Raw genomic sequence first — 57671 nt, forward strand, 5'->3', positions numbered from 1 at the left:
CCAGAAGGGCGTCCAGGCAAGGAGTCACAACCAGGCCAACGGGCGCCCTTCGCCATGGTCGCGGCCAGCGCAAACATCGGACTCATTCATCTAGCCGGGGGCGCAGGCGAGCGCACCTAGCTGCGGGCAGTCGTGCCGCTGGGGGCGGCACGGGTGGCGCAGCGGCACCCGGCCGGCGCCGGTGAGCGCCCCCCGCCCGCGGCGGCCACATCCGCCCGCACCACCCCCGCAGCCCGCGGCGGCCACATCCGCCCGCACCACCCCCGCAGCCCGCAGCGTCACGCCGAGAGCTCCTCCCGCAACGCGTCCCGCAGCCGCGCCGCCCGCTCCGCCACCTCACCGGGCCCCAGCGACACGGCCCGGTCCGCCCACCGCTGCCCCTCCGCGAGCTCACCGCGACGCGCGTAGACCAGGGCGAGCCGCAGCGCCGCCCGGCCGTGCCCGGCGTCGGCCGCCCGCGTCCACCACACGGCGGCCTCCGGCTCACTCCCCTCGCGGGCCAGCAGCAGACCCAGATTGAAGGCGCCGTTGCGCGACCCGGCCTCCGCGGCCTCCCGGTACCACCGCGCCGCCTCCACCACATCGCCCCGCGCGGCGGCCAGCATGCCCACCCGCACCTGCGCCCGCCGGTGCCCCTGGGAGGCCGCCCGCTCGTACCACTCCTCGCACTCGGTCTTCTCGTGCGTCGGTTCACCGAGCTCGTGCGCGGGCGCCGGCGGTCGCCGCGCGTCGAGCACGGTCGCCAGCCGGTACGCCGCCTCCGCGCTCCCCCCGCCGGCGGCGCACCGCAGATGCCGTTCCGCTTCCCGTTCGTCCCCCTCGCGCAGCCGCGCCATCCCGACCTGCAGCGCGGCCTCGGCGTGCCCGGCCGCCGCCGCCCGCTCGTACCAGCGCAGCGCCACGGCGTCCTCGCCCCGTCCGGCGAAGAGGATGCCCAGGTTGAACGCGGCGTCGACGCTGCCCGCCTCCGCGGCCTTGGAGAACCACGGTTCGGCGCCGGCCGTGTCCCCGCCCTGGAGCAGCAGGACGGCGAGCGCGTTGGCGGCCTCCCGGTGCCCGGCGTAGGCGGCGCGCCGGTACCACTGCTCGGCCTGCGTAACGCGGCCCTGCTCGGCGCAGAGCAGCCCGAGGTTGTAGGCGCCGTTGTCGTCACCGGCGTCCATCGCGGCCCGGTACCAGCGCTCGGCGGTCTGGGTCTGGCCCCGCTCGGCGTACAGCGCGCCCAGCGCGTTCGCCGCGTTGCCGTCGCCGTCCTGCGCCGCCCGCAGCCACCACACGGCGGCGTTCTCCGTGTCGCCGGCGTCGCGCAGCAGGAAGCCCAGCGCGCAGGCGGCCCGCGGCTCGCCGTCCTTGGCGGACGTCAGATACCAGCGCCCGGCCTCCTTGAGGTCGCCGCGCTTCTCCAGAATCGTCCCGAGGTGCAGCGCGGCCCGCCGGTGGCCCCGAGCGGCAGCCTGCCGGTACCACTGCTCGGCTTCCGCCGCCGCGCCGACACCGTTGTCGGCGCCGGAGTCCTGCGTCTCCCGCCGGTCGAGGGCGCGCGCCAGCCGGTACGCCGCCTCCCGGTGGCCCCGCTCGGCCGCGGCCCGCATCCACCGCTCGGCCCCGCCGTCCCCGCGGTGCTCCAGCAGGTCGGCGAGGGCGTACGCGCCGAGCACGTGGCCCTGCTCGGCGGACTGGCGCAGCCAGTACTCGGCGGCCGGCTCGTCCCCGCGCTCCCGGTGGTGCCGGCCCAGCGCGTGCGCGGCGGCCGCGGAGCCGGCGACGGCGGCGACCCGCCACCATCCGGCGGCCTCGTCGGCGTAACCGCGCTGGTGGAGGAGGACACCCAGGTTGTTGGCGGCGGCCCGGTCACCGGCCGCGGTGGCGGACCGCAGATGGGGCTCGGCTCCGTCCAGATCGCCACGACGCAGCAGCATGGCGCCGAGGACGCTCATCGCCTCGACGTCGCCGGCTTCGGCGGCGAGCCGTCGGCGGGCCTCCTCGACCGCTTCCCCCGTCTCGTCCCGGGTGTCGTCCCGGTTCACTTCCCGGCTCTCTTCAAGAGTCTCGGCCGAGGTCGCTTCCTCACTGGAAGGCTGCACAAACCGCCCTGTCTCGAACAGAGTTGCCTTGTCCCCCATAACGTCCATCGTCGCACCACCTGCAACCCGGGTACACCTCGTATACCGCAGCCCGTGAGGTCACTTCAGCGTTTTGTCGACATGCCCACAGAGAGACAAGTCAAACACAGTTCCCCCAACTCCCCGAGGCGGCGCGGCGATCCCGACTCCGGGCACATGCGTTCGCACACCACGAAGGCCCGGATCCCATTCAGGATCCGGGCCTTCGTTTTCAGTAGCGGGGACAGGATTTGAACCTGCGACCTCTGGGTTATGAGCCCAGCGAGCTACCGAGCTGCTCCACCCCGCGCCGTGTTCGACAACCGTACCACGGCGCGGAGGGGGCTTGATCAGCCGTCTCGATCAGCCACTGGGGCTGGCGGTGGGGCTGGGACTTCTGCCCGGGGCGGGGCTGCTGCTCGGTTTGGTGGCCGCACCCGGGCTCGCGCCCGGACTCGGGCTGCTGGTGGCCTTGTTGCCGCCGCTGCCTCCGCTGCCACTGCGGTCCGCCGCGGCCTGCGCCTCGGCGGCCCGCTTCAGCGCGGCCTCGAGTTCCTCCTGCGCCTTGGCGTACGCCTCCCAGTCGGGCTTCTTCAAGGCCTCCTGGCCGGCGGTGAAGGCCTCCTGGGCGTCCTTGAGCGCTTCCTGGACCGTCGGGTTGGACGACGTCGGCGGCGGGGTCGTGGTGTCGCCGTCGTCGGACGGCGGTGGCGTCGGGGCCGTGCCCTCCGTCCCGAAGACCTTGTTGAGGGCCTCGTCGAGGGTGTCCTCGAAGGCGGTGTTGCCTCCGTAGGTCACCAACACCTTGCGCAGCAGCGGGTACTTGAGTCCACCACCGCGTACGTAGACCGGCTCCACGTAGAGCAGTCCTCCGTCGAGCGGCACCGTCAGCAGGTTGCCGTACTCGACCTCGGAGTCGCCGCCTCTCAGCAGCCTGATGGACTCGGCGATGTCCTGCTCGGAGTTGAACTGGCTCTGGACCTGCTTGGGTCCGTCGACGGTCGTGCTCGTCGGCAGTTTCAGGACTCTGATCTTGCCGTAGTCGGGGGTGCCCGCCTCGGAGTCGACCGCCATGAACGCGCTGAGGTTGTCCCGCCCGTTGGGCGTGAACGTCGTCGTCAGCGAGAACGACTGCGCCTGCTGGTCCGGCATCTTCATGCTCAGGTAGTACGGCGGCACCGCGTCACCCGACCGGTTGGTCGGGTCGTCCGGCACCTGCCAGACCTCGCTGCCACTGAGGAACGTCGTGGCGTCCTTCACGTGGTAGCGGGTGAGCAGTTCGCGCTGGACCTTGAACAGGTCCTGCGGGTAGCGGAGATGCGCCATGAGGTCGGCGGAGATCTCCGACTTCTTCTCCACCGTGCCCGGGAACGCCTTCATCCAGGTCTTCAGGACCGGGTCCTTGGTGTCCCACTGGTAGAGCTTGACCTCGCCGGTGTACGCGTCGACGGTCGCCTTCACCGAGTTGCGGATGTAGTTGACCTGGTTCTGCTGGGCCACCACCGCACGGTTGTTGTTGGTGGCGGTCAGCGAGTCGGCGGTCGTGTCGCCGAGGGTCGTGCGCGAGGCGTACGGGTAACCGTTGGTGGTCGTGTACGCGTCGACGACCCAGAGGATCTTCTTGTTCACGACCGCCGGGTAGGCGTCACCGTCGATGGTCAGCCACGGGGCGACCGCCTCGACGCGCTCCTTCGGCGTGCGGTTGTACAGGACCCTCGAACCCTCGCCGATCGCACCGGAGTAGAGGATCTGCGGCTCGCCGAACGCCACCGCGTAGGCGGCGCGGTTGACCGGGTTGGAGAGGTTGACCCCGCTCTTGCCGGTGTAGCTGGTGGTCTTCTCCCCCTCGTCGTCGGAGTAGTCGATCTCCTTCTGGGGACCGCCGACGATCGAGTACGTGGTCGTCTTCTCGCCGTAGTAGATCCGCTGCTGGTACTGCCCGAGGACACCCTGGGACGGCAGGTTCGACTCGGTGAACGCCGGCCGGCCCTCGGAGTCGGCGGTGGTGCCCTTGGCGGCGACCACGCCGTAGCCGTGGGTGTAACGGAAGTGGTTGTTGATCCAGTTCTGCTTGTCCACGCCCGCGAGGTTGAGCTCGCGCAGGCCGATGACCGTGTCCTGGTCGGCGCCGTCCACGTTGTAACGGTCCACGTCCAGGTTGTCCGGGAAGGCGTAGTACTTCCGCATCTGCTGGAGCTGCTGGAACGTCGGCGACACGATGTTCGGGTCGAGGACGCGGATGCTGGCCGTGGCGCCGACGTCGTCGCGCAGCGTCGTCTTGTCCTCGGTCTTGCTCACGCCCGAGTACTCGCTGACCTGGGCGTCCTCGATGCCGTAGGCCTCACGCGTCGCCTTGAGGTTCTTCTCGACGTACGGCGCTTCCTTGGCCTGCTCGTTCGGCTGGACCTGGAACTTCTGGACGATCGCCGGGTAGAGACCGCCGATCAGGATCGCGGAGAGCACCATCAGGCCGAAGCCGATCACCGGGAGCTGCCAGGTGCGCCGCCACAGGGTGGCGAAGAAGAGCAGGGCGCAGATGACGGCGATGCAGAACAGGATCGTCTTGGCCGGCAGGTAGGCGTTGGCGTCGACGTACCGCAGACCTGTCCAGTTGTCGGTCGCCTTGAAGTCGCTGGACTTCACCGCCAGGCCGTACCGGTCGAGCCAGTACGCGACCGCCTTCAGCGCGACGAAGATGCCCAGCAGCACCGACAGGTGCCCGGTGGCCGCGGCCGTGGCGCGCGCGCCGGGGCTGGTGACGCGCAGCCCGCCGTACAGGTAGTGGGTGAGCGCGGCGGCGATCAGGGAAAGGATCGTGGCGGCGAAGCCGAAGCCGAGCAGGAACCGGTACCAGGGCAGGTCGAAGGCGTAGAACGAGACGTCTAGGTGGAACTGCGGGTCCTTCTGCCCGAAGGGCACGCCGTTGACCCACATCAGCCAGGTCCGCCACTGGCCCGACGCCGAGGCGCCGGCGATCAGCCCCACCAGGGCGGTGATCCCGAACAGCAGCCACTTCTTGTACGGCGCGATGCCCATCCGGTAGCGGTCGAGGCTCTGCTGCTCCATCGACATGGCGCTCAGCGGGGGGCGCAGCCGGTGGGCCAGCCAGATGTTGAAGCCGACCGCGAGGGCCATCAGCAGACCGAAGACGAAGAACAGCCCGATCTTGGTCCACAGGGTCGTGGTGAACACCGACGAGTAGTTCACCGACCGGTACCAGAGCCAGTCCGTCCAGAACCCGGCGAACATGGTGAACGCCATGCCGAGCACGGCAAGGACGCCCAGTGTCATGAGCAGGGTCCGGACGCGCCGGGACGGACGGCCCACTCTGATCCGTGGCCCCGTCGGGCCTCCGCCGCGGTCCGGCATCTGGAAAGCCAAGGTGCGCACCTCGAAAGTCGATGTTGAGTCGGTCAGGCCCGCGTGTTCGTGGACCGTGGGTGGCCCCCCGTGATCGCGGGCCCACACCTATGCAACTTACTCACCCTTTACTCGGTTCCCGATTCCGGTCAGGAACGAGGCAGGATTGTGACCATGTCCAACACTCCCATGGCAGCGAACCCGCTCACCCGGGCCGTACTCGAGATCGACGAGTACGCCTCCGGCCTCGGCTGGGACCAGCCCGCCCGCCTCTTCGCCCTCGTCGACACCGCACAGCTGCGGGTTCAGGAACCCTCGCTCGCCGCCCAGCTCGGTCTGGAGGACGAGTCCGAGACCTCCGGGCTCACCCCGATCGAGCAGGACGAAGTGCCAACGGACAAGCCGCTCGACGAGTTCCTGGCCACGATCGCCTGGCCCGACGCGGTGACCGGCTGCGCCCTGACCGTGGAACGCCTGATGCTGCCCCCGTCCGCGGAGGCCCAGGTTCCGCAAGGGCTGAGCGAGGCCGAGCTGACCAAGTGGGTCGCGGACCACCCCGACCGGCAGGAGGTCCGGATGACGGTCGCGGTGCTGCGTGACGGCCGCCGCGAGTCGGCCCTGCGGCTGCGTGAGAAGGACGCCCCTACGGAGGTCCTCACGGGTGCCGAACTGGTCCCGGGCCTGGCCGAGGCCCTGTCGGCGACCTTCGAGGAGTAGAGGGCCTTCGAGACGTAGGCCTACGAGAAGGCGGCCTTCGGCGAGGCGGCCACGCGTCCGCGGGTCGGGCTACCCCGTGGTGCACTTCGGCAGGCCGGCGGTGTCGCCGCTGCGGATGTCCTTCAGGGCTCCGAGGGCGTCCTCGATGGTGTCCACCTTGACGAGGGTGAGCCCGCTCGGGGTGTCCTTGGCGGCGGCCGCGCAGTTGTCGGCGGGCGTGAGGAAGTACCGGGCGCCCTTGTCGCGTGCGCCGACGGTCTTCATCTCGATGCCGCCGATCGGGCCGACCTTGCCGTCGTCGTCGATCGTCCCGGTGCCCGCGACGAACTTCCCGCCGGTCAGGCTGCCCGGGGTGAGTTTGTCGTAGATCCCCAGAGCGAACATCAGACCGGCGCTCGGGCCGCCCACGTCGGCGAGCTTGATGTCGATGGAGAAGGGGAACGTGTGGTCGGTCCCCGCGGAGATCCCGACGATCGCGCGCTTCTCGCCGCTGTCCTCGGAGGCCGCCGTGGTGATCGTGACCTTCTGGGTCCTGGTCGCCGGCCTGTTCTTCTTCTCCGCGGCGGCCTGCTCCTTCGCCGGCACGATCGTGAAGACGACCTTCTCGCCGGGCTCGTGCTCGGTCACCAGCTCGGCGACGTCCCCCGGTTCCTTCACCGCGGTACCGTCCACGGCCTTGATCACGTCACCGGCGTGCAGCCTGCCCTCGGCGGGCGAGCCCTTCACCACGGTGGAGACGATCACCCAGGACTGCACCGGGATGTCCAGCTCCCTCAGGGCGGCGACCTTGGCGCTCTCCTGTGACTGGCTGAACTCCTCGGCGTTCTCCTGGGTGGACTCCTCCTCGGTCTTGCCGTCCGGGTACAGCGTGTCGTGCGGCACGACCTTGTTGTCGTGCGCGAGCCACCCGTAGACCGCCTCGACCAGGTTCATCCGGTAGTCGGCGCTGGTGACCCGCACGGTGGTCATGTTGAGGTGGCCGGTCGCCTCGTAGGTCTTCCGGCCGGAGATCTGCAGCACCGGCTCGCCGTCGTGCTCACCGAGGGTGTTCACCGTCGGCCCTGGGGACATCTCCGCGTACGGCACGCGGATGAGTACTCCCGCGCACAGGAGCGCGATCAGCATCAGGGTGGAGGCGAGCATCGTCGCGGTGCGGCGTGGCATGCCTCGACAGTACGGGACGCTTCTGTCAGCGCACCGTCAGGGCCACCGCCCGGGGCATGCACCTCAGGTGCGGGAGTGGGGCTTCTCCATGGCCTCGCGGAATCTGGCGTAACCGTCCAGCTCGGGGCCGTCGCCGCGGGTCCTGCGGGTCCGGTTGGCCCAGCTGCCCCACAGTCCGGCGCCGATCGCAGCCACCAGCGGAATCAACAACCAGGCGAGCGCCGCCATGCCGACCTCCCGACCCCACGTGAGCGACCGCAACTGACTGATCAGCAGATTAACCATCCGCACTGACAACGCTCACGGCAGGGGTCCGGTTACGCAACCGCAGGCCGTCGGGGCACGGGCCCCCGACTCAGCAGGCGCCCACCCATTCCTCCGTCCCGTCGGAGAACGTCTGGTGTTTCCAGATGGGCACCTCGTGCTTGAGGTCGTCGATCAGCTTCCGGCAGGCCTCGAAGGCCTCGCCGCGGTGCGGGCACGACACGGCGACGACGACGGCGAGGTCGCCGACCCTCAGGTCCCCCACCCGGTGCACGGCCGCGAGCGCCCGCACCGGGTACTCGGCGACCACCTTCTCCGCGATCCGCCGCATCTCGGCCTCGGCGCTGGGGTGGCAGGAGTACCCGAGCGCGTCGACGTCGGCACCGCCGTCGTGGTTGCGCACGGTGCCCACGAACAGCGCCGTCCCGCCGGCCGCGTCGTCCCCCACGGCCGTGAACACCTCGTCCACGGAGAGCGCCGTGTCACGGATCGCGATCAGCTTGATGGGGTCCTGTGCCGTCTGCTCGCCGGGGTGTGCGTCGCTGGGTGCCATGCCTTCATCGTGCCGCACGCCGGCGACACGGGGGAATAGCGTGATCGACCGGCACGCGCGCGTACCCGCTTGGAGTCTCCTACAGGGACCTACCGACGCCGCGCCTTGCGAGCCCTCCGCACGACGGCGGCCGCGCCGAGCAGCGCCACCGTCGCCCCCGCGGCGCCCGCGGCCGTCGCGTCCTTCCGGCCCAGGCGCCGTCCGGCCACCGTGTGCCGCCCGGACACCTCCTCCAGCAGCTCCGCGAGCACCTCCTCGTTGGTCCACCGCGGCCGCCACCCGGCATCGTGCAGCCGGCTCCCGCTCACCACCCACGGATACATCGTGTACGCCAGGTCGCCCGCCGGGGACGGGGTGAGCCCGATCCGGTGCAGGCGGGCCGCGGCGCCCAGCGCGACCGCCGACGGCAGCTCCATCCGCCGGATCCCGCTGAGCTCCTCCACCTCCTCCTGCTCCAGCCATCCGTCGCATCCGACGGCCAGCTCCCCGTCGACCTTCTCCAGGACCGCGTACTCCAGGGCACCGCACAGGTCCTCGACGTGGCAGAACTGCCAGGCGGGCCGGGACCCGGCGACGACGAGCAGCCGGGGCGACTCGAAGTACCGGGTCAGCGCCGTGTCCGTGCCGCCCACCAGCACCGCCGGCCGCACCACGGTGACGTTCAGCCCCGGATGCGCCCGCGGCGCGCGCCGCGCCAGCCGCTCGATCTCCAGCAGGTCGCCGACCCCGGTCGCCTCGGCCGTCGCCTTGAGCTCCGCGTCCTCCGACAGCGGCAGCTCGTTGTCGGGCAGCGCGCCGTAGACCATCGCGGAGGTGCACAGCACCACGCGGTGCACCCCGGCCGCCGCGGCGGCGGTCAGCACCGTCTGCGTGCCGCGCACGTTGTACGCCGTCCGGGCGGCGCTGTCACTCCCCAGGTCGAGATCGAGCGCGAGGTGGACGACCACGTCCGCGCCCCGCAGCTTTTCAGCGATCGCCGGGTCGCGCACGTCGAGGATGTGCCACTGTGCCGCGTCGCACTCCCCCCGCCGCTCGTCGATGGCGACGACCTGCTTGATCTCGTCCGACGCGGCGAGGCGCTCGGTGAGCAGCGCGCCCACCCCGGTCGCGGCGCCGGTGACGGCCACGACGGGCCCGCGCCGACCGGCCGGGGTTGAGTGGTTTCGCGCTGCGCGAACCTGCGGATCTGGGGAACTCACCAGGTGTCTCCAGCGGTTGTTTTCCATACGAGCGCGATGACGCGTACGTACCAGGTGGCATCCATCCTGCCGCAGGCCGAGAGTCGGCGAAGCACCGAGGCCCGATCGAGCCGGGGTGTCTACGCTGGGTGGTGTTGCAGGGCAGCCGCGCCGCCGGACCAGAGCCGGTGGCCTTACCAGCCGAGGAACCCCGTGAGTGACACCCCATTCGGATTCGGCCTTCCGCCGGAGGAGCCGGAGGACGGCGACGAGGGCAAGAAGAAGGACCCGCAGGGCGGCGGTGGTCAGGGACCGGCCAACCCGTTCGGTTTCGGGCTTCCCGGCGCCGGAGGCTTCGGCGGCCCCGGCGCGGACAATCCGCTCGCTGCCATGTTCGGCTCGCTGAACCCCACCGACCTGGGCGCCGCGTTCCAGCAGCTGGGTCAGATGCTCTCCTACGAGGGCGGCCCGGTGAACTGGGACATGGCCAAACAGATCGCCCGCCAGACCGTCTCCCAGGGCACCTCCGACGGCGTGAAGGACGCCAGCGTCGGCCCCGCCGAGCGCACCGCGGTGCAGGAGGCCGTCCGCCTGGCCGACCTGTGGCTGGACGACGCGACGTCCCTGCCGTCCGGTGCCGGCTCGGCCGTGGCCTGGTCCCGCGCGGAGTGGGTCGAGGCGACCCTGCCCGCCTGGAAGGAACTGGTCGACCCGGTCGCCGAGCGCGTCGGCGCGGCCATGGGCGACGTCCTGCCGGAGGAGATGCAGGCCATGGCCGGCCCGCTGATCGGCATGATGCGCTCGATGGGCGGCGCGATGTTCGGCTCGCAGATCGGGCAGGCCGTCGGCGTGCTCGCGGGCGAGGTCGTCGGCTCCACCGACATCGGCCTGCCGCTGGGCCCGGCCGGCAAGGCCGCGCTGCTGCCGGTGAACATCGAGACGTTCGGCAAGGACCTCGGCGTGCCCAAGGACGAGGTGCGGCTCTACCTCGCCCTGCGCGAGGCCGCCCACCAGCGTCTCTTCGCGCACGTGCCGTGGCTGCGCTCGCACCTGTTCGGCGCGGTCGACGGCTACGCGCGCGGGATCAAGGTCGACACCGCGAAGCTGGAGGACGTGGTCGGCCAGTTCGACCCGCAGAACCCCGAGCAGCTGCAGGACGCCCTGCAGCAGGGCATGTTCCAGCCGGAGGACACCCCCGAGCAGAAGGCCGCCCTGGCCCGTCTGGAGACGGCGCTGGCCCTCGTCGAGGGCTGGGTGGACGCGGTGGTGCACGCGGCGGCGAAGCCGCGCCTGTCGTCCGCGGACGCGCTGCGCGAGACCCTGCGGCGCCGCCGCGCCTCGGGCGGCCCGGCGGAGCAGACCTTCGCCACGCTGATCGGTCTGGAGCTGCGCCCCCGCCGTCTGCGCGACGCCTCCCGTCTGTGGGCGTCGCTGACGGACGCGCGCGGTGTCGACGGCCGGGACGCCCTGTGGGCCCACCCGGACATGCTGCCGACGGCCGCCGACCTGGACGACCCGGACGGCTTCGTGCACCGCGAGCAGATGGACTTCTCCGAGTGGGACAAGATGCTCGGCGAGGCGGCGAGCGGCGGGGCCGGCGAGAAGCCGGACCTGAAGAAGAAGGACGAGCAGGACGAGGACGACGGCACCGAGTGAGCCTGCACGACGACGCGGTCCTCGTCCTGAAGGGGTACGAGGGCCAGGAAGAGCTGCGCCAGGCCTATCTGGAGCATCTGGAGGCGCACCCGGACGGGATGTGGAAGGCCTGCCGGGCCGGACACCTCACCGCGAGCGCCCTGGTGATCGACCCCGACCGGGGGCGGGTGCTGCTGACCCTGCACAGAAAGCTGCGGATGTGGCTGCAGATGGGCGGCCACTGCGAGCCGCAGGACATCTCCCTGCAGGCGGCCGCCCTGCGCGAGGCCACGGAGGAGTCCGGCATCGGGGGCCTGACGCTGTTGCCCGGCGGCCCGGTCCGGCTGGACCGCCACCCGATCCCCGCCCCGTGCCACTGGCATCTCGACGTCCAGTACGCGGCCGTGGCTCCGGCCGACGCCGTCCAGACGATCAGCGACGAATCCCTCGACCTGCGCTGGTTCCCCTACGCCGAGGTCGCGGACGTCGCGGACGAGTCGGTCGTACGCCTGCTGGAAGCGACCCGCACCCGGCTGTGAACGCGAACGTGTAAGGGGCGGCCGCCTGGCGGCCGCCCCTTACGTCTGTTTTCCGGACGGTGCGGGAGGGCTCAGCTCCAGACGTTGCCCTGGTTCTGCCCGCGCGCCCCCTGCTGTCCCATGCCGTACTGGGCGGCGAGGCCGGAGCCGATCTGGGCGTTCTGCGGCGGGAGCAGTTCGCTCGGCTGGACGAGGGCGAAGCCGGTGCCCATGAAGCTGAGCTCCCAGCCCTCACCGGTGTTGCCGCGGCGCCGCCACACCCCGGAGGAGTGGGTCTGGGCCTGCATCTGCACCCGCAGCCCCGTGGACCAGGCGACAATGGCGTCGGCGTCGCAGTTGACGTACTTGTCGGGCGTGACCTGGAGCATCAGCGGGGCGCCCGAGGTCATCAGGGCGACCCGGCCGCGGCCGGTGATGTTGAGCTGGTACTTCCCGGAGCCGGAGATGCCGTAGAGGCTGTCGACGGCGATGACCTCGTGGTGCAGCGAGGAGTCCATCGCCAGCACGTAGCTGCTGTCGACGGTCAGGCCGTCCTGGTCCACGTCCACCAGGTGGATGTGCTGGGCCAGGTTGGCGAGGAAGACCGTCCCCTGCCCATGACAGCGCATCAGGTCCAGGCCCTCGCCGGTGCGCGCCCGCGCGCGTGACTGGCCGTTGCTCTGGAACTCGGCGTCGAACTCGACGAGGCCCTGGTAGGCGACCATCGTGCCCTTGCGGGCGAGGATGTCGTCGTGACCCTCCAGGGTGACGCGGAGCATCTGCTTGTTCTGCAGGCTCCACCGCTCCTGGGTCTGCTGGTCGTTGTAGGCGAAAAGCGGACTCTGCATGGTGACTCTGGCTCCCCCTCAGCCCCGGATCCGGAGGCGGTCGGTGCTGTCCTCGCTGGGCTGGACGACGACGATGCCCTCGCCGGAGAAGGCCATCTGGTAGGCCTCGCCGCTGCCCCGGCCGATGAGCGACTGCGCCCTGAAACTGCGCTTGCCCTTCACCTTGAGGTTCGGGGACCAGGCGACGAGCGCATCGGGGTCGACGTACGTCTCGTTCTCGCCGCCGCCGCAGTCGACGACGATCGGCTTGCCCCGGGAGGTCAGCGCGACCCAGCCCTGCCCGGAGATCTTGGTGTTCCACAGGCCCTGCCCGGCGAACTTGGCCAGCCCCTTGACCCGCTCCACACCCCAGGTGAGGTGCGCGTCGAACGCGAGCAGGTTGGTGGCGTTGACGGAGATGCCGTCGCCGTTGAGGTTGATCACGACGACGTTGGCGCCGTAGTCGGCGAGGTAGAGCAGGCCGTCGCCGGAGCACTTCATCAGCGGGGCGCCCTCGCCGGTCATCCAGTCGCGGGCGACCTGGCGCACGGCGGGCGGGTTGGGCTCGTACTGGATGAAACCCTCGTAGGCGACCATCGAGCCCACGCGCGCGAAGAGGTCGTTCCCGGTCTGCAGGGCGACCTTCAGCATGTGGTTGCCGTGGTTCTCCATGCGGGCGGTGACGGGTGCGGGGGCGTAGCCCGCGAGCGGCTGGTTCATGACGGGCTCCCTCAGACCTCGTACGGCTGGACGACGATGAAGTTGCCGGGCGCGCCCCGGAACTGGAGGTTGACGCTCTCACCGGTGTCGCCCGGGTAGGCGTTGCGGCGCATCCGCACCTGGCTGGAGACGACCACCTGCGAGGCCGCCGACCAGGCCACGACGGCGTTGCAGTCGGCGAAGGTGGTGGGCGTGACCGGCAGGACGACGGGCGTGCCGTGGGTCTTCACGACGATCGTGCCGGTGCCCGTGAACTGCATGGTGAACAGCGCGCCGCCGGGGATGCCGTGCCCCTCGATGCGGCGGACCTCGTACTGGAGGCCCTCGTCGAAGGCGAGGACGTTCTCGGCGGAGACGCAGATGCCGTCGCCCTGGAGCTCGATGGGGTGCAGCATGGTGGAGTCCTCGGCGAGGAACACCTGGCCCTGGCCGGTGCAGCGCATCAGCTGCATCTCCTGGCCGGTCGCGTTGCCCACGATCCGGCCGGCGAACCCGGCGCCCTTGTAGCTGAAGTCGACCTTGCCCTGGTAGAGCACCATGCTGCCCTGGCGGGCGAGCACGGGCTGGCCACCGACGCCGAGGTCGACGCGGACCATCTTCCGGTTCTGCTGCGTCCAGCGCTGCCCGGTGGGCGTCTCCTTGAACTGCTGCAGCGCGGCGGCCACACCGGCGCCGCCCTGGGGCGCGCCCTGCGGCACACCGTACGCCTGCTGGGCCGGCGCCTGTCCGAACGGGGGCTGCTGGCCGTAGCCCGGCGGCGGGGTGTGCTGCCCGTAGCCGGGCGGGGCCTGGGGCGCCTGGGGCTGGGTGTAGCCGGGCGGCAGCGGCGCGGTCGGCGCGGCGGCCTGGCCGTACGGCTGCTGCTGGGGCGGCTGGTTGTACGGCGGCTGGGGCTGGCCGTAGGGCGCGGGGGCCGGGGCCGGGGGCGGGACCTGGACGCCGCCGGGCGGGGTCACGGGCGCGACGATGGTGGGCGCGGTGTGCACCGGCTGGACCGGGGGCGGCGTGTCCGCCGAGGGCGTCGCGGCCGGCGGGGCGAAGCCCTGCGCCGCGGGCTGCGGGGCGGGCGCGGGGGCCGGGGCCGGCGCGGGGGCCGGGGCCGGCACGGGAGCCGGGGAGGAGGGGACGCCGAACGCGGGCGGGGCGGCGGCCTGGGCCGGCGGGGCGAAGCCCGGCGCGGCACCGGTCTGCGGCTGCTGCGGGGCGGCGGGCGCCTCTTCCTCGGCGACCTCGCCGCCGAAGTTCTTCAGCAGCGCGTCCAGACCGCCGTCGAAGCCCTGTCCGACGGCCGCGAAGCGCCACACGTCCTTCAGGTAGAAGTCGCCCAGCATGACGGCACGTTCGGTGGAGAACTCCGAGCCGTCGAACGCGTACCGGGCCACCTCCTCGCCGCCCGCGACGATGCGGATGTATCCCGGGTTGATCTGCGACATCTGGCCGGCGCCGTCGATGGTCGCCGTGAAGGACAGCTTCTGGATCTGCGGCGGGATCCGGTCCAGGGTGACGCGGAAGGACTCCGTGTCACCGGCCTGGGCGCCCAGGAGCTGGATGGACTCCTCGGGCGACTTCGGCTGGTTGAAGAAGACGAAGTAACGGTCGTCCGAGAGCCGTTCGTCGGCGTCGAGGCCGAAGCAGCTGATGTCGAAGGTCAGGCCGGGGGCGGAGATCTGCACGCCTACGTACAGATCCGTGCCCGCCGTGAGGTCACTGATCCTGGCCTTGTGGCCGCGTTGGAATTCCCTGGGCATGCGTAACGACCGTCCCCCATCCCGAGTGTGAGTGCGTCGCGCCAGGCTAACGGCAAACTCCGACACCGGACGATGTCGGTACAGACCCGGTACACAACCCGTGCAGGACGGTGCCGGGCGTCCCGCGCGCGGGACGCCCGGCACCGTCACTCGCCGCGCGCGCCGCCTTACTCGCCGCGCGTGCCGGGCGGATGCGGCAGGCGCTCGGCGGCGACCACGCCCTCGAGGTAGCCGCGGGCCCGCTCGGTGCGCGGGTAGGCCTCCAGCAGCCGCCAGAAGTCGGGGCCGTGGCCGGGCACGAGCAGGTGCGCCAGCTCGTGGAGAAGCACGTAGTCGATGACGTACTCGGGCATGCCTTTCAGCCGGTGCGACAGACGGATGCTGCCCTCGGCGGGGGTGCACGAGCCCCAGCGCGTGTTCTGGTTGGTGACCCAGCGGACCGAGACGGGGCGGGCGCGGCCGCCGAAGTACTGGGCGGACAGCCGCTCGGCGCGCTCGGCCAGTCCGGAGTCGCCGGGGACACGCCGACTCTCCTGGGCGGCCAGCTTGTCGAGCATGACGTTCACCCAGCGCTGCTCCTCGGCCTCGGACATCCGGGCCGGGATGAGGACGACGGTGCGATCGCCCTCGCGGTACGCGGAGACCGTCCGGCGCCGGCGGGCGCTCCTGCGGACCTCGATCGCGCTCGCCCGCGAGCCGCTCGGCGGCTGGCTCGTCGTGCTGCGCTGCGGCGTTCCGGGACGGTGCGGTGGGTCGGCGGGCACGCCAAGACGTTACCCGCTGCACACGGCGGAAGTCCCGACCCCGGGACGGTTCGGTTCCGATCCCCCGCCCCGCGCCTGCCTCGCACGACGGATTTGTACGACGAATTGCCCCGCCTGTGGACAACTTTCCGCACGCTCCGGCGGGGCCCGGCATGCTGGCACTCGTCGGCGGAGCGGGGTGACCCCACGCCCCCGCTCCGCCGGCGTACGGGGAGTTTCCAGGAGGACGGGGTCTTCGATGCATCCGATGGTGAAGCCCGCGCTGCGGCGGGGCTGGCGCGACCTGAACACCGTGCAGTTCGGGATGACGCCGACGCACGCGATGACGCTGGGCCCGGTGGACACGGCGACGGGCGGTTTCCTGGACTTGCTGGACGGCACCCGCGGGCTCGCGCTCCTGCGGGAGGAGGGGCGCCGCATGGACCTGCCCGACGGTCATGTCGACCGGCTGGTGGAGCGGCTGACGCGGGCGGGGCTGCTCGACGACGCGTGCGGGGGCGGACCTGACGCCGACTCCCTGCGGGAGAGGAAAGGGGTCCTGGACCGGCTGCGCCCCGACCTCGCATCACTGTCGCTGACCGCGTCGGAGCCGGGCGAGGCGCTCGGACTCCTGGCGGCCCGGCGCCGGCTGCGGGTGCAGGTGAGGGGCGCGGGCCGGGTCGGCGCGGTACTGGCCTCCGTGTTGGCGGGCGCCGGGGTCGGCGAGGTGGACGTTCGTGACGGCGGCCGGGTGGGACCCGGGGACGTCGCACCGGGCGGGTTGCCCGGCGAGGCCGTCGGTGAGCGCCGGGACGAGTCCGCCCGCCGCGCGGTGCGCCGGGCGGCCCCGGGGCGCCCGCCCCGCAGCAGCACCCGGTCACCGGCCGGGACGGAGCCCCCTGTCTTCTCCCTGGTGATCCTCGCCCCGCGGGACGACGTGTCCGTGCACGCGCCCGCTCCCGCGACCGCCGAACCCTTGATCTCCTCGGGCACCCCGCATCTGTACGCGGGAGTCGTGGAGGCGACCGGCGTGGTCGGCCCGCTGGTCCTGCCGGGTGAGACGGGCTGCGCCGGCTGTCTGCACCGGGCGCGCGCCGACCGCGATCCGACCTGGCCGCGACTGGTCGCCCAGTGGCACTCCGGGAGACGCCGCCCGGTGCCGGCCTGCGATCTGGCGCTGGCCACGACGGTCGCCGGACTGGCGGCCGCCCATGCGCTCGCCTTCCTCGACGGCCGGCTCCCGTCCTCGGCCGGGGCCCGCTGGGAAATCTCGCTCCCCGCCCTCCAGTGGCATGCGCGACCGGTGTGGCCGCATACCGCGTGCCCGTGCGGAGCCGCGGAGAAAGGTAAGGGAGAACACACCTCCGAAGACCCGGAGTCGCACGAGACAATGGCGGAGCAACGGCATTCGAAGGAGTTACGCCGTACGTCAGACGCGGCGCGGCGGGCTGGGACTTGGAGGGCGCATGTCTGATCTTCCCCGGAAGGCGGTCACTCGGACCGCCAAGCTCGCCGCGCTCCCGCTCGGCTTCGCCGGACGGGCGACCTGGGGGCTGGGCAAGCGGATCGTGGGCGAGTCCGCGGAGATCGTCGGCCGTGAACTGCAGCAACGCACGGCGGAGCAACTCTTCAAGGTCCTTGGCGAGTTGAAGGGGGGTGCGATGAAGTTCGGGCAGGCCATGTCCGTCTTCGAATCCGCCCTGCCCGAGGAGATCGCCGGCCCCTACCGCGCGGCGCTCACCAAACTCCAGGACGCGGCCCCGCCCATGCCGACCCTCACGGTGCACTCCGTGCTCGCGGAGCGGCTCGGCGAGGACTGGCCTGAGCTCTTCCTCGAGTTCGACGACAAGCCGGCCGCGGCGGCCTCCATCGGCCAGGTGCACCGGGGGGTGTGGCACGACGGACGGGAGGTCGCGGTCAAGGTCCAGTATCCCGGGGCGGGTGAGGCCCTGCTGTCCGACCTCACGCAACTCAGCCGGTTTGCTCGCCTGTTGGGCCCCCTCGTCCCCGGTATGGACGTCAAGCCCCTGATCAACGAGCTCAGGGACCGCGTCTCCGAGGAGCTGGACTACGGGCTGGAGGCACAGGCCCAGCAGGCACACGCGGATGAGTTCGCCGACGACCCCGACGTCGTCATCCCGGCGGTGGTCCACCAGTGCGACCAGGTGCTGGTCACGGAGTGGATCGACGGCGTGCCCCTCTCCGAGGTGATCTCCGGCGGCACCCGGGAACAGCGGGACCGCGCCGGCCAGTTGCTGTCCCGTTTCCTCTTCTCCGGCCCGGCCCGCACCGGTTTGCTGCACGCCGATCCGCACCCCGGCAACTTCCGTCTGCTGCCCGGCGGCCCCGAGGGCGAGGACGACTGGCGCCTGGGCGTCCTCGACTTCGGCACGGTCGACAGGCTTCCGGGCGGCCTGCCCGAACCGATCGGCGAGTCCCTGCGGATGACGCTCGACGGCGAGGCGGACGCGGTCTACGCACTCCTGTGCGCGGAGGGCTTCGTCAAGGAGTCCATCGAACTGGACCCGGACGCCGTCCTCGACTACCTCCTGCCGATCATCGAGCCGGCCCGGGTCGACGCGTTCACCTTCACCCGGGACTGGATACGCAGTCAGGCAGCCAGGATCGCCGACCCCCGCTCCCCCGCCCACCAGCTCGGCAAGCAACTGAACCTGCCCCCGGCGTACCTGCTGATCCACCGGGTGACGCTCAGCACCATCGGTGTGCTCTGCCAGTTGGGTGCGACGGTGCGGCTGCGTGAGGAACTGGAGGAGTGGCTCCCGGGGTTCGTCCCGGAAGAGGGGCTGGAGGAGGACCGGGAGGCGGAGGAGTCGGTGGCGGAGGCGTGAGCGCTCGGTGGGGCTCGGCTCACCACCAGGGCGAGTCCAGTCGCCCTTCGATCGCCCTGAGGTTCTCCCGCGAGCAGGACTCACAGAAGTGGCGCCGGACGCCGTTCTCCACGGAACAGGTCCAGGTGACGGGCAGTGATTCCCCTGCCGGGGTGCCGCAGCGCGCGCACACCAGGGGGCGGGGCTCCGTCGGGGAGCCGTCGTGGTCTCTGTCTCCGGGAAGACTCGTCACCCTCGGACGATAACGCCGCGGCCGGCGGATCCCCGGGCGCAACGCACCGCGGGGGCCGGTCCGTTCGGACGGACCGGCCCCCGCGGCGGAGCTTCGCCTCCCTGGGAGGAGGCCACCGCTTCAGGTGATAGGGATCACTGCATCACGGCCATGGCGAGCGCCCGGCGAGCACGCATCGAGGCGCGCTCGGCCCGGCGCTGCATCCGGCGAGCGGTCGCCAGGCGCACGGCCCGGCGTTCCCGCTCGGCCTCGTGCAGTCGCTCGCGCATATGCGCACGAGCCAGGGCTTCTGGAATGAGTTGCATCTCACGGGTCCTGTTCTGACGCGAGTCGATCGCGCCGGTGGTGGTGACGTCTTCGGTCGCGGAGCCTGCGGGCTCGTTGGTGGACGGCTTCATCGGGGCCTGCTTCTTGGGGTCGTGCGTGAGGGGGCGGTCGATCGTTCCTGCGGTGTTCATGCCGTGACCGGGTTCTTGCGCGGGCGGCCACGCGGCCGCTTCCGGGCGACGACGACTCCCTGCACGAACAGCTCGCCACCCCAGACGCCCCAGGGCTCGCGCCGCTCCTTGGCGCCGGCGAGGCAGGCCTCGATCAGCGGGCAGGTGCGGCACAGGGACTTGGCGTACTCCACGTCCGCCGGCGACTCGGCGAAGAAGACCTCCGGGTCGTAGGAGCGGCAGGGGACGGGTACGCCGAGGTTCTCGATGGCGTCGTCGAGCGCGGTGAGCGCGGTGAGCGGGGTCAAGGTGGAGTCCTCCGTGAGGCCGGGCGGGGGGATCGTTTCGGAAGGCGGTACGGACGGGGCGTGCGCTTCGAGTTGCACGGTTCGTCTTCCTCGTCTGGTCGTCCGGCCCTGTTGGGCCGGGTGGCGGCTGGTACCGGGTTCTTTTCTTGTCCCGAGGCCCCTTCGCCCGTGTGTCCCCCGTTCGGGGACAAACAGAAGGGCCGCGGATCCCGGATGGGGTTCCGCGGCCCTGAAGGCGCCGGCCTGATCGAAAATCAGGCTGGATCACTCCAGGGTTCTGGCCCACGGAAGGCCCACATCAGGTGGTGCTGCGTCGTCTGCTTCCGGAATCCGGCACCGGTCGCCGTAAAGGCATAGGCCTTCGCCTGTGCCGCTACTGCCGCTTCCAGTGCCTTGGTCGGTCGCTCGCTGCGCTCGCGGACGGGAAGGCCCGCGGGGGCAACAGAGGAGGACGCCGACCGGTCGGCACGAATGCCGGACAGACCGGTGCCCAGGTTCGAGGCGCCGAGCATGCACAGGGAGACGATCGAGCGATCGGTCAGTTTGGCGGTGCTGGTGGAGCTGGCGTTGAAGATGATCACTGGAATCGCCTCCTCTCGGCGTCTCTGGGACCGGGGTGAGCCCAGTCCGACGGATATGCAAGTACAGCACGGGATCAGGGCCTTCGAGAAGGCCTCTGTTCTCGTGCCTAAGAACCTATGGGGATTGCTGGGGCATGCGCAAACTATTTTTTCGACGAGTTCGCGTCAGTCGCCCTCAGCGTCTCCCCCCGGGTCCTGGCCTGCACAGATGGCCAGGACATCGGCTCCGTAGCGGGTGAACTTGCGCATGCCGACCCCCGGGATGCGCGCGAGTTCGCCCGCCTCCTCGGGCATCGTCTCGGCGATCGCCATCAGCGTCTTGTCGGTGAAGACGCAGAAGGCGGGCTGTCCGTTGCGTCGCGCCTGCACCGCCCGCCACGAGCGCAGCCGCTCGTAGAGCCCTTCGTCCATGTCGGACGGGCAGTCCTCACAGCGCATCAGCTTCATCTCGCCGGCGTCGGTCAGCGTGCGCCCGCAGACCCGGCAGCGGGCCGGAATGCGCTGGGTCCGACGGGGGACGGCGACGGAACCGGCCACGGTCCTGCCCGGCAACCCTCGCTCGACGCCCCCGACGGCGCCGGTGCCGCCGCGGCCGGCGGTGCTGCCCGAACCTGGGCGCAGTCCGTCGAGGAAGCGGCTGGGGCGCCGGTTAGGGCGGCCTCCGGGTGAGCGGGAGAGCGCCCACGACACATGGAGGCGCTCGCGGGCCCGTGTGACGCCGACGTACAGGAGGCGGCGCTCCTCCTCGATCTGCTCCTCGGTCCTGGCGTAGGTGATCGGCATCATGCCCTCGGCGACGCCGACCAGGAACACGACGTCCCACTCCAGGCCCTTGGCCGAATGGAGCGAGGCGAGGGTGACGCCCTGGACGGTCGGGGCGTGCTGGGCGTTCGCCCGCTCGTCGAGTTCGGCGACCAGGTCGGCGAGGGTGGCGCCGGGCCGGGCGGTGGAGAAGTCCTGCGCGAGGTTGACCAGGGCCGCCAACGACTCCCAGCGCTCTCTGACGGCGCCGGAACCGGCGGGCGGCTGCGGGGTCCAGCCCTCGCCGGAGAGGACGGCCCGGACCTGCGAGGGCAGGTCGACGGCGTCCTCCAGAAGGGCGTCGTTGCCGCCGAAGCGGGCCGCGCCGCGCAGGGCGATGCCGGCCTTGCGCACCTCGGGGCGGTCGAAGAACCGCTCGGCGCCGCGCAGCTGGTAGGGGATGCCGGCGTCGGCGAGGGCCTGCTCGTAGGTCTCGGACTGGCCGTTGGTACGGAACAGGACGGCGATCTCGGCGGCCGGGACACCGGCTTCGAGCAGTTCCCGGATGCGACGGGCGGCGCCCTCGGCCTCGGCGGGTTCGTCGGTGTACTCGGTGTAGACGGGCTCGGGCCCCGGATCGCGCTGCGAGACCAGCTCGAGACGGTGGTCGGCGGCGCGGCCGCGCGCCTGGGCGAGCAGGCCGTTGGCGAGGTGGACCACCTGGGGGGTGGAGCGGTAGTCGCGGACCAGTTTCACGACGGTGGCGCCGGGGTGGCGGGTGCGGAAGTCGAGGAGGTGGTCGGGGGTGGCCCCGGTGAACGAGTAGATCGTCTGACTGGCGTCGCCGACCACGCACAGGTTGTCCCGCTCGCCGAGCCACAGCTCCAGCAGGCGCTGCTGGAGAGGGCTCACGTCCTGGTACTCGTCGACCACGAAGTGCTGGTACTGGGCGCGGACCTGCTCGGCGATGTCGTGGCGGTCCTGGAGGACGGCGACGGTCAGCAGCAGCACGTCCTCGAAGTCGATGACGGCGCGCTCGCGCTTGAGGTCCTCGTAGGCGGCGTAGAGCTGGGCGATCTCGGCGGGGTCGCGGGGGGCGTCGCGGCCCGCCTTGGCGGCGGCGAGGGCGTAGTCGGCGGGGACGGTCTGGGTGACCTTGGACCACTCGATCTCCGCCGCGGCGTCCCGCAATTCGCCCCGGTCGAGCCGGATGCGGCAGACGGCCGCCGCGTCGGCGACGAGCTGGATCTTGCGGTCCACGAGCCGGGGCAGGGAGCCACCGATCGCTTTCGGCCAGAAGTACTGGAGCTGGCGCAGGGCAGCCGAGTGGAAGGTACGGGCCTGGACGCCGTGGGCGCCGAGCTGACGCAGCCGGCCGCGCATCTCGCCGGCGGCGCGGTTGGTGAAGGTGACGGCGAGCACGCTGGAGGGCTGCAGGATGCCGGCGCGGACGCCGTAGGCGATGCGGTGGGTGATCGCCCGGGTCTTGCCCGTGCCGGCCCCCGCCAGCACGCACACCGGACCGTGCAGGGCGGTGGCGACCTCGCGCTGCTCGGGGTCGAGCCCTTCGAGCACCGCGTCGGCCGAGTCCGGTACCTGCGGGAAGAGGGTGGAATGCGTTGCTGCTGTCACACAGCCATGCTGCCAGGTCGCCGGAGACCGACGAGGCGGTTGTCCACAGGCGAGCCCCCGCAGTCGTACTAATGCGGCAGGCGTCACGTACGGGCGTGCGGCGGGCGTCACATACGAGTGTGGGGTGGGCGTGCGTGCGGGAATGGCGGCCCGGTGGTATGCGTTCCCCCCGTGGACGACCTTCCCGAGCTTTCAGAGGAGCGCGAGCGAGATGCTGCAGGGCACTGTGACGATGTACAGCACCACGTGGTGCGGCTACTGCCGCCGGCTGAAGAGCCAGCTGGACCGTGAGGGCATCGCGTACACCGAGATCAACATCGAGCAGGACCCGGAGTCGGCCGCGTTCGTCGAGAAGGCGAATGGCGGAAACCAGACGGTCCCGACGGTGCTCTTCGCAGACGGCTCCACGCTGACGAACCCGTCGCTGGCGCAGGTGAAGCAGAAGATCGGCGCCTGAGCGGCAATTGGTGAGCGGCTGCCGGGAAGCGGTCGGCAGTACAGCGGCGAAGGGGTGGCCGTCCCGACGGGACGGCCACCCCTTCGTCGTGCTCAGACGAAGCTGCGGGTCGGCAGGGGCTTGCCGTACCAGAGCTCGATCAGGCGGGCCGCGATCGAGATGCCGTAGGGCGGCAGCACCTCGCCGGACTCGAAGGCGGTGCTCAGCTCGTCACGGGAGAACCAGCGGGCCTCGTGGATCTCGTCACCGTCCACGTCGATGCCGGTGGAGGTGGCGCGGGCCGTGAAGCCCAGCATCAGGCTGGAGGGGAAGGGCCAGGGCTGGCTGGCGATGTAGTCGACCTGGCCGACGGTGACCCCGACCTCCTCGAAGACCTCGCGGCGCACGGCCTGCTCGATGGACTCTCCGGGTTCGACGAAACCGGCGAGTGTCGAGAAGCGGCCCTCGGGCCAGTGGACCTGGCGGCCCAGCAGGATGCGGTCGTCCTCGTCGGTGACGGACATGATCACGGCGGGGTCGGTGCGCGGGTAGTGCTCGGCGCCGCAGGCGGGGCAGCGGCGGATGTGGCCGGCCGCCGCGATGACCGTACGCTCGCCGCAGCGGGAGCAGAAGCGGTGGGTGCGCTGCCAGTTCTCCAGTCCGACCGCGTGCACCATCAGGCCCGCGTCGCGGGGCGACAGCAGCAGGCCGGCCTCGCGCAGGCCCGCCGGGCGCGCGGACTGGTCGATGCGTCCCGGCAGCGCGTCCTTCTGCAGGGCGAAGTAGCTGACGCCGTCCTCGTCGATGCCGAGGAAGTAGCGGTGCGCCTCGGTCAGGGGCGCCTCGAAGGAGGGCGTCATGACGAGCTCGGTGCTGCCGTCCGCCGTCTCGTCGATGAGGACCTGGCCGCCGGAGACCACGAAGCAGCGGGTCGTGGGGTGGCTCCACGCCGCGGCGAGCCAGGCCTCGTCGAGCCGGTGGTGGGCGGCCCGGTCGATGCCGCTCGGCGCGGTGAGCGAGACGGGCCGGTCGGCGTTCTGGTCGGTCCAGGTGGTCACGGGTGCTTCCAACTCCCCCGGTGGAACGGTTGTTTCGGCGGGCGGTTCAGCGGGATGGGCGGCGGAGGGCGACCGGGTCCGATGCGGTGTGACGCTGCGGGGCGGTTTCTCCAGTGTGCCCCGCGCGCGGTGTCGCTCCGCACCGAGCGGGGTCGTCAGGGCGCATGGCGCCAGGTCTCCGCGAGGTCGCCCCAGAGGTACGCGGTGGTCTCGACGCCCTTGAGGAGGAGATCCAGCTCGACCTTCTCGTTCGGGGCGTGCCAGCCGTCCGAGGGGACGGAGATGCCCAGGAAGAGCACGGGGGCGTCGAGGACTTCCTGGAGGTCGGCGGCGGGGCCCGAACCGCCCTCGCGGGTGAAGCGGACGGGGCTTTCGAAGGCCCGGCCCATGGCGCGGACCACGGACTGCAGGGCGGGGTGGTCGAGGGGGGTCAGGCACGGGCGCGTGGGGGGCCTGAACGTGATCTCGTGGCGGATCCCGGCGGGCACCTGCTCGTCGGCCCAGGCGCGGACGGCCTTCTCGATGTGATCGGGGTCCTGGCCGGCGACCAGCCGGAAGGAGAGCTTCACGAAGGCCGAGGACGGGACGATCGTCTTGCTGCCGGGGCCCTGGTAGCCGCTGCCGATGCCGTTGACCTCCGCGGTGGGGCGGGCCCAGATGCGCTCCAGGGTGGTGTGCCCGGCCTCGCCGTGGGCGGCGTGCGACTTGGCGGTGCGCAGCCACTGCTCCTCGTCGAAGGGCAGCTCGGCGAAGAGCTCGCGCTCCCGGTCGGTGAGCTCGACGATGCCGTCGTAGAAGCCGGGGACGGCCACGCGCGCGTGCTCGTCGTGCAGGGCGGCGACGAGGCGGGCGGCCGCGGTGGCCGGGTTCGGCACGGCGCCGCCGAAGGAGCCGGAGTGGATGTCCTGGTCGGGGCCGAACAGCCGGATCTCGCACTCGGCGAGTCCGCGCATGCCGGTGCACACCGTGGGGGTGTCCTCGGACCACATGCCGGTGTCGGAGACGATCACGGCGTCGGCGGCGAGCCGTGCGGCCCGCTCCTCGACCAGGGCGCGGAAGTGCGGGGAGCTGGACTCCTCCTCGCCCTCGATCAGCAGCTTGAGGGTGACGGCGGGGGCGGTGCGGCCCGTGGCGGCGAGGTGGGCTCGGACACCGAGGGTGTGGAAGAACACCTGGCCCTTGTCGTCGGCCGCCCCGCGCGCGTAGAGGCGGTTTCCGCGGACGACGGGCTCGAAGGGGTCGCTGTCCCAGCCGTCCTCGCGGGCGGCGGGCTGCACGTCGTGGTGGCCGTAGACGAGGACGGTGGGCGCCTGCGGGTCCTCGGACGGCCACTCCGCGTACACGGCGGGGGCGCCGGGGGTCTGCCAGACCTCGGCGGTCGGGAAGCCGGTCTCCTTGAGCTTGGCGGCGAGCCAGTCGGCGCTGCGGTGTACGTCGGGCGCGTGGTCGGGCTGGGCCGACACCGACGGGATGCGCAGCCACTCGGCGAGGTCGTCGAGGAAGGCGGCGCGGTGGCGCTCGACGTACGTGCGGACGGCGCTGACCACACTGTCAACGGGATGGCTCATGGTCACGAGCCTATCGGCCCGCACCGACATCCTCGCCGGGTCCTTCCGCACGGTTTTGTCGCGCGACCGGTCCCCCGCGACCGGCCGCGAACGCGTCGTCCCGCGTCAACAGGCGCTCCAGCGCGGCGCGATCCGGCAGTCCGTCGGGCCGTACGACCTCGCCGGTGCGCACGTAGAGGAACGCCGCTGTGACGGATTCCACGGGGACGCCCTGCTGCTCGGCCCAGGCGAGCCGGTACAGCGCGAGCTGGAGCGGGTCGGCGGTGCGGCCCCGGTTGGTCTTCCAGTCGACGATCTCGTACGTCGCCGTCTCTCCGTCGCCGTCCTTGTAGACGGCGTCGATGCGGCCCCGTACGACGCGGCCGGCGAGGGCGAGCTGGAAGGGGGCCTCGACGCGGTAGGGGGTGCGGCGGGCGTACTCGGTGCGCTCGAAGGCCTCCTTGAGTGCCTCCAGGTCACGTTCGTCGGCGATCTCCGCCTCCTCGCCGGGCAGCTCGTCCGGCTCCAGCAGGGGAAGCGTCAACTCCTCGAAGCGGGCCTCCACCCACGCGTGGAAACGGGTGCCCCGGCGCGCGGCCCGTTGCGGGGGGCGCGGCATGGGGCGCGCGAGCTCCTGCGCGAAACCGTCCGGGTCGGCGGCCAGGCGCAGCAGCTGCGAGGCGGTCAGCGTCGTCGGCAGGGGTACGTCGGTGACGCTCTGCCGGGCGCGCAGGAGCTCTCCGGTCAGCGCGTCGAGGTCCCGGTCCCAGGAGGCGATCGTGCGGGCCTCCTCGGGGGTGAGGGAAGGCCTCCGGGGGTGTGGACGGGGCTCGGGCGCCGTGGCCTGGTGGGGGACGGCGGGCCGGGTGGTGGCCCACCGGTCCCAGGTGGCGGGGTCCTCCTCGTCGGGTCCGGCGTCGGGGGCACCGGCGAACCCGGCGTCCAGGTCGTCGTCGAAGGCGGAAGCGAGGTCGTCGTCGAACGGGTCGGGCTCGTCGTAGGGCGGCTCGTCCTCGTCGGGTGGCGGGGGCCAGTCGGGGTCGTCGTAGGCGTCCGGGTCGTGGCCGGCGGCGGGGTGGCCGTCGTCGGCCCCCGCGAGGGTGTCCAGGTGGGCGAGGACGGTCTCGGCGGCGGCGCGGCGGCGGGCGAGGGCGGCGGCGTCCAGGGGCAGCGGCCACACCTGGTCGGCGGTGGCCTGATGGAGGGCGGGGTTCTCCGCGTCCTCCCGCGGTTCCTCCGCCCAGGCCTCGATCTCGCCGTGGCCGGCCGCGCAGTGGTCGTACAGGGCCTGGAGGAAGGCGGAGGGTCCGCGGGGCTTCTTCTGGGTGGGCCCCCACCAGTGGCCGGAGCCGAGGAGCAGTGAGCGGGGGCGGGTGAAGGTGACGTAGCCGAGGCGGAGTTCCTCGGTGTGCTGGTGGTCCTTCATCGCCTCGTGGAAGGCCTTCATGCCCCGCGCGTCCCAGGCCTCGACCTCGGGGAGCGTGTCGGCGTCGCCGCGCAGTTCGTGGGGCAGGACCTTGGCCTGGGCGGTCCACTTCTCGCGGCCCTGGGCGCTCGGGAAGGTGCCGGTGACCAGGCCGGGGACGGCGACGACGTCCCACTCCAGGCCCTTGGACTTGTGCGCGGTGAGCACCTTGACGGTGTTCTCGCCGCCGGGCAGGGCGTTGTCCAGGCCCTTCTCGTACTGGGCCGCGGTGCGCAGGAAGCCGAGGAAGGCGAGGAGGCTCGCCTCGCTCTCGTTGGCGGCGAAGGAGGCGGCGATGTCGAGGAAGTTCGACAGGGTCTCGCGGCGGCGGGCGGCCAGCGCGTGCGGGGAGGCCGACAGTTCGACCTCGAGGCCGGTGACGGCGAGGACGCGGTGCAGGACGTCCATCAGCGGGTCGGCCAGGGAGCGGCGGAGGTCGCGCAGCTCGGCGGCGAGCCGGGCGAAGCGCACGCGCGCGTCCGGGGAGAAGGGCAGCCCGTCGTCGCCGGCGTCGGCGTCGCCGTACAGGGGTGTTTCCAGGAAAGTGTCCAGGGCGTCCGCGAGGGAGATCACCTCGGACGGGTCGACCCCCTCGACGGCCTCGGCCAGCCGCCGGTCCGGGTCGTCGGCGTCGTCCCCGCGCGCGTGGGAGACCAGCAGCCGCGCCCGGCGCCCCAGGAGGGCGAGGTCACGCGGTCCGATGCGCCAGCGCGGGCCGGTGAGCAGGCGGACCAGGGAGGCGTTGGCGCCGGGGTCCTGGAGGACCTCGCAGACGGCGACGAGGTCGGCGACCTCGGGCAGGTGCAGCAGGCCCGAGAGGCCGACCACTTCGACGGGGACGTCCCGGGCGACCAGGGCGCCCTGGATCTCGGCGAAGTCGGTGGCCGTGCGGCACAGGACGGCGATCTCACCGGGCGCCTTGCCGGTGTTCACCAGGTGGGCGATGGAGTCGGCGATCCAGTCGATCTCCTCGGCGTGGGTCGGCAGGAGCGCGCAGCGGACCACGCCGTCGCGTTCGGCCCCCGGGGCCGGGCGGAGGGCCTCCACGCCCGCGTGCATGGCGCGCAGCGGCTCGGCCAGGCCGTTGGCGAGGTCGAGGAGGCGGCCGCCGCTGCGGCGGTTCTCGCTGAGCGCCTGGCGGGCGGCGGGGCGGCCGTCCGCGTGGGCGAAGTGCTCGGGGAAGTCGTCGAGGTTGGCGACGGAGGCGCCGCGCCAGCCGTAGATCGCCTGGCAGGGGTCGCCGACGGCCGTCACCGGGTGCCCGGTGCCGCCGCCGAACAGACCGGCGAGGAGGATGCGCTGGGCCACGGACGTGTCCTGGTACTCGTCCAGGAGCACGACGCGGAACTCGTCGCGCAGCAGGCGCCCGACCTCGGGGATCCGCGCGAGCTGCGCCGAGAGGGCGATCTGGTCGCCGAAGTCGAGGAGGTCGCGTTCGCGTTTGGCGGCCCGGTAGCGCAGCACCAGGTCCGCGAGTTCGCGTCGGGCGGCGGCCGCCTCGGGCACCTTGCGCAGATCGGCGTTGGTGAGCTTGGCGCCTTCCAGGGCGCGCAGCAGTGCGGCGTCCCACGCGCGCAGGTCCTCGGGGCGCACGAGGTGCTCGGCGAGCTCGGCGTCGAGCGCGAGGAGGTCGCTGACGAGGTCGGCGAAGGAGCGGGTGAGCGCCGGGTAGGGGCCGGGGGCCTCGCGCAGCACGCGCGCGGCGAGCTGGTAGCGGGTGGCGTCGGCGAGCAGCCGGGAGGTCGGCTCCAGGCCGATGCGCAGACCGTGGTCGGTGAGCAGACGGCCCGCGAAGGCGTGGTACGTGGAGATCACCGGCTCGCCCGGCGGATGGTCCGGGTCGATGACGTCGGGATCGGTGACGCCCGCCTTGATCAGGGCCTTGCGGACCCGCTCGGCGAGCTCGCCGGCGGCCTTGTTGGTGAAGGTCAGGCCGAGGACCTGCTCGGGGGCGACCTGGCCGGTGCCGACCAGCCACACCACACGCGCCGCCATCACCGTGGTCTTGCCCGACCCCGCTCCGGCCACGATCACCTGCGGGGCGGGCGGCGCGATGATGCAGGCCGTCTGCTCCAGGGTGAACGGGATGCCGAGGAGCTCCTTGAGCTGCTCGGGATCGGTGATACGGGCGGGCATGTGCAGAGGCTAGCGGCGGGCAGTGACAGTCGATGACAAATCGCCCTGCCGAGCCGGAAGAGGCGCAGGTCAGACGGTGTGGTGCGGTCCGTCACACCGCACTGGGCCCACACCACCGGCCTTTGTCGCCGTGCCACCGGACCGCTGCGCCCGTCACTCGACCACGTGCCGCCCCTCCGGCCGTGCGCTGCACGACGCCCGGAAGGCGCAGTGCGTGCAGTGCTGTCCGGTGGAGGGCGTGAACCGCTCGTCGAGGACCTTTCCGGCCGCCGTGGCGAGCAGTTCGCCGATCCACTCCCCCTGCAGCGGCTCCTGGGCCTGCACCTTGGGCAGGCTCTCGCCGCCGTCCCGCTTGGCGGCGCCCTGGCGCAGCTGGACGAGTTCGGCGCCGCCCGGTTCGGGGCGCACGCCGTCGAAGGCCTCGTCCACGGCGCCCTCGCGGACGGCGAGCTGGTAGACGGCGAGCTGGGGGTGGCGCTCCACCTCACGCGCGGTGGGTGCGTTCTTGCCGGTCTTGAAGTCCACGACGTAGGCACGGCCGTCGCCGTCGGCCTCGACGCGGTCCATCTGGCCGCGGATGCGCACCTCGTAGTCGCCCGCGTCGAGGGTGACGTCGAAGTCGTGCTCGCTCGCCACCGGCGTGCGGCCCGTGCGGTCCATGACGTGCCACCGCAGGAAGCGTTCGAGCGCCACGCGCGCGTTGTCCTTCTCCTGCGCCGACTTCCAGGGCGCGTCGAAGGCGAGCGCGTTCCACACGGAGTCGAGGCGCTCCATGAGGACGTCGAGGTCGGCCGGGGTGTGTCCGGAGGCGACCTCGTCGGCGAGGACGTGCACGACGTTGCCGAAGCCCTGGGCGGCGGTGGCAGGCGCGTCCGCCTTGACCTCGCGGCCCAGGAACCACTGCAAGGAACAGGTGTTGGCGAGCTGGTCGAGGGCGCTGCCGGAGAGCACGACGGGCTTGTCGCGATCGCGCAGCGGCACTTTGCTCTCGGTCGGCTCGAACATCCCCCACCAGCGGTAGGGGTGTGCCGACGGCACCAGGGGCCGGCCGTCCTCGTCGGCGAGGGCGGCGAGGCGGGCGAGGCGGCGCGCGGCGGCCTCCCTGAGGGGGGCGGACGCGCGCGGGTCGACCGTCGTGGCGCGCAGTTCGGCGACGAGCGCCGCGACCGACAGGGGGCGGCGCGGGCGGCCCGTGACGTCCCTGGCCTCGACACCGAGTTCGCTGAGGAATCGGGAGGGCTGGTCACCGTCGTCGGCGGGCGCCTTCACCGCCGTGACGACGAGGCGGTCACGCGCGCGCGTGGCGGCCACGTAGAACAGGCGGCGCTCCTCGGCGAGCAGGGCGCCCGGGGTGAGCGGTTCGGCGAGGCCGTCGCGGCCGATGCGGTCGGCCTCCAGCAGGGAGCCGCGGCGGCGCAGGTCCGGCCACAGCCCTTCCTGGACGCCGGCCACGACGACCAGACTCCACTCCAGGCCCTTGGAGCGGTGCGCGGTCATCAGGCGTACGGCGTCGGGGCGCACGGCACGCCGGGTGAGGGTGTCGGCGGCGATGTCCTCGGCCTCGATCTCGGCGAGGAAGTTGAGGGCTCCCCGGCCGCCGGTGCGTTCCTCCGCGCGCGCGGCGGTGGCGAACAGAGCGCACACGGCGTCGAGGTCACGGTCGGCGTTGCGGCCGGCCGCGCCCCCGCGCCGGGCGGTCCGCTCCAGGCGCGCGGGCCAGGGCGTGCCCTCCCAGAGGTCCCACAGCGCCTCCTCGGCCGTACCCCCGCCAGCGAGCCGCTCACGGGCCTTGCGGAGCAGCGCGCCGAGGCGCTGGGCGCCACGGGCGTACGTGGGGTCGTGCGTGACCAGGCGCTCCGGTTCGGCCAGCGCACGGGCGAGCAGCTCGTCGGAGGGGGGCGGGAGCGGGTTGCCCGCGGCCCGCTCCTCCTCGCGCAGGGCGCGTCCCAGGCGGCGCAGGTCGGCGGCGTCCATGCCGGCGAGCGGGGAGGCGAGCAGGGTGAGGGCGGTTTCGGTGTCGAGCCAGCAGGGCTCGGCGGCGGGACCGGTGCCCTCGGTTCCCGCGTCGACGGCCGGTTCGGCGCTCCGCTCCCCGGGGACAGCGGCGGCGTCGGCGGGGTCACCGTCGGGGTCCCCGGCAACCGCGGCCGGCTCCCCGGAGGGGAACGGGGCACCCCCGGCGCCCTCCTCCTGACGTACGGCCCTGTCCGCCTGTTCCGCGGGCTGCACCGCCGTCTCCGCCTCGTCCGCCCCTTCCCCGGACCGAACCGCAGCCCTCGCCTCGTCCGCCCCTGCCGCCGGCCGAACCGCAGCCTCCGCCGTGGCGACCGCGCGCAGGGCCGTCAGCAGGGGCGCGACCGCCGGCTCGTGGCGCAGGGGCAGGTCGTCGCCGTCGATGTCGAGGGGCACGCCGGCGGCCGTCAGGGCTCGGCGGACCGTCGGGAGCGTGCGGGAGCCGGCGCGCACGAGGACCGCCATCTCGCGCCAGGGGACGCCGTCCTCCAGGTGCGCCCTGCGCAGGATGTCCGCGATGTTGTCCAGCTCGGTGCCGGGCGTCGGGTACGTGTAGACCTCGACGCGGCCGCCGTCGCGCACCGGGGCGAGGTCGCGGTGGGCACGCACCTTCTCCGCCGGGAGGCGGGTCAGGGGCATGCGCTGGGTGAGCAGCCGGGTGGCGGCCAGCAGGGCGGCGCCGGAGCGGCGGGAGGTGCGCAGTACCTCGACGGGGGCGGGGCGGCCGTCGGGGCGTGGGAAGGCGCGCGGGAACTCGAGGATGCCGTTCACGTCCGCACCCCGGAAGGCGTAGATCGACTGGTCGGGGTCGCCGAAGGCGACCAGGGTGCGGCCGCCGCCGGCGAGGGCGTGCAGCAGGCGTACCTGGGCCGGGTCGGTGTCCTGGTACTCGTCGACGTAGACGGCGTCGTACCGCGCGGCGAGCCGCTCGGCGGCCTCGGGGCGGCGGGCGAGGAGGACCGCGCGGTGGACGAGTTCCGCGTAGTCGATCACGCCGTGCAGGTCGAGGACGTCGAGGTACTCGGCGAGGAAGGCGGCCGCGGCACGCCAGTCGGGGCGGCCGATCCGGCGGGCGAAGGCGTCGAGGGCCGCCGGGTCCAGGCCCAGTTCCCGGCTGCGGGCGAGCACCGCGCGGACCTCGTCGGCGAAGCCGCGGGTGGTGAGGCAGGCACGCAGGTCGTCCGGCCAGCGCACGTGCGCCAGGCCGAGCCGCTGCAGGTCGACCTGTCCGGCGAGCAGCGCGCGGACGGCCACGTCCTGCTCGGGACCGGAGAGCAGCCGCAGCGGTTCGACGAACAGGTCGGCGTCCTGGTGGGCGCGGACGAGGGCGTAGCAGTAGGAGTGGAAGGTGGTCGCCTGGGGCGCGCGTGCGGCGCCCATGCGCAGCGCCATGCGGTCGCGCAGCTCGACGGCGGCCTTGCGGCTGAAGGTGAGCACCAGGATGCGCGCGGGGTCGCCGCCACGGGCGACGCGGGCGGCCACGGACTCGACGAGGGTGGTCGTCTTTCCGGTGCCCGGGCCGGCGAGGACGAGCAGCGGACCGTTGGCGTGCTCAACCACGGAGCGCTGTGCCGCGTCCAGACGAGGGGGATCCACCCGCTCCGGCGGGGTACGTACCAGCCGGTAAGCGCCACGGCTCCCCTGTCGCCCCTGCGGGGGCGACAGGCGCCTGGTGGAGGAAGAGGAGCTCACGTGGTTCGCCGGTCCTGGTGGGTGTGCTGGTGGTCGGACGGCCGCTCGGGGAGGGCGGTGGTCAGGGGGTGAGGGTGACGCGTGACGGCGACGCTACGCCGACGGGCGGTTCGGAAGGGCGGCTTCCGCTTCTTCCCTCGCGACCCGTGCGGCCCGTCGGACCCGCATGCCACGCGAGCCCCTCGACCATCGAACGTACGCCATGCCACGCAAGTGTCCCTTTTACCCCTTACGCGTCACGGGGTCCCCTTGGGAGGGTCCGATGGCGGAAGCTGTCAGGTGTGACCCTCCGCGCGTTCACCGCCGTCCCATCGCGCGCGTCTCAGGTCGAGACGCGGCAGATGGCCCTCGGCGGCCCTGCTCGCCTCCTTCAGGGGCGTGCCCTCGGCGCGGTAGTGGTCGAGGGCCCGCAGTTCGTGGCCCGGCAGCAGCACCCCGTCGGCGCGCACCACGCGCCACCAGGGGACGGCGCCCCCGTAGAGGGCCATCACCCGGCCGACCTGCCGGGGGCCGCCCTCCCCGAGCCACTCGGCGACGTCCCCGTAGGTCATGACCCGCCCGGGCGGGATCAGGTCCGCGACGTCGAGGACCCTCTCGGCGTACTCCGGCAGCGCGTCCGTGTGCTCCGGGCGGGCGTCGTCCGGAAGGCTCTGCTCGCTCATCCGCCCCATCCTGCCCCACCCCACCGACAATGCGACGGGCCCGTGACCGTGCGTGAGCCTCGCCCCCGGGCGACGCTTCGGGCAGACTGGCGCCCCCGCATTTGCACCCTGATGCCCCCGTGTGTCGGTGGGGCATGCCACCATCGTGCGGGCGGTGACCGGTGATTCGAGACCAAGAAGAGACGATGAAGCAGCAGGGCGTGCATCCCGAGGACGCGGAGGGCACCTCTGACGCTGCGTCGCGCCCGGACACCGCCGGCACGGCGGAACAGGACGCGGAGCTCGTCGACGTCACGTACATCGACGAGGTCGAGGGCGACGAACCGCTGCTCCCCGCGCGCGTGCACCGTCCGTCCGACCTGATGCGGCTGCTGGTGGGCGTGCTCGCCGTGATCGTCCTGCTGGGCATCGCCGCGTTTGCGCATGGAACGACCTCGGGCCTGGAACAGGACATCAACAAGGGCACCGGGCAGGCGCCCGACCTGCTCATCAAGATCGCTGGGCTGGCGTCGAGCATCGCGATCCTGCTGGTGCCGGTGGCCTTCGCCATCGAGCGGCTGATCAAGCGGGACGGGCTGCGCATCGCCGACGGCGTGCTCGCGGCGGTCCTGGCCCACGGGGTGACCCTCGCCACCGACCTGTGGGTGGCCAAGGCGGCCCCTAATTCGATCCAGGAGGCGCTCACCCAGCCCTCCCCCGGCGACATCCACGCCCTCACCGACCCCGTGCACGGCTACCTCGCGCCCGTCATCGCGTACATGACGGCGGTCGGCATGTCGCGCCGGCCGCGTTGGCGCGCGGTGCTGTGGATCGTGCTGCTCCTCGACGCGTTCTCGATGCTCGTCACCGGCTACACGACACCGTTCTCGATCATCCTGACGGTACTGATCGGCTGGATGGTGGCCTACGGGACGCTGTACGCGGTCGGCTCGCCGAACGTGCGTCCCACGGGACGGACGCTGATGGCGGGCCTGCGGCACGTCGGCTTCCACCCGGCGAGTGCCGCGCGCCAGGAGGTCTCGGACACGTCGGAGACCGGCGACCGGGGCCGGCACTACTTCGTCACCCTGGAGGACGGCACCCAGCTGGACGTCACGGTGGTCGACCGCGAGCAGCAGGCGCAGGGCTTCTTCTACCGCGCGTGGCGCAATCTCACCCTGCGCGGCTTCGCCACCCGCAGCAGCCTGCAGTCGCTGCGCCAGGCACTCGAGCAGGAGGCGCTCCTGGCCTACGCGGCCATCGCGGCGGGCGCCAACGCACCCAAGCTGATCGCGACCTCCGAGCTCGGCCCCGACGCCGTGATGCTGGTCTACGAGCACACCGGCGGCCGCACTCTGGACTCGCTCGAGGACGAGGAGATCACCGACGAGCTGCTGCGGGACACCTGGCACCAGGTGCGCGCCCTGCAGTCCCGGCGCATCGCGCACCGCAGGCTGGTGGGTGACGCGATCCTGGTGGATCGTTCCGGCACGGTGATCCTCACCGACCTGCGCGTCGGTGAGATCGCGGCCGGCGACCTGCTGCTGCGCATGGACACCTCCCAACTGCTCGTGACGCTCGGCCTGCGGGTGGGCGCCGAGCGTGCGGTCGCCTCGGCGGTGAGCGTGCTCGGCCCCGACGCCGTGGCGGACTGCCTGCCGATGCTCCAGCCCATCGCGCTGAGCCGCTCCACGCGCGCGACCCTGCGCAGACTGGCCCGGGAGCGGACGCAGCGCGAACGCGAGGCGGTGCTGGAGGCGTCCCGGCAGTCCAGGCAGGCCCGTCACGAGGCAGCCGGGGACGAGACGCCGCCTGTCCTCGACAAGGCCGGCAAGAAGGCCGAACGCGCCGAGGCGCGGGCCGAGAAGCGGGCCATCGACGAGGCACTGGAGGAGGCGCGCGAGGAGGATCTGCTGACGCAGATCCGGCACGAGGTCCTGCGCATCCGGCCACAGGCGCCGGTCGAGCCCGCACGGCTGGAGCGGGTGCGGCCACGCACGCTGATCAGCTTCATCGCCGGCGCCATCGGCGCGTACTTCCTGCTGACGCAGCTCACCCACATCGAGTTCGGACCGCTCATCGCCAACGCCGAGTGGGGCTGGGTCGCCGCCGCCGTGCTGTTCTCGGCGCTGAGCTACGTCGCCGCGGCGATGAGCCTGCTGGGCTTCGTGCCGGAGCGGGTGCCGTTCCCACGGACGGTCGCGGCACAGGTCGCCGGGTCGTTCGTGAAGATCGTTGCGCCTGCCGCGGTCGGCGGGGTCGCCCTCAACACGCGCTTCCTGCAGCGCGCCGGAGTGCGGCCGGGACTCGCGGTGGCGAGCGTCGGCGCCTCGCAGCTGTTCGGGCTGGGCTGCCACATCCTCATGCTGCTGTCCTTCGGCTATCTGACCGGCACCGAGAAGACGCCGTCGCTGTCGCCGTCCCGCACGGTCATCGCGGGCCTGCTGACGGTGGCGGTGCTCGTGCTCGTGGTGACCTCGGTGCCGTTCCTGCGGAAGTTCGTCGTCACGCGCGTGAGGTCGCTCTTCGCGGGTGTCGTTCCGCGCATGCTCGACGTGCTCCAGCGGCCGCAGAAGCTGGTCACCGGTATCGGCGGCATGCTCCTGCTGACCGCCTGCTTCGTGATGTGCCTGGACGCGTCGATCCGCGCGTTCGGCGACGAGACGACGTCGATCAGCATCGCCAGCGTGGCCGTGGTGTTCCTCGCCGGCAACGCCCTCGGCTCCGCGGCGCCCACCCCGGGCGGCGTCGGCGCGGTCGAGGCGACCCTGACCGTCGGCCTGATCGCCGTCGGCCTCCCCAAGGAGGTCGCCGCTCCCGCGGTGCTGCTGTTCCGCTTGCTGACGCTGTGGCTTCCGGTGCTGCCGGGATGGCTGGCCTTCAACCATCTGACGCGCAAGGGCGCCCTCTAGCGGCACGGCGGCGGTCGTACACCTGACGGACGGCGCCCCGCGCGCGCGTGGGCGGGCACGGACGCAGGATGGAGTCATGCCGAAAGCGTCCCGCCTGCGCGCCGCCCTGGCCGCCGCCGTCCTGCTGGCCTCCCTGGCGGCCGGCTGCACCGACGACCGCGCTGACGACGAGGACCTGACGGCACAGGAGCTGGACTGGAAGGACTGTCCGACGCCGTCCCAGGCGCAGGGCGGCGGCAGCCCTCCGTCCCCCTTGGCGAACGGTGACGAGTGGCAGTGCGCCACCATGAGGGCTCCCCTGGACTGGGACGACCCCGAGGGCGACACCATCGGCATCGCGCTGATCCGGGCGAAGGCGAGCGGGGACGAGAACAGGCGGATCGGCTCGCTCGTGTTCAACTTCGGCGGGCCGGGGGGTTCCGGCGTCACCACGCTGCCCGCGTTCGCAGAGGACTACGCGACCCTGCGCACCCGGTACGACCTGGTGAGCTTCGACCCGCGAGGGGTGGGCCGCAGCGCCCCCGTCCGGTGCGAGAACGACCAGCAGCTCGACGCCTACTTCCAGCAGGACATGACCCCCGACGACACCGCCGAGCGTACGGAGCTGCTGGACAACACCAAGGAGTTCAACGAGGCCTGCGAGGAGAACTCCGGGAAGATGCTGCCGCATGTGCGCACCACCGACGCGGCCCGTGACCTGGACCTGATGCGCCAGGTCCTCGGCGACACGAAGCTGCACTACTTCGGCATCTCCTACGGCACCGAACTTGGCGGCGTCTACGCCCACCTCTTCCCCAGGAACGTCGGGCGTGCCGTCTTCGACGCGGTGGTGGACCCGACGCAGACCCCCGAGCAGGGCTCGCTGGGGCAGGCCAGGGGTTTCCAGCGGGCGCTCGACAACTTCGCCGAGGACTGCACGTCGAAGACCGAGGACTGCCCCCTCGGGGACACCGCGCAGGATGTGAAGGACCGGATCGCCCGGCTGCTCGCCGACCTCGAGCGCAGGCCGATCCCCGGGATCTTCCCCCGCGAGCTGACCCAGACCGCCGCGACCAGCGGCATCGCGCAGGCGCTGTACTCGAAGGACTTCTGGGAGTACCTCACCGCCGGTCTGGAGGAGGCGTACGCCGGCGAGGGAAGGATCCTGATGCTGCTGTCCGACTCGTTGAACGGCCGCAGCGAGAACGGCGAGTACAGCAACATCACCGCGGCCAACATCTCCATCAACTGCTCCGACGACAAGGCGCGTTACACCGTCGATCAGGTGGAGCGGAAGCTGCCGGAGTTCCGGGCCGCCTCCGGCGTGTTCGGTGACTTCCTGGCCTGGGGCATGCTCAGCTGCACCGACTGGGCCGTGCCGGGCGCCGCCGACCATCCGGACGTGTCCGCGCCGGGTGCCGCGCCGATCCTCGTCATCGGCAACACCGGCGACCCCGCCACCCCCTACGAGGGGGCGCGGAGGATGGTGACCGCGCTCGGCAAGGGCGTCGGGATCGAGGTGACGTACAAGGGGCAGGGACACGGCGCGTACGACAGCAAGAACAAGTGCGTGCGGTCGGCGGTGAACGGCTACCTGCTGAACGGGAGGCTGCCGGCCGCCGGGACGGTCTGTTCATGACCCGCCACAACCGCCGCCCGGCACGGACCTCACCGGGCGAGCGCGGGCAAACTCGCAGGTCAGGAGGTTATCCACAGGCTCCGACGGCCGCGGTTCCGTCCGCCTACTATGGCCTGACAGCCGTCCGCCGCCCGGTGGCACGGTCCGCGAGGGGGGAGTGCACGTGATGCGATTCGTACGGTGGACGGGGCTGGGCGCCGCCGCCGCGCTGCTGGTGGCGGGGTGCAGCAGCGGCCCATCGGACGGAGGTGAGGACGGCAAGGGCGGTGGTGCGGACGCGCGGCCGTCGGCCGGCGCCTCCGGGACGACGGGCGCCTCAGGTGACACGGTGAGCCTGCCCGCCTCGCTGACCGGGCAGAAGCCCGACTGGGGCCGGTGCAAGGGCAGCTCGGACTCCCCCGCGCCGAGCAGCGAGTGGCAGTGCGCGTCCGTGAAGGTGCCGCTGGACTGGTCGAAGCCGGACGGCACCACGATCGACCTCGCGCTCATCCGTGCGAAGGCCAAGGGCTCCGGGAGCGAGCGGATCGGATCGCTGCTGTTCAACTTCGGCGGCCCCGGCGGCTCGGGCGTGTCCACACTGCCGGCCTACGGCTCCACGGTCTCCTCGCTGCACGAGCGCTACGACCTGGTCAGCTGGGACCCGCGCGGGGTGGGCGCCAGCGAGGGTGTCCGCTGCCGCGGCGACAAGGAGTTGCAGGCCGCCGAGTCCGTCGACTCCACCCCGGACACCCCGGCCGAGGAACAGGCCTACCTCGACGACGCCGCCGACTTCGGCGAGGGCTGCGAGAAGGCCGCCGGCCCGCTGATGGCGCATGTGTCGACCACCGACACCGCCCGCGACCTGGACCTGATGCGCCAGATCCTCGGCGACACGAAGCTGCACTACTTCGGCATCTCCTACGGCACCGAACTCGGCGGCGTCTACGCCCACCTGTTCCCGAAGAACGTGGGCCGGCTGGTCCTCGACGCGGTGGTCGACCCGAGCGCCGACTCGGTGGGCCACGCGAAGAACCAGGCGAAGGGCTTCCAGCTGGCGCTCGACAACTACCTGAAGTCGACCGGCCAGGACCCCGAGCAGGGCAGCGCGAAGATCGCCGACCTGCTGAAGCGGATCGACACGAAGCCCCTGCCGACGTCGTCCGGGCGCAAGCTGACGCAGACCCTCGCGGTCACCGGCATCGTCCTGCCGTTGTACAGCGAGTCGGGCTGGCCGAGCCTGACCAGCGCCCTGGAGTCGGCGGAGCAGGGCGACGGCTCCGAGCTGCTGGTGCTCGCCGACGCCTACAACGAGCGGGACACCGCGGGGCACTACGGCACGACCACCCACTCGCAGCGGGTCATATCGTGCTTGGACGGCAAGCAGCGGCCGACGCTGGAGCAGACGAAGAAGCTGCTGCCGGAGTTCGAGCAGATCTCGCCGGTGTTCGGCACGTTCCTGGGCTGGGACACGGCCGGCTGGTGCCACGACTGGCCGGTGGCCGGGCAGTTCGACACCCCGGAGGTGAGCGCGCCGGGCGCGGCGCCGATCCTGCTCGTCGGCAACACCGGGGACCCCGCGACGCCCTACGAGGGTGCGAGGAGGATGGCGGACGAGCTCGGCAAGGGCGTCGGGGTGCTGCTCACGTGGAAGGGCGAGGGCCACGGCGCGTACGGGAGCGGCAGCGACTGTGTCGACGCGGCCGTGGACGGCTATCTGCTGAACGGCGCGGTGCCGAAGGACGGCAAGGTCTGCTCATGACGACGGCGGGGGTTCCGCGCACCCGTGGTGCGCGAAACCCCCGCCGTCCGGGCCGGCAGGCCGGCTCAGTAGACGGGCTTGCTCGGCTCGATCTGGTTGACCCAGCCGATCACACCGCCGCCGACGTGGACCGCGTCCGCGAAGCCCGCGGACTTCAGGACCGCGAGGACTTCCGCACTGCGGACACCCGTCTTGCAATGCAAGACGATCTTCTTGTCCTGGGGCAGGCCCTCCAGGGCGGCGCCCATGAGGAACTCGTTCTTCGGGATCAGCTTGGCGCCCGGGATGGAGACGATCTCGTACTCGTTCGGCTCGCGGACGTCGATGATCTCGATGTTCTCGCCGTCGTCGATCCACTCCTTGAGCTGCTTGGGAGTGATCGTCGAGCCGGCGGCCGCCTCCTGGGCCTCCTCGGACACGACGCCGCAGAAGGCCTCGTAGTCGATGAGCTCGGTGACGGTGGGGTTCTCGCCGCAGACCGCGCAGTTCGGGTCCTTGCGAACCTTGACCTGGCGGTACTGCATCTCCAGGGCGTCATAGATCATCAGTCGGCCGACCAGCGGCTCGCCGATGCCGGCGAGGAGCTTGATGGCCTCGTTGACCTGGATGGAGCCGATGGACGCGCACAGCACGCCCAGGACGCCGCCCTCGGCACAGGAGGGGACCATGCCGGGGGGCGGGGGCTCCGGGTAGAGGCAGCGGTAGCAGGGGCCGTGCTCGGACCAGAAGACGGAGGCCTGACCGTCGAAGCGGTAGATGGAACCCCACACGTACGGCTTGTTCAGCAGCACGCACGCGTCGTTGACCAGGTAGCGGGTCGCGAAGTTGTCCGTGCCGTCGACGATCAGGTCGTACTGGCTGAAGATGTCCATCACGTTGTCGGCCTCGAGCCGCTCCTCGTGAAGGACCACGTTCACGTACGGGTTGATGCCCTTGACGCTGTCACGCGCGGACTCGGCCTTGGACCGGCCGATGTCGGCCTGGCTGTGGATGATCTGGCGCTGCAGGTTCGACTCGTCGACCTCGTCGAACTCCACGATGCCGAGCGTGCCCACGCCCGCCGCGGCCAGGTACATCAGCGCCGGCGAGCCCAGGCCGCCGGCGCCGACACAGAGCACCTTGGCGTTCTTCAGCCGCTTCTGCCCGTCCATCCCGACGTCGGGAATGATCAGGTGACGGGAGTACCGGCGGACCTCGTCTACGGTGAGCTCGGAGGCGGGCTCGACCAGGGGTGGCAACGACACGGGGACTCCGTTGGTCGGTCAATCACTACGGTTGTTCTCCGTGTAACACTGCCATGGCCATCTTCATTCCGAGACACCTGTTCCGATCCGCGAGACGATTTCGTCCCAGTAGCCGGGCATGGTCTCCCAGGGATCGTGGAGCCCGCCGCGGTCGGTGCGGTCGGTGAACCAGATCGTCGCGGCGCCCTGCCAGCGGGCGACGCGCAGCGCCTCCTCCAGATGGCCGCGGGGCACGCCGTGCACGAAGTGGCAGAAGCGCTCGGGCGGATGGGCGGCGGTCCACTCGGCCGCCTGCGACCAGCGGTAGTCGCTCCACGGCCCGGAGAAGGTGACGAGTTGGTCGGCGTTCTCGGCGAAACCGGGGTACGGGTGGGTGCCGTGGCCGAGGACGATGTGGGGCGCGTCGTGCAGGGTGCGCAGCGTGCCGGTGGTGCGGCGGATCTCGGGGAGTGCCGAGCGGTCGGCCGGACAGCGGTCCAGCAGGAAGCCGTCGACCTGATACCAGTCCAGGAACCGCTGTGCGTCGGAGATCACCTCGGGGAAGGCACGGGCGCCGTAGGTGAGGTCGAGGTGGCCGAGGACGCGCACGCCCGCGTTGCGGAGCCGGCCGGCGGCTTCCAGGCAGTGCGGGTCGGGGCGGGTGCCGGGTCCGTCGGCGACATCGAGGACGACCCAGTGGAGGGGTCTGCCCGCACGGGTGAGGTCGCCCCATTCGGAGGGCGCGAGGAGGGGGTGCGCGAAGCCGGGGACGCCGAGGCCGGTGCGGACGTCGGTGGTGCCGGCGCTCGCGGTCCCCGCCGGAGTGCCCGTCAGATACGACACGCCGCCTCCATCCAGATGTCGGCCAGGGACTCCTCCAGGTTGATCCGGGGCCGCCAGCCGAGCCGGTCGCGGGCGGTGCGCACGTCGGCCTGCTGCCAGCTGCCGCAGCCGTCCGGATACGGGTACGCGACGGGGGCCGCATGGTCGGAGTCGGCGCGGGGGTGGCCGATGGCCGGCCGGAGATGGGCGCCGGGCGGACCGTCCAGTTCGTGGAGGGCGCCGCCGTATCCGGCCACGCGCGCGAGGATGGCGGCGGCGTCGCGCAGCCGGACGGCGCGTCCGGAGCCGATGTTGATGACGCCCTGCGCTGCGGAGAGGGAGGCGGCGTGCACGGCGCGGGCGACGTCGCGGACGTCCACGAAGTCGCGCTGGGCGCCCAGGCCGCCGAGTTTCAGCTCGCCGTCGCCGGACTGCATGGCGCGGCGCATGGCCTCGGCGAGCCGCCCGAGAGGGGAGCCGGCGGGGGTGCCCGGACCGGCCGGGGAGAAGACCCGGAGCACGACGGCGTCCAGGCCGGACCCCAGGACCAGTTCGGTGGCGGCGAGCTTGCTGACGCCGTACGGCCCGCCGGGGCGTGGGACGGCGTCCTCGGCCGTCGAGGAGCCGGGCTGGCTCGGGCCGTACTCGGCGCCGCAGCCGATCTGCACGAGACGGGCGCCGCAGCCGCTGCGGCGCAGGGCCTCGCAGACGGTGGCGACGGCGACGGTGTTGTGGCGGGTGAGTTCGCGGGCACCGCCGCGGGTGGCGCCCGCGCAGTTGACGACGACCTGGGGATGGACCGCGTCGAGGAAGCGGGTGAGCGCGCCGGGGCTGCCGGTCGCGAGGTCGAAGCGGACGTCGGCGTCGTCGCCGCGGCCGAGCGCGGTGAGCTGGACGGCCGGGTCGGCGAGCAGGCGGTCGGCGACGAAGCGGCCGATGTATCCGTTGGCTCCAATCAGCAGGACCCTCATCGTGCGGCTCCCTGGGTGTGCGCACCTGCCACGCGGGCCGTTCCATGCGTTCCGGCCGCGTCAGGCGCTTCGGCCACTCCGGCAGGTCCAGGATTTCGGGCCACTCCGGGCGCTTGGGCCACTCGGGCCGCTCCGGCCGCTCCGACGGCGCCGGCCGTGGCGACTGCACCGGCCGCTCTGTTCGCTCCGGCGGCTGCGGCCGCTCGTGTGACCGCGAGGGCTCCCGGGACCGCGGGTGCTCCGGCGGCTCCGGTCGCTCCGGATCGGGAGGTGGTCATCTGGTTTCTCCTTCGGGGGTGTTGCGTGGGTGGAGGAGCGCGTGCGTCGTGCGGTCGGTGCACGGTGGGGGTGGTGCCGCGCAAGGTCGTCGTACAGCGGACGGCAGCTGCCGGGGCGCGGTCGGCCGGGTGCGCGTCAGCACGGCTGGTCCGTTCGTGCGTGGGCGGAGGCCCGGGTGAGCGTGCGGGTCGCGTGGACCAGCAGGGTGAGGGCCGCCGCTCCACAGCAGAGGGCCGGAACGCCTGCCGGGCCCCAGGCGGCCAGGAGGGCGTCGACAGGGGTGGCCAGGAATCCGCAGCCGGGCAGCCGGCCCGCGAAGACGGTGGCCAGTGCGAGCGCCTCGATGGCACCGGCTGTCCCGAGGACGAGCGCCGGGGCGTGGGTGAAGCCGTGCACGGTGAGGAGGCGCGCGAGGAAGAGCAGCGCCCCGAGGGTGAGGGTCTGGGCGTGGCCTGCGGACTCGCCGAGGGCGGCCGCGCAGAGACCGCTCAGTGCCGCGAGCGCGCACAGATACAGCGCGAAGGTGCCGAGCAGCAGCGGTCGCACGGAGGAGGCGAACTCCTCCAGGCCGCGGCTCGCGTTCAGCCGGCGCCTGGCCCGTACGGCGAGGAGGTGCGCGCTCCAGGCGGCGGGAGCGCAGGCCAGGGCAAGGGTGAGCGCAGGGGCGGCAGCGAGGGGCCACGAGCCGTCGGCGTCCCCGGTCGGCAGTCCGTCGGGGCCGCCGTCGACGGCCGTGCGCAGGAGTCCGTCGCCGAGGACCGCGTAGGTGAGGAGCCAGCAGGTCCAGGCGCCGGTCCGGTGCGAGCCCGGGTGCCTGCGACCGCGCGGGCCCAGCGGGCCCCGGCGGAGGGCCGCGCGCAGGGCGAGGAACACGGCCAGCGCGCCCGCGGTCACCACGAACAAGCGCGGGCGGCCCTGGGTGAGACGCAGACCCACGACGGTCGCGGCGCACAGGGCGCCCGGCAGCAGCGTGAGCAGCGCCCAGTCCAGGCGCGCCCGCGGGAGCGCCTCGGTCTTCGCGGTGCGCGGCGGTGTGTCGCCGTCCCGGGGGACGCGGGCGTACATCTCCTCCGCGAGGGAGAAGACGTCCCGGTGCCGAAAACGGGCGGCGGTCCGGTCGGTGACGCCGTGAGCCTCCAGGGCGGCGGCGATCTCCAGGGGGTCGACGGCCCGTTCGCACAGTTCCCGATGGCGGTGCATCAGCGCCTTCACCGGGTCGGCGGCGCCGCGGCGGGGGCTGGGGGGCTTGCGAGGGGACGCGACAGCCACGTCGGGCTGGGCGGGGGACGACGCATCGGAGCCGATTCCGTCGGCCACGTCCGAGCCGCTGCCCACAGCCGCACCCGTGCTGCCGCCCGCGACCCCACCCGAGCCGCCGCCCACGAACACATCGGAGCCGCCGTCCCCGAACACATCAGAGCCACCACCCCCAGGATCATCAAGGCCACCACCCACAACAGCACCCGAGCGACCACCCCCATCCACGCCCACGCCGCCACCAACGTCCACGCCACCACCTGCGTCCGCGCCACCACCTACATCCACGCCCACGCCACCACCCGCAGACACGGCGGAGCCACCGCTCACAGCCGCCTCCGAGCAGCCTCCACCCAGCGAGGCGTCACCGCCCCTCTCACCGGACTCTCCAGCCCCGCCGCCCTCCCCCGAGAGCCACTCCTGCGATCGCCGGTCGCCGGCACCGGGGCTTCCCGGTGTCCAGGGCCGGTCCCGTTCGCTCAGGCCGCTCATCGCGCCCCCTCCGTCGCGGCGACCGGCGAGCCCGCCGGAACCGGTGGTGCCGCCGCCCGGCCGGTCCCGCGCCGGGCGGTGTCGCGGTCGCCCGGGCCGGTCCAGCGGCCGGGCATCCAGGCCTCCGCCGGGACGGCGAACGGCCGGGGCTCCCCGGAGGCGTCGAGGACGACCCGGCGGATCGGGCTGCGGGAGACGGTCTCCAGGTAAATGCCGTGAAATGCCGCGATGTTCTGCTCGACCGTGAAGAGTTCGAGGGCACGAGCGCGGGCGGCCGCGCCGAGGCGCGCACGGCGCTCGGGATCGCGCAGCAACGCGACGCACGCCTCCGCGAGCGCCCGCGGGTTGCGCGGCGGCACGACCAGCCCCGTCCCGCCGATGACCTCGACGACCGCGCCGACGTCCGTCGACACGGTCGCGCGCCCGCAGAACATCGCCTCGACCAGACCGACCGGGAAGCCCTCCACGACGCTGGACAGGACGACCACGGCACCCGCCGCGTACGCGTCGGGGAGGTCGGGCACCTCCGGCCCGCCGATCTCCTCGAAGGAGACGGGGTTGTCGCCGACGGAGTGCGGCCCGTCGGCCTCGTCGGGGAAGAGCTGCGCGGCCAGCATCCGGCAGTGGCCGAGGTAGGCCCGGCCCTCGGACCCGGACGGCGCGCCGATGATCCGCAGGCGGGTCCCGGGCTCCTCCTTGCGGACCTCCGCGAAGGCGTGTAGCAAAGACACCAGGTCCTTGGCCGGCTCCACCCGGCCGACCCAGACCAGCGTGCGCGGATCGGCGGTGTCCGGGGAGTCCCCGACCTCGTCGAAGCGGGCCGCCTCCATGCCGGGGTAGACCGTGCGCAGCTTGGCGCGGTCGGCGCCGCACCGTTCCTGCCAGCGGCGGGCGTGCGCGTTACCGGGTGTGACCCACGCGGCCTGCCGGTACACCTCGGCGGCGAGCCGCCCGTGGAAGGCGGCGAGCAACGCGCGCACGGCGGGAGCCTCCTCCGAAGACGGGGCAGTCGAGGACGGCCTTGCGGCGGCGGAGCCCGATGGCGCCGCGGAGGTCGATGGCGGCGCGGCCGGGGAAGCCGAGGTGTCCGTCCCGCGCCCCGAGCTCAGGTAGTGCGTCCGCAACCGCACCCCGTACTCGGTGACCACCAGAGGCACCCCGAAGACGTGCCGCGCCACCAGCCCCGGCAGGGCGGCGGCACCGCCCGACGCGGCGTGGCACAGGTCGACGGAGCCGAGCCCGCCGCCCCCGTCGGCCGGGTCGTCCTCGTACCAGTCGAGCGAGAGAGGGCGCAGAAGGCGTTCGAGGTGCGCCGCGACGGCGAGCAGCTCGGGTACGCGCGCCTCACGCGCCGTACGCAGGGCGCCGGGCGCACGACAGGCGCGTTCCAGGGCGCGCACGGCGTCTTCCGAGCGGAGGGCCGCCACCAGTCCGCCCTCGTCGCGAGCGAGCTCGGCGAGCCCGTACAGCGCGTTGCCGAAACGGTCCGCCTGAGAAGCGAAACGGTCCTCCGAGGCATCGGCGGAGCCGCCCTCGCACAGGACGGCCACCAACTCGCCGTAGCACTCGGCGAAGCGCCGCCGCGCGCGGCGCCCGTACGCCACCCCGTCGTCCTCCGCCCGCCACAGCGGCGCCGTACGCACCCGGCGGACCTGCGGCGGCAGCTCGGCCAGGCCCGCGGTCTCCTGGTGCTCGGTGCGACTGAGCGCGTAGAGGTCGAACTCGTGCTGCGCGAGTCCGCGGACGAGCCGGTCGCACCAGAGTCCGGCGTCACCGCTCACATACGGATAGCCACCCTCCGTAAGCAGTCCGATGCGCACGTGTGCACCCCCGATCTCCCTTCTGGGGAGCCGCCGTTGGCCCGGCGGCTCGCAGCGGGAAGAACGTATGCGGACAAGGCGGTGGCGCGACGGACGGTTGTCCGCCACACCACCAAAAGGGGTGAACGGTCGTAACTTTCCCGCGCGGACCGCGTTCCGTCGCGCTAGGAGATCGCTCGCTCGCGAAACGTTACGGCAACTCTGGGTGCGGGCGACCCCGCGTGCCGCCCAGGCCCGCAGCGCCCGTCAACTCTTGGGATAGGGCCAGGGGTTCGGCAGGCAGCGGATTCCGTCATGCTCGAGGAACTTGGTCTGCTGCTGCATGACCGGCGCGAGATCACCGTTCTTGTCGCAGGTCACGTGGCTGTTGCCGAGGCGGTGGCCGACCTCGTGGTTGATGAGCATCTGCCGGTAGGCGTACATCGCGTCGCCGAAGGTCTTCGAGCCCTGCGCCCACCGATACGCGTTGATCATGACTCGCTCGGTGGCGGCCGAGTCACAGGAGACGTTGTCCACGGTGGTGTCCAGGCCCGACTTGGCGCACCAGTCGGCGGTGGTGCCCGGGCTGGCCAGCGTGATGACGAAGTCCGGTTTGCCCGAGTGGATCCGCTCGAAGGTCCGTGCGCCGTTGTGGGCCCAACTGCGGTCGTCGTTCAGGGTCTTCTGCACGGCCTGCGCGAAGAGTTCGGCGTCGAGCCCCAGCCCCCGCTCCACGTCGACGCGGTAGGTGTACTTCCGCCCCTTGCCGGGCGCCTTGTCGATGCCGGGCACGGCCTCGAACTCGCCCGATCCCTTGAGCGTGGCGCTGAGCGCGTACCGCTCAGCCATCTTCTGCTCGTACGTCAACGGCGCCGCCGCGGCCGACGCGGAAGCGCTGGGCCGGTCGTCCCCGCGCGTGGCGGAGTCACGGGCGTCGCGCGCGGACTGATCCGTCGCGGCCTGCGACTGGACGGAGTCCTGGTCCTGCGCGTCGGTGACCTGCCCGGCCACCACCACGGCCAGCACGGTGGTGACGGCGGCGGCCGCGATCCCGGTGAAGGTACGCCCCTTGCCGCCCCTGGCGGCCACGGGTTCGCCGGTGGGCGGAGCATCGTCGTCGAGGTCCGCCGGGGCGGCCGGACGGGGAGCCGTGTCCCAGTCGGTGACGGAGGCGTACGGGTCGTACGCGTCGGAGGAGCCCCTCGTGCCCGCGGACGCGGCGGCGGACACGGGCCTGCGGCGGGTGAAGACGTCGTCGTCCTCGGCGAAGGCGTCGAGGTACTCCTGGCGCGGCCCGCCCGGACCGGCCGGTCGCTGACGGGGAATCAGGGGTCCGACACCGCTCGCGGTGGGTCCTCTCAACTCGCCCCAGCCGCCCCCGGCTTCACGCTGCTGGGGGTGCCCGCCACGGACCTGGGGGAAACCGTGGGCAGGGGTCCCGTCCGGCAACCGGGGGGTGCCGTGCGCCGGTGTCCCGTCGGGGTACGCGGGCACCCCATGGGCCGGGGTCCCCTCGGGAAACCCCTGCATCCCACGCGTCCGGGTCCCCTCGGCGGGCCGCCCCGCTCCCTGGACACGGCCACCGCGCGCATCCCCGCGCGAAGCACCCGGGGCACTTCCCGCATCGCTCTGTGGAGCCCTCTTGGGCGCGGGCCCACGTCGGCTATGGCGTCCCACGACCCCCCTCAGCTCCCCGCACCGGCTGACCCGCCGGCACGTTCGGACAACGCCCCGGAGTCCGTACCGGTTCCCGCATCCGGCTCCGTCGTCTCCGCAGTGTTCGTCGTCCCCGTAGTGTCCATCGTCCCCGTCGTGTCAATCGTCCCCGTCGGCGCCGCGGTTCCCGTCGCCGAGCCCGTCTCGGCCAGCAGCTCCCTGAACGCCATGGCCACCGTCTCCGGGTACTCCATCATCGCCACATGGCCGGCGTTCGGCAGGGTGAGCAGACGGGAGTCGCGGAAGCTGCGCGCGGCCTTCTGGGCCATGCGGAAGCCGACGAGCTGGTCGCGGCCGCCGTAGACGAGGAGCGTGGGGGCGAGGACACGCTCGGCCTGGCGCCACAGGCCGTGCTGGCCGCCGAGGGTGTAGGCGCTGACCAGCCCGCGCGCGGAGCGCGTCATCGCGTCCCAGAAGTACGGCAGCCGCAGCCGCCGCTCCATCTCCTCCACCGCGTGACGGAACGCGTCCGACGAGACCCGCCCGGGGTCGCCGTAGCACAGGGCCACGACACCGCGGACGCGCTGTTCGGCCGTCCACGCGCGGGTGAAGCGGCTGAAGAGCGCGGCCACACCGGGCATGCCGAGCAGGCCCGTGGGCACCGCGCTGCGCTGCACGCGCAGCTCGGGCAGGGCGGGCGAGACGAGCGTGAGCGTGCGCACCAGGTCGGGCCGGACCGCGGCGACCCGGGTCGACACGGCGCCGCCGAGGGAGTTGGCGACGAGGTGGACGGGTCCGCGGCCGGAGGCGTCGAGGTAGCGGATGACGGCACGCGCGTGTGCCGTGATGGAGTAGTCGCCGTCGTCCGGCGGCGGGGAGTCGCCGAAGCCGGGCAGGTCGACGGCCTCACTCTCGACGACCCCGTCGAGCAGGGCCATCATCGCGGACCAGTTCTGCGAGGAACCCCCGAGCCCGTGCACGAAGAGCGCCGGTTCCAGCCCTTCGCGCGCGGGTGGGCGGGAGCGGATCGTCAGGGTGACGCCCGGCAGACCGACCGACCGGAGCCGCTCACCCTCGGCGACCCGGACGGACGCCGCCTTCGGCAGCACATCGGTGGGCGGCACAGAGGGCAGCTCGGGCGAAGACATGCCGCAATGTTACGAGACGATCACGCCCGAACCCGTGTGTCCGCCGTCACACATCCCCGGCGGATGCCGCGCAGATGACGAGGCGATTCCTGGGCACATCGCATAGCGTCCGCAAAAGGTGTCTCCTAGGCTCGTACCAGAGGGCACCCGCTGTGGCCCCTGCTTTCAGGGACGTTCGTAGGAAGGGAGCCCACCATGGCCATCGACCCCACCGACCCCGAGACGTTCGAGGACGAGGACGACGCCACGGAGTTCGACGTCGAGGCCCCGGAGAACGATGCCGCCGAGCAGCACGCGGACGTCGCACCGGGACGCGACGACCCCCTGGAGAGCGTCGACCCCGCCCGGGCGAACGAGGCCGACCTCGTCGAACAGGCCCGCGTCGTCTCGCTCGACGAGGACGACTACCGCTGACGACGGCCGCCGAGCACCCACCCGGACCGCGAACAGTGGCGGCCGATTCTGCCCACAAAGCACCGGTTTCAAACCTTCCATACGGCTTTTGTCGCCGTCCGGTCCGTGAAATTCTGCACTCGCACCGCGCACGACACGGTTACCGAAAAGTACGATGACGGCGCGGCGGCACACCGCAAGAGGACGACTTTGGGAGGCGGCGTGACAGCCATCGAGCAAACTGAGGCGGCGCGCCCGCGAGGCACGCGCCTGCCGCGCCGTGCCCGACGGAACCAGCTGCTGGGCGCCGCCCAGGAAGTCTTCGTGGCGCAGGGCTACCACGCGGCCGCGATGGACGACATCGCCGAGCGCGCGGGCGTCAGCAAGCCGGTGCTCTACCAGCACTTCCCGGGCAAGCTCGACCTCTACCTCGCCCTGCTGGACCAGCACTGCGAGTCGCTCATCCAGGCGGTGCGGAACGCCCTCGCCTCGACGACCGACAACAAGCAGCGCGTCCGGGCGACGATGGACGCCTATTTCGCGTACGTCGAGGACGACGGCGGCGCCTTCCGCCTGGTCTTCGAGTCGGACCTGACGAACGAGCCGGCGGTGCGCGAGCGCGTCGACAAGGTCACCAACGACTGCGCCGAGGCGATCTGCGACGTCATCGCCGAGGACACCGGCCTCTCGCGCGCGGAGTCGATGCTGCTGGCGTCCGGCCTCGGCGGTCTCGCCCAGGTGGTGGCCCGCTCCTGGCTGCACAGCGACCGCAGCGTCCCGCGTGACGAGGCGGTGCAACTGCTGGCCTCCCTGGCCTGGCGCGGCATCGCCGGCTTCCCGCTGCACGGCACCGAGCAGCACTGAGCCACACGCACGAGAGAGCCGCGACCGAACGAGCTCCGGGGGGAGTCCGCGCACCCCGGGCCGTTTGTTCCCGTCCGCTGTTCGCTCCTGGCGTGGACGGCCGCGCCGTGTCCGTCCCCTCACCGGGCTAATGTGTGCAGCGTACGGCGCGGACGCCCGCGCACCACTGACCGTCGGAGGGACTTAGCCGTGGAGGTCAAGATCGGCGTGCAGCACGCGCCCCGCGAGATCGTTCTGGAGAGCGGTCAGAGCCCCGAGGAGGTCGAGCGGGTAGTGGCCGAGGCACTGGCCGGCAAGTCGCAGCTGCTCACCCTCGTGGACCAGCACGGCCGCAAGGTCCTGGTCCCGGCCGACCGCCTGGCCTACGTCGAGCTGGGCGAACCGGCCCCGCGCAAGGTGGGCTTCGGCGCGCTGTAGACGCACGGGTGTGAGAGGGGCCCGGCGGCCGTACGGTCCGCCGGGCCCCTCTCACGGTTTCTCCACGAATGGAGCACGGCTCGAGCACACGGGAGGATTGCGTTCCGCAGGTCACGGGTATGACGGGCTACGACCTCGATGCACAGCCCGGCCGTCTGGGAGGGACCCGCATGATCTTGGAAGCGCTCGGCTCCGCTGTGCTGGGTCTCGTGCTCGCGTGGGCGGCGGTCCATCGCCTGTCCCACCGACTGCCCACGTCCAGCCTGGTGTTCGCGACGGGCGTCGCGGGCGCCCTGTTCGGTGACTTCGTCACCCACAGCGCGCTCGGCCCCGGTTCCGCGCTGCTGAGCCTCCTCGGCGCCGCGGTCGTCTCCGCCGCCTCCCTCTCCCTGCTGCTGCGCCCCGCGGGCCGGCTCCGTCGACGATCAGCGACGGCCTAGCGCCGACGCCCCGCGAGGGAGCGCCGGGTCGACAGCGGTCCTCGCGGGCCGCTCGTCGACGGCGGGCGCAAAGGCCCCGGTCGGCAACAGCGGGCCGCAAAGGCCCTGGGCGGCCGCAAGGGCCATTGGTCGGCGGCATACCCCAAAAGCCCAGGGCCGCGGACCTCATGGGGCCCGGTCGACAGAGGGCCGCAAAAGCCTGGTCGGCAAGCCGCAAGGACCCCAGTCGGCAGCAGGCCGCAATTCGTCCTGGACAGCCGCACGGAGCCCAGGCGGCCTCCGGCCGCGTCGGCCGGAGGCGGCAAGCCGCAAAGCCTCCGGTCGGCAGGCCACAACGGCCCCGGATCCGCACGGAGCAAACCGGGGAGGCGGCCTCGTAGGCCCGAGGCGGCAAGCCGCAAGGACCCGGTCAGCAGCAGGCCGCAAAGGGCCCCGGGAGGGCGAGAGCGGGCCGGCCGCTAGGCCGCCAGGCCCAGCGCGGCCATCCGCTTGGTGTGCGCCTCGGTGATCCGGGAGAACATCCTGCCGACCTCCGCGAGGTCGAAGCCGTCCGCGACACCGCCCACGAGCATCGTCGACAGCGCGTCGCGGTCCGCGACCACGCGCTGGGACTGCGACAGGGCTTCGCCCATCAGCCGCCGCGCCCACAGCGCGAGGCGCCCGCCCACGCGCGGGTCGGCGTCGATCGCCGCACGCACCCGGTCCACCGCGAAGCCCGCGTGACCGGTGTCGTCGAGCACGGCCAGCACCAGCGCGCGGGTGTCGACGTCCAGGCGCACCGCGACCTCGCGGTAGAAGTCGCTGGCGATCGAGTCGCCGACGTACGCCTTGACCAGGCCCTCCAGCCAGTCCGAGGGGGCCGTCTGCTTGTGGAAGCCGTCGAGCGCGGCCACGAACGGCTCCATCGCGAGCGTCGGCTCCTCACCGATCTCGGTGAGCCGGTCACGCAGCCGCTCGAAGTGGTGGAACTCGGCCGACGCCATCTTCGCCAGTTCCGCCTTGTCCTCCAGCGTGGGCGCCAGCTTGGCGTCCTCGGCGAGCCGTTCGAACGCCGCCAGCTCGCCGTACGCGAGCGCACCGAGCAGGTCCACGACCGCGGCCCGGTACTGGGGGTCCGTGGAGGCGCTCGCCCAGTCCTGGGCGGCGATTCCGGTGGCGGGGTTCTCAGGCTTGTCAGAGGTCGTCATGAAGCGCACAATAGTCCGCTCGCCGTCCGACGGAAGTCCCTGGTCAGTCCGTGTGGTCATCGGCGCGCCCCGGAGGACCCGCGGGGCCGGACCCGTCGGTGTGACAACCACAACGTGACCGAATCGGCCATCGCGTGTGCACGATTCCGGGGTATGGTGGTAATGCGCCTGCTGATACGTCGACGTATCTCGACAGGCCGCACGTATGAGGATGCCCGGTCGGTGGCCCGATCGGCTCCGACCCGACAGCCCTCCCTGACCGTACGGCACTGTGCGTACGGGGATCGGAGGGAACCCCTCAGCGGTACGAGCGCTAGAGCGTCGGCAGAGGTCCCGTGCCATACGGCTTGCCCAAGCGGTTTGCCCGTAAGGCAGCCGACGTCCCCGGCACGGTCCGTCCAAGACCCCCGCGCTCGCCTCGCACCGCGCACACAGAAGAGGCAGCACCCTGACTACGACGTTCCGAGAGCTCGGGATCCTCCCCGAGACCGCCGAGGCCCTGGAGGCCGTCGGCATCACCACCCCCTTCCCCATCCAGGAGATGACGCTCCCCGTGGCCCTGTCGGGCACGGACGTCATCGGCCAGGCCAAGACCGGCACCGGCAAGACGCTCGGCTTCGGCCTTCCGCTCCTCGAGCGCGTCACCGTCCCCGTCGACGTGGAGGCCGGCCGCGCCCGCCCCGAGGACCTCACCGACGCCCCGCAGGCGCTCGTCGTCGTCCCCACGCGCGAGCTGTGCACCCAGGTCACCAACGACCTGTTGACCGCGGGCAAGGTGCGCAACGTGCGCGTCCTCGCCATCTACGGCGGCCGGGCCTACGAGCCCCAGGTCGAGGCCCTGAAGAAGGGCGTCGACGTCGTCGTCGGCACCCCGGGCCGGCTGCTGGACCTCGCGGGCCAGAAGAAGCTGAACCTGAAGCACATCAAGTCCCTGGTCCTCGACGAGGCCGACGAGATGCTCGACCTGGGCTTCCTGCCCGACGTCGAGAAGATCATCAACATGCTGCCGGCAAGGCGGCAGACCATGCTGTTCTCGGCGACCATGCCGGGCGCGGTCATCGGTCTCGCGCGCCGCTACATGTCCCAGCCCACACACATCCGCGCCACCGCGCCGGACGACGAGGGCGCGACGGTCGCGAACATCAAGCAGCACGTCTACCGCGCGCACTCCATGGACAAGCCGGAGATGGTCGCCCGCATCCTGCAGGCCGAGGGCCGCGGACTCGCGATGATCTTCTGCCGGACGAAGCGGACCGCCGCCGACATCGCCGAGCAGCTCGAACGACGTGGCTTCGCCTCCGGCGCGGTCCACGGCGACCTCGGCCAGGGCGCCCGCGAGCAGGCGCTGCGCGCCTTCCGCAACGGCAAGGTCGACGTCCTGGTCTGCACCGACGTCGCCGCCCGCGGCATCGACGTCGAGGGCGTCACCCACGTCATCAACTACCAGTCGCCCGAGGACGAGAAGACGTACCTGCACCGCGTCGGCCGCACCGGCCGCGCGGGCGCGAAGGGCACGGCGATCACCCTCGTCGACTGGGACGACATCCCCCGCTGGCAGCTGATCAACAAGGCGCTGGAGCTCGACTTCAGCGACCCGCCGGAGACGTACTCCACCTCCCCGCACCTCTTCGAGGAACTCGGCATCCCCGCGGGCACGAAGGGCGTCCTGCCGCGCTCGGAGCGCACGCGCGCCGGGCTCGACGCGGAGGAGCTGGAGGACCTGGGCGAGCCGGGCGGCCGCGGTGGCCGCGGTCGCGGTGACCGTCGAGGAGGCCGGGACGAGTCCCGCTCCGACGACCGCGAGCGCTCGGCCCGTACGCCGCGCCGCCGCCGTCGTACGCGGGGCGGGTCCCCGCTCGACGCGACGCCGGCTCCGGAGCAGCAGACCCCCGTGGCGGAGGACGAGGCGGCTTCGCCGCGTACGCCGCGCCGGCGGCGCCGTACGCGGGGCGGGGCCACCCTGCAGGAGGCCGCTGTCGCCGCGCCCGTCGCGTCCGTCGCCCCCGAGGCAGCGGAAGCGGCCGTGACCACGGCGGAGGGCCCGGCCCTCGATGCCCCGGAGACCCCGGCGAAGCCGCGCCGCCGCCGCACCCGTCGCGGCGCGGACGCCTCGCCGGAGACGGTGGCCGAGACCCCGGCCGAGACGGTGACGCAGACCCCGGCCGCCGAAGTGGCCGTCGACACGGCGGAGGCCGTGGAGACCAAGCCGCGCCGCCGCACCCGCAAGGCGACGGCCTCGGCCGAGACCGCGGTCGACACCGCCGAGGCGCCGGCCGAGACCGCGACCCCGGTTGCGGAAGCGACTCCCGAGGCCAAGCCGCGCCGTGCGCGCAAGGCGACCGCCGCCGCGGCCGAAACCGCCGTCGACACGGCGGAGGGCGCGCCGGCTACGGAAGAGGCGGAGACCAAGCCGCGCCGTCGCACCACCCGCAAGACCGCGGCCACGGCCCCCGCCGAAACCGCCGTGGACACGGCCGAGGCCACGGAGGCCAAGCCCCGCCGGACGCGCAAGACCGCGGCCACGGCCCCCGCCGAGGCAGCCGTCGACACCGCCGAAGGCGCCGAGTCCAAGCCCCGCCGTGCGCGCAAGGCCGCCCAGCCGGAAGCGGTCACCACGGCCGACATCCCGGCTCAGGCCACCGCGGAACCGGAGCCCAAGCCCCGCCGCACCCGCAAGGCGACGGCCGGCGCGGCCGAGACCGCCGTCGACACGGCCGAGGCCACGGAGGCGAAGCCGCGCCGGACCCGTAAGACGGCCGCCGCGACCGTCGAGGCCACGGAGACGGCGGCGGAAGCCGCCGTGACCAAGCCGCGCCGTACGCGCAAGACGACGGCCACCGCGGCCGAAGCCGCCGTGGACACGGCCGAGGCCACCGAGGCCAAGCCCCGCCGGACGCGCAAGACCGCGGCCACGGCCCCCGCCGAGGCAGCCGTCGACACCGCCGAAGGCACCGAGGCCAAGCCCCGCCGCCGCACCACCCGCAAGGCCACCCAGCCGACGGCAGCCACCACCGCCGAGATCCCGGCCCAGGCCACCGCGGAACCGGAGCCCAAGCCCCGCCGCACCCGCAAGACCGCGGCCACGGCGCCGGCCCCGGCGGAAGCGACGGCCGACGCGACCGAGGCGAAGCCGAGGACGCGGCGTACGCGCAAGGCGACGGCCGCCGCCGAGCCCGCGGACGGCTGATCCCGCGCGCAGCGCACGCGCAACGGTGATCGCCCGGCGCGATCGCCGACGGAACGGCCCGACGGCCCGGTCCTCCCACTCGGAGGGCCGGGCCGTCGGCGTCTTCCCAGGACAGCGGAGCCTCGGCCGCCGCTCCTTGCCGGTAGCCTCACCCCCGTGACCTCGCCGATCAGCTTCCCCCCGCCCGCCGGCGCCCGCGCCTACCACCTGCGGACCGCGCGCGGCGAGTTCGCCGTCGTCGACGCGCCCGTGGCCGCCGGGGCCGAGCCCCGGGGCGTCGCCCTGCTGGTGCCCGGGTTCACCGGCAGCAAGGAGGACTTCCACCTCCTGCACGAGCCCCTCGCGGCGCGTGGGTACCGGACCGTGGCGGTGGACGGGCGCGGGCAGAACGAGTCGGACGGGCCCGCGCACGACGAGGCGCCCTATGTCCAGGAGGAGTTGGCGAGGGACGTGCTCGCGCAGGCGGCGGCGCTCGCCACGCCCGTGCACCTCGTCGGGCACTCCCTGGGCGGCCAGATCACCCGGGCCGCCGTGCTGCTGGACCACTCCCCCTTCGTCTCGTTCACGCTGCTCTCCTCGGGTCCGGCGCGGATCTCGCCCTCCCAGCAGCAGCGCGTGAGGCTGCTGCACGAGGCGCTCGCGGTGATGACGATGACCGAGGTGTGGGAGGCCATCCTGGCGATGGGCCCGCCGGAGGAGGTCGGCGGCCCCGCCCGCGGCTTCGGCGATCTCGCGCAGTTGCGCCGGCGATGGCTGAACCACAAGCCCGCCCAGCTCCTCACGACGGGACGCCAGTTGCTGGTCGAGCCGGACCGGGTCGCCGAACTCGCCGCCGTACCGCTGCCGTTCCACGTCCTGTCGGGCGCGAGCGACGACGCCTGGCCGGTGACCGTCCTGGACGACATGGCCGTACGGCTGGGAGCGGACCGCACGGTCGTCCCGGGCGCCGAGCACTCACCGAACCTGGACCAGCCCCTGCCGACGGCCCACGCCCTCGCCGACTTCTGGGACAAGCACCAGGAGGTGCTGCCTTAGCCGCGCCCACGGGAGCACGTCCGGCAGCTCCGCGGGAGTCCTTCCGGGGTTCTAGTACTGCGCCTGCACATGCCCCCAGAACCCGTCCCGCAGGGCGCGTCTGAGGTCCGCCTGGCCGCGCAGCGAGTACTGGAGGATGCCCTCCGCCTCGACCAGCAGGTCCTGGTCGACGGAGCCGGGGAGGTAGGGATGGCCGGGCAGCAGTTCCACGAGTGACTCCCTGCCCCGCGCCACCAGCCACTTCGCCGCGATCTGCGCGCCGACGAAGCGGACCTCCTCACGGGTGGGCCGGCTCGCGCCGACCGGCTCGTAGGCGGGAGCGGTGCGGCGTGAGACGTAGGGCTTGAAGAAGTCGAGGTCGAGGGTGCGCTGGCTGTCGACCTCCCAGAGGAGGGGCTCCGCCTGGTTGCGGCCCTCGGGGGCCTCGATGCCCCAGAGGTGGACTCGGGCGCCGTAGCCCTGGGCCGCCTCCACCGCCGACACCAGGTCCTCGTCGCCGCCCAGCAGCGCCGCGTCGCTGATCGCCCGGTGCCTGGCCAGGGACTCCAGGTCCGTCCTGATCAGGGAATCGACGCCCTTCTGCTGGTTGTTGGCGTTCAGGTTGCCCAACCGGACCTTGACGTCGGGGAGTTCGGCGATGGACTGCTGCTCCGCGGTGTGGATGCGGCGCCGGGCGCCGTCGTACCAGTAGACCCGCAGCAGCCTGCTGTCCGCGAAGATGGTGCGGGCGCGGTCGATGAGCGCCTCGATCAGGCCCTCGGCGTCCAGGTCGAAGGCCCGGCGGTCCTCGGTTCCGGTGACGAGCCGGCCCGCGGCCGCGTACAGGTACCCCGCGTCGACGAAGATCGCATGGGTCGAGGGCGTCTTCGCCACCTCGGCGAGCATGCGCGTCAGCAGCTCGTTCGTGCGGTCGATACGGGCGGCGAGAGCCGCGAG

Annotated in this window: 44 protein-coding genes and 1 tRNA gene (1 of these 45 running past the window's edge); 15 read left to right on the forward strand and 30 right to left on the reverse strand. The window is 72.6% G+C overall.

All coding sequences use genetic code 11. The annotated features are described in order from the left end of the window. Positions 1-278: 278 nt before the first annotated feature. From ACIHAR_RS32505 to ACIHAR_RS32515, 3 genes are all read right to left on the reverse strand, one after another. Positions 279-2132, reverse strand: coding sequence for a tetratricopeptide repeat protein (locus ACIHAR_RS32505; protein WP_365466147.1), 1854 nt, complete (start codon positions 2130-2132; stop codon positions 279-281). A gap of 206 nt (positions 2133-2338) precedes the next feature. Beyond that, a tRNA-Met gene (locus ACIHAR_RS32510) sits at positions 2339-2412 on the reverse strand. Positions 2413-2465: 53 nt separating this feature from the next. Further along, positions 2466-5471, reverse strand: coding sequence for a UPF0182 family protein (locus ACIHAR_RS32515; RefSeq protein ID WP_365466264.1), 3006 nt, complete (start codon positions 5469-5471; stop codon positions 2466-2468). Between the two features lie 165 nt (positions 5472-5636). Here ACIHAR_RS32515 and ACIHAR_RS32520 point away from each other — a divergent pair, with 165 nt between their 5' ends. After that, positions 5637-6179 carry a PPA1309 family protein gene (locus tag ACIHAR_RS32520; protein WP_365466145.1) on the forward strand — a complete coding sequence of 181 codons (543 nt, stop codon included), beginning with the start codon at positions 5637-5639 and terminating at the stop codon, positions 6177-6179. 69 nt (positions 6180-6248) lie between these two features. Here ACIHAR_RS32520 and ACIHAR_RS32525 read toward each other — a convergent pair whose 3' ends face one another. From ACIHAR_RS32525 to ACIHAR_RS32540, 4 genes are all read right to left on the reverse strand, one after another. Continuing rightward, a complete protein-coding gene (locus ACIHAR_RS32525) occupies positions 6249-7343 on the reverse strand; it encodes a PDZ domain-containing protein (protein WP_400022920.1) in 1095 nt (364 codons plus the stop codon). A 63-nt stretch (positions 7344-7406) separates the two neighbouring features. Further along, positions 7407-7628 (reverse strand): hypothetical protein, encoded by a 222-nt coding sequence (locus ACIHAR_RS32530; RefSeq protein ID WP_365466274.1) that lies wholly within the window; start codon positions 7626-7628, stop codon positions 7407-7409. Positions 7629-7698: 70 nt separating this feature from the next. After that, complete coding sequence (locus ACIHAR_RS32535) at positions 7699-8160, reverse strand: molybdenum cofactor biosynthesis protein MoaE (RefSeq protein WP_384660546.1); 462 nt, start codon at positions 8158-8160, stop codon at positions 7699-7701. An 89-nt stretch (positions 8161-8249) separates the two neighbouring features. Beyond that, positions 8250-9359, reverse strand: a complete 1110-nt coding sequence (locus ACIHAR_RS32540; RefSeq protein ID WP_365466139.1) for an SDR family oxidoreductase — start codon at positions 9357-9359, stop codon at positions 8250-8252. Between the two features lie 192 nt (positions 9360-9551). Between ACIHAR_RS32540 and ACIHAR_RS32545 the strand changes: the two genes are divergently transcribed. Together ACIHAR_RS32545 and ACIHAR_RS32550 are read left to right on the forward strand one after the other, a co-directional pair. Then, the gene (locus tag ACIHAR_RS32545) at positions 9552-10994 is read left to right on the forward strand and encodes a zinc-dependent metalloprotease (RefSeq protein ID WP_400022921.1); all 1443 of its coding nucleotides are present in this window, start codon (positions 9552-9554) and stop codon (positions 10992-10994) included. Continuing rightward, on the forward strand, positions 10991-11512 hold the full coding sequence (locus tag ACIHAR_RS32550; protein WP_365466135.1) for an NUDIX hydrolase: 522 nt from the start codon (positions 10991-10993) through the stop codon (positions 11510-11512). Before ACIHAR_RS32545 ends, ACIHAR_RS32550 begins: the two co-directional genes overlap by 4 nt. Positions 11513-11583: 71 nt before the next feature. Here ACIHAR_RS32550 and ACIHAR_RS32555 read toward each other — a convergent pair whose 3' ends face one another. The 4 genes from ACIHAR_RS32555 to ACIHAR_RS32570 all read right to left on the reverse strand — a co-directional run bounded on the left by ACIHAR_RS32555 (position 11584) and on the right by ACIHAR_RS32570 (position 15550). Further along, positions 11584-12339: an AIM24 family protein gene (locus ACIHAR_RS32555; protein WP_400022922.1), complete on the reverse strand. Its 756-nt coding sequence runs from the start codon at positions 12337-12339 to the stop codon at positions 11584-11586. A gap of 18 nt (positions 12340-12357) precedes the next feature. Beyond that, a complete protein-coding gene (locus tag ACIHAR_RS32560) occupies positions 12358-13038 on the reverse strand; it encodes an AIM24 family protein (protein WP_365466131.1) in 681 nt (226 codons plus the stop codon). 11 nt (positions 13039-13049) lie between these two features. Beyond that, positions 13050-14786: a TerD family protein gene (locus ACIHAR_RS32565; protein ID WP_400022923.1), complete on the reverse strand. Its 1737-nt coding sequence runs from the start codon at positions 14784-14786 to the stop codon at positions 13050-13052. A gap of 167 nt (positions 14787-14953) precedes the next feature. Then, complete coding sequence (locus ACIHAR_RS32570) at positions 14954-15550, reverse strand: M48 family metallopeptidase (protein ID WP_365470753.1); 597 nt, start codon at positions 15548-15550, stop codon at positions 14954-14956. A gap of 238 nt (positions 15551-15788) precedes the next feature. Here ACIHAR_RS32570 and ACIHAR_RS32575 point away from each other — a divergent pair, with 238 nt between their 5' ends. Together ACIHAR_RS32575 and ACIHAR_RS32580 are read left to right on the forward strand one after the other, a co-directional pair. Continuing rightward, positions 15789-17003 (forward strand): TOMM precursor leader peptide-binding protein, encoded by a 1215-nt coding sequence (locus tag ACIHAR_RS32575; RefSeq protein WP_400022924.1) that lies wholly within the window; start codon positions 15789-15791, stop codon positions 17001-17003. Beyond that, entirely contained in the window at positions 16996-18378 is a 1383-nt protein-coding gene (locus ACIHAR_RS32580; RefSeq protein ID WP_400022925.1) for an ABC1 kinase family protein, read from the forward strand. Before ACIHAR_RS32575 ends, ACIHAR_RS32580 begins: the two co-directional genes overlap by 8 nt. Positions 18379-18397: 19 nt before the next feature. Here the strand turns inward: ACIHAR_RS32580 and ACIHAR_RS32585 are convergent, their stop codons facing one another. The 5 genes from ACIHAR_RS32585 to ACIHAR_RS32605 all read right to left on the reverse strand — a co-directional run bounded on the left by ACIHAR_RS32585 (position 18398) and on the right by ACIHAR_RS32605 (position 22309). Continuing rightward, positions 18398-18610: a hypothetical protein gene (locus ACIHAR_RS32585; protein ID WP_365470745.1), complete on the reverse strand. Its 213-nt coding sequence runs from the start codon at positions 18608-18610 to the stop codon at positions 18398-18400. Positions 18611-18744: 134 nt separating this feature from the next. Continuing rightward, the gene (locus ACIHAR_RS32590; RefSeq protein WP_365470742.1) at positions 18745-19068 is read right to left on the reverse strand and encodes a hypothetical protein; all 324 of its coding nucleotides are present in this window, start codon (positions 19066-19068) and stop codon (positions 18745-18747) included. Further along, a complete protein-coding gene (locus ACIHAR_RS32595) occupies positions 19065-19433 on the reverse strand; it encodes a WhiB family transcriptional regulator (RefSeq protein ID WP_019072119.1) in 369 nt (122 codons plus the stop codon). Before ACIHAR_RS32595 ends, ACIHAR_RS32590 begins: the two co-directional genes overlap by 4 nt. 176 nt (positions 19434-19609) lie before the next feature. Continuing rightward, positions 19610-19936 carry a hypothetical protein gene (locus ACIHAR_RS32600; RefSeq protein ID WP_365470739.1) on the reverse strand — a complete coding sequence of 109 codons (327 nt, stop codon included), beginning with the start codon at positions 19934-19936 and terminating at the stop codon, positions 19610-19612. A gap of 165 nt (positions 19937-20101) precedes the next feature. Next, a complete protein-coding gene (locus tag ACIHAR_RS32605; protein ID WP_400022926.1) occupies positions 20102-22309 on the reverse strand; it encodes an ATP-dependent DNA helicase UvrD2 in 2208 nt (735 codons plus the stop codon). 214 nt (positions 22310-22523) lie between these two features. Between ACIHAR_RS32605 and ACIHAR_RS32610 the strand changes: the two genes are divergently transcribed. Further along, complete coding sequence (locus tag ACIHAR_RS32610; RefSeq protein ID WP_365470758.1) at positions 22524-22766, forward strand: mycoredoxin; 243 nt, start codon at positions 22524-22526, stop codon at positions 22764-22766. A gap of 92 nt (positions 22767-22858) precedes the next feature. Here ACIHAR_RS32610 and nudC read toward each other — a convergent pair whose 3' ends face one another. From nudC to ACIHAR_RS32635, 5 genes are all read right to left on the reverse strand, one after another. Then, positions 22859-23803: an NAD(+) diphosphatase gene (gene nudC, locus ACIHAR_RS32615; RefSeq protein ID WP_400022927.1), complete on the reverse strand. Its 945-nt coding sequence runs from the start codon at positions 23801-23803 to the stop codon at positions 22859-22861. A 155-nt stretch (positions 23804-23958) separates the two neighbouring features. Next, positions 23959-25371, reverse strand: coding sequence for a dipeptidase (locus ACIHAR_RS32620; RefSeq protein ID WP_400022928.1), 1413 nt, complete (start codon positions 25369-25371; stop codon positions 23959-23961). Between the two features lie 10 nt (positions 25372-25381). Further along, the gene (locus ACIHAR_RS32625) at positions 25382-28951 is read right to left on the reverse strand and encodes an ATP-dependent helicase (protein WP_400022929.1); all 3570 of its coding nucleotides are present in this window, start codon (positions 28949-28951) and stop codon (positions 25382-25384) included. 153 nt (positions 28952-29104) lie between these two features. Further along, positions 29105-32656 (reverse strand): ATP-dependent helicase, encoded by a 3552-nt coding sequence (locus tag ACIHAR_RS32630; RefSeq protein WP_400022930.1) that lies wholly within the window; start codon positions 32654-32656, stop codon positions 29105-29107. A gap of 275 nt (positions 32657-32931) precedes the next feature. Beyond that, positions 32932-33318, reverse strand: coding sequence for an MGMT family protein (locus ACIHAR_RS32635; protein WP_365470723.1), 387 nt, complete (start codon positions 33316-33318; stop codon positions 32932-32934). A gap of 185 nt (positions 33319-33503) precedes the next feature. Between ACIHAR_RS32635 and ACIHAR_RS32640 the strand changes: the two genes are divergently transcribed. From ACIHAR_RS32640 to ACIHAR_RS32650, 3 genes are all read left to right on the forward strand, one after another. After that, the gene (locus tag ACIHAR_RS32640) at positions 33504-36209 is read left to right on the forward strand and encodes a lysylphosphatidylglycerol synthase domain-containing protein (protein WP_365470721.1); all 2706 of its coding nucleotides are present in this window, start codon (positions 33504-33506) and stop codon (positions 36207-36209) included. Positions 36210-36285: 76 nt separating this feature from the next. Then, positions 36286-37827, forward strand: coding sequence for an alpha/beta hydrolase (locus tag ACIHAR_RS32645; protein ID WP_365470718.1), 1542 nt, complete (start codon positions 36286-36288; stop codon positions 37825-37827). A gap of 163 nt (positions 37828-37990) precedes the next feature. Next, positions 37991-39565, forward strand: a complete 1575-nt coding sequence (locus ACIHAR_RS32650) for an alpha/beta hydrolase (protein ID WP_400022931.1) — start codon at positions 37991-37993, stop codon at positions 39563-39565. A 65-nt stretch (positions 39566-39630) separates the two neighbouring features. On the opposite strand, the gene moeZ is transcribed toward ACIHAR_RS32650, so the two are convergent. From moeZ to ACIHAR_RS32685, 7 genes are all read right to left on the reverse strand, one after another. Beyond that, positions 39631-40809 carry an adenylyltransferase/sulfurtransferase MoeZ gene (moeZ, locus tag ACIHAR_RS32655; protein ID WP_365470713.1) on the reverse strand — a complete coding sequence of 393 codons (1179 nt, stop codon included), beginning with the start codon at positions 40807-40809 and terminating at the stop codon, positions 39631-39633. Positions 40810-40872: 63 nt separating this feature from the next. Further along, positions 40873-41631, reverse strand: coding sequence for a spherulation-specific family 4 protein (locus tag ACIHAR_RS32660; protein ID WP_365470710.1), 759 nt, complete (start codon positions 41629-41631; stop codon positions 40873-40875). Further along, positions 41619-42581 (reverse strand): NAD-dependent epimerase/dehydratase family protein, encoded by a 963-nt coding sequence (locus ACIHAR_RS32665; RefSeq protein WP_388758497.1) that lies wholly within the window; start codon positions 42579-42581, stop codon positions 41619-41621. Before ACIHAR_RS32665 ends, ACIHAR_RS32660 begins: the two co-directional genes overlap by 13 nt. Positions 42582-42995: 414 nt before the next feature. After that, a complete protein-coding gene (locus ACIHAR_RS32670; protein WP_400022932.1) occupies positions 42996-44177 on the reverse strand; it encodes a hypothetical protein in 1182 nt (393 codons plus the stop codon). 428 nt (positions 44178-44605) lie between these two features. Then, positions 44606-46429 (reverse strand): DUF3492 domain-containing protein, encoded by a 1824-nt coding sequence (locus ACIHAR_RS32675; RefSeq protein ID WP_400022933.1) that lies wholly within the window; start codon positions 46427-46429, stop codon positions 44606-44608. A 246-nt stretch (positions 46430-46675) separates the two neighbouring features. Beyond that, positions 46676-48085: a DUF3152 domain-containing protein gene (locus ACIHAR_RS32680; RefSeq protein WP_400022934.1), complete on the reverse strand. Its 1410-nt coding sequence runs from the start codon at positions 48083-48085 to the stop codon at positions 46676-46678. A gap of 8 nt (positions 48086-48093) precedes the next feature. After that, complete coding sequence (locus tag ACIHAR_RS32685; protein ID WP_400022935.1) at positions 48094-49212, reverse strand: alpha/beta fold hydrolase; 1119 nt, start codon at positions 49210-49212, stop codon at positions 48094-48096. Positions 49213-49407: 195 nt separating this feature from the next. On the opposite strand from ACIHAR_RS32685, the gene ACIHAR_RS32690 reads away from it, so the two are divergent. The 4 genes from ACIHAR_RS32690 to ACIHAR_RS32705 all read left to right on the forward strand — a co-directional run bounded on the left by ACIHAR_RS32690 (position 49408) and on the right by ACIHAR_RS32705 (position 51326). Then, on the forward strand, positions 49408-49626 hold the full coding sequence (locus ACIHAR_RS32690) for a hypothetical protein (RefSeq protein ID WP_365470697.1): 219 nt from the start codon (positions 49408-49410) through the stop codon (positions 49624-49626). A 201-nt stretch (positions 49627-49827) separates the two neighbouring features. Then, positions 49828-50469: a TetR/AcrR family transcriptional regulator gene (locus ACIHAR_RS32695; RefSeq protein WP_365470694.1), complete on the forward strand. Its 642-nt coding sequence runs from the start codon at positions 49828-49830 to the stop codon at positions 50467-50469. 189 nt (positions 50470-50658) lie between these two features. After that, complete coding sequence (locus tag ACIHAR_RS32700; RefSeq protein ID WP_365470691.1) at positions 50659-50886, forward strand: DUF3107 domain-containing protein; 228 nt, start codon at positions 50659-50661, stop codon at positions 50884-50886. A 170-nt stretch (positions 50887-51056) separates the two neighbouring features. Next, on the forward strand, positions 51057-51326 hold the full coding sequence (locus tag ACIHAR_RS32705) for a hypothetical protein (protein ID WP_365470688.1): 270 nt from the start codon (positions 51057-51059) through the stop codon (positions 51324-51326). 458 nt (positions 51327-51784) lie between these two features. Here ACIHAR_RS32705 and ACIHAR_RS32710 read toward each other — a convergent pair whose 3' ends face one another. Then, entirely contained in the window at positions 51785-52522 is a 738-nt protein-coding gene (locus tag ACIHAR_RS32710; RefSeq protein ID WP_400022936.1) for a ferritin-like fold-containing protein, read from the reverse strand. A gap of 532 nt (positions 52523-53054) precedes the next feature. Between ACIHAR_RS32710 and ACIHAR_RS32715 the strand changes: the two genes are divergently transcribed. Together ACIHAR_RS32715 and ACIHAR_RS32720 are read left to right on the forward strand one after the other, a co-directional pair. After that, positions 53055-55700, forward strand: a complete 2646-nt coding sequence (locus ACIHAR_RS32715; protein ID WP_400022937.1) for a DEAD/DEAH box helicase — start codon at positions 53055-53057, stop codon at positions 55698-55700. Positions 55701-55856: 156 nt separating this feature from the next. After that, positions 55857-56735: an alpha/beta fold hydrolase gene (locus ACIHAR_RS32720; RefSeq protein WP_400022938.1), complete on the forward strand. Its 879-nt coding sequence runs from the start codon at positions 55857-55859 to the stop codon at positions 56733-56735. Between the two features lie 51 nt (positions 56736-56786). On the opposite strand, the gene ACIHAR_RS32725 is transcribed toward ACIHAR_RS32720, so the two are convergent. Then, on the reverse strand, positions 56787-57671 hold the 3' portion of the coding sequence (locus ACIHAR_RS32725) for an NYN domain-containing protein (protein WP_365473054.1). Its footprint extends 21 nt past the window's final position; 885 of the gene's 906 nt are visible here — the last part of the coding sequence; the start codon falls outside the window, past its right edge; the stop codon is at positions 56787-56789.

Origin of the sequence: Streptomyces sp. NPDC052016 (assembly GCF_044548445.1) — a bacterium.
GTDB lineage: Bacteria > Actinomycetota > Actinomycetes > Streptomycetales > Streptomycetaceae > Streptomyces.

Excerpts from the sequence above, each read along its gene's own strand:
- ACIHAR_RS32530 (WP_365466274.1), bottom strand. The coding sequence starts at position 7,628 with ATGGTTAATCTGCTGATCAGTCAGTTGCGGTCGCTCACGTGGGGTCGG.
- ACIHAR_RS32620 (WP_400022928.1), bottom strand. The coding sequence starts at position 25,371 with ATGAGCCATCCCGTTGACAGTGTGGTCAGCGCCGTCCGCACGTACGTC.
- ACIHAR_RS32555 (WP_400022922.1), bottom strand. The coding sequence starts at position 12,339 with ATGCAGAGTCCGCTTTTCGCCTACAACGACCAGCAGACCCAGGAGCGG.
- ACIHAR_RS32515 (WP_365466264.1), bottom strand. The coding sequence starts at position 5,471 with ATGCCGGACCGCGGCGGAGGCCCGACGGGGCCACGGATCAGAGTGGGC.
- ACIHAR_RS32525 (WP_400022920.1), bottom strand. The coding sequence starts at position 7,343 with ATGCCACGCCGCACCGCGACGATGCTCGCCTCCACCCTGATGCTGATC.
- ACIHAR_RS32640 (WP_365470721.1), top strand. The coding sequence starts at position 33,504 with ATGAAGCAGCAGGGCGTGCATCCCGAGGACGCGGAGGGCACCTCTGAC.
- ACIHAR_RS32625 (WP_400022929.1), bottom strand. The coding sequence starts at position 28,951 with ATGCCCGCCCGTATCACCGATCCCGAGCAGCTCAAGGAGCTCCTCGGC.
- ACIHAR_RS32520 (WP_365466145.1), top strand. The coding sequence starts at position 5,637 with ATGTCCAACACTCCCATGGCAGCGAACCCGCTCACCCGGGCCGTACTC.
- ACIHAR_RS32560 (WP_365466131.1), bottom strand. The coding sequence starts at position 13,038 with ATGAACCAGCCGCTCGCGGGCTACGCCCCCGCACCCGTCACCGCCCGC.
- ACIHAR_RS32715 (WP_400022937.1), top strand. The coding sequence starts at position 53,055 with ATGACGCTCCCCGTGGCCCTGTCGGGCACGGACGTCATCGGCCAGGCC.
- ACIHAR_RS32575 (WP_400022924.1), top strand. The coding sequence starts at position 15,789 with ATGCATCCGATGGTGAAGCCCGCGCTGCGGCGGGGCTGGCGCGACCTG.
- ACIHAR_RS32635 (WP_365470723.1), bottom strand. The coding sequence starts at position 33,318 with ATGAGCGAGCAGAGCCTTCCGGACGACGCCCGCCCGGAGCACACGGAC.
- ACIHAR_RS32580 (WP_400022925.1), top strand. The coding sequence starts at position 16,996 with ATGTCTGATCTTCCCCGGAAGGCGGTCACTCGGACCGCCAAGCTCGCC.
- ACIHAR_RS32590 (WP_365470742.1), bottom strand. The coding sequence starts at position 19,068 with ATGAACACCGCAGGAACGATCGACCGCCCCCTCACGCACGACCCCAAG.
- ACIHAR_RS32645 (WP_365470718.1), top strand. The coding sequence starts at position 36,286 with ATGCCGAAAGCGTCCCGCCTGCGCGCCGCCCTGGCCGCCGCCGTCCTG.
- ACIHAR_RS32565 (WP_400022923.1), bottom strand. The coding sequence starts at position 14,786 with ATGCCCAGGGAATTCCAACGCGGCCACAAGGCCAGGATCAGTGACCTC.
- ACIHAR_RS32685 (WP_400022935.1), bottom strand. The coding sequence starts at position 49,212 with ATGTCTTCGCCCGAGCTGCCCTCTGTGCCGCCCACCGATGTGCTGCCG.
- ACIHAR_RS32690 (WP_365470697.1), top strand. The coding sequence starts at position 49,408 with ATGGCCATCGACCCCACCGACCCCGAGACGTTCGAGGACGAGGACGAC.
- ACIHAR_RS32705 (WP_365470688.1), top strand. The coding sequence starts at position 51,057 with ATGATCTTGGAAGCGCTCGGCTCCGCTGTGCTGGGTCTCGTGCTCGCG.
- ACIHAR_RS32505 (WP_365466147.1), bottom strand. The coding sequence starts at position 2,132 with ATGGACGTTATGGGGGACAAGGCAACTCTGTTCGAGACAGGGCGGTTT.
- ACIHAR_RS32665 (WP_388758497.1), bottom strand. The coding sequence starts at position 42,581 with ATGAGGGTCCTGCTGATTGGAGCCAACGGATACATCGGCCGCTTCGTC.
- ACIHAR_RS32535 (WP_384660546.1), bottom strand. The coding sequence starts at position 8,160 with ATGGCACCCAGCGACGCACACCCCGGCGAGCAGACGGCACAGGACCCC.